The organism is Streptomyces sp. NPDC046821, assembly GCF_040645335.1.
Lineage (GTDB): Bacteria > Actinomycetota > Actinomycetes > Streptomycetales > Streptomycetaceae > Streptomyces.
Genome location: NZ_JBEYYB010000002.1, coordinates 171,002 through 225,675 on the forward strand (window position 1 = coordinate 171,002; position 54,674 = coordinate 225,675).

Consider the following 54,674-nt stretch of genomic DNA (forward strand, 5'->3'; position numbering starts at 1 on the left):
TCGTGGGTCACCAGGACCGTCGCGGTGCCGCGCTCCCGCGTGAGCCGGGCCAGCAGATCGACTATGGCCGCGCCGCGTTCGTGGTCGAGCGCGCTGGTCGGCTCGTCCACCAGCAGGACCGACGGCTCGTTCATCAGGGCCCGCGCGATGTTGACGCGCTGCCGCTGACCGCCCGACAGCTGGTGCGGGCGGCGGCGCGCCTGGTCCGTGAGACCGACCGCGGCCAGCAATTCCTCGGCCCGCTCCCGCACGTCACGCGGCTTGCGGCCGTCCAGATGGGCCATGACCTGGAGCTGTTCCAGGGCGGTCAGGGACGGCAGCAGGTTGGGCTGCTGGAAGACGATGCCGAGGCGGCGGCGCCGCAGCTCGGCGCGTTCGGCCCGGCCGATCGACCCCGTCGGCGTACCGCCCACGCTCACCGTGCCGCTGTCCGGGGTGACGAGGGTCGCCGCGACCGCGAGCAGGCTGGACTTGCCCGAGCCCGACGGGCCGACGACCGCGGTGATCTGTCCCGCCGGGACGTGCAGCGTGACGTCGTCGAGCGCCGTCACACGGCCGTCGCCGTCCGGGTAGGTGAGGGTGATGTCGTCGAGCTGCAGGCTCATCGGGCGCTCCCGAGTGCGGTGAGGGGGTCTACGGCGGTGATGCGCCGGATGGACAGGGCGGCGCCGGCCACACCCAGGACGGTCATGACGACGGCCGGGCCGAGCGTGGTGAGCGGCTCCATGACGAACGGCACGCTGTCGGGCACGAACGCCCCGATGAGCGCGGCGATCCCGGTGCCGAGCGCCGTACCGCCGACGAGCATGACCACGGCCTGCCCGAGCGCGTCCTTGAGCAGGTAGGGCGTGGAGGAGCCGAGGGCCTTGAGGACCGCGATGTCGCCGCTGCGCTGGATCGTCCACACGGTGAAGAACGCGCCGATGACCATCGCCGAGATGACGAAGAGGAAGCCCCGCATCAGCTGGAGCGAGCCGTTCTCGGCCTGGTAGGACCCTATGGCTTCGAGCGCCCCGTCCACGGTGCGCGTCTCGGTGCCCGCGGCGCGGTCGGCGGCGCCCAGGTCGGCGCCGCTCCCGGTGCGCAGGGCGATCACGGTGGCCCGCTGCCCGGACCCCTGGCCGCCGGGCGCCACGGTCTGCCAGTCGCCGAGGTCGATCCAGACGACGGGCGTGTGGCTGTACGAGGCGTCGCCCGCGACCGCGCCCACCGTGAACGACGTACCGGACAGGGAGACCTTGTCCCCGGGGCCCGCGCCCAGGTCGGCGGCGGCGCGCTGCGACAGGACGGCCGTGCCGGGCGCCGTCGTGTCAGGGGCGAGGCCCGACTTCGGCCGCACGCCGAACGCGGACACGGCCGCCGTCTGGTGGCCCGCCTCGGCGTTGACGGTGCTGATGCCGATCGGCTCGGCGCTCTTGATCCCCGGCCGGTCGCCGAGGGCGCGCCACTGCTTCTCGGTGACCGACGAGGCCGTGAACGACACGGACTGGCCGGCGGGCGGCTTGGCGAAGGCGAGGTGGTCGGCGGGCAGCCCTGTCAGGGCCGAGGTATTGGCGCGGGCCAGGCCGGCCGTGAGTGCGGACAACAGGCCGACGAGCAGCGTGATCAGCACGATCACGCTGCCCATGAGGGCGAACCGCCCCTTGGCGAACCGGAGATCTCTCCATGCGACGAACATGCTCACCAGCCTGCGGCCGGGCCCCCGCCCCGGGCATCGCGCCACAGCACGTATCACCCGGATCGAAGGAAGGAGCCGGCTTTCAAACTTTCGGTTGACCTGTGTCCGGAATGTTCTGTCTACGCTGGTGACGGTATGGATCCACGTTCTCTGACCCCAGTCCTGCGCGTCCTGCGCCTGTGCCTGCATCTGCTGATGGCCGGGCTGCTCGTGCTGGTCGCCGGGCGGGCACTCGCCGACGGCGTGCCGAACGCGGGCGCCGTCGTCGCGGCGGCCGTGGTGATGGCCGCCGTGTACGGCGCGGGCCCGGCCGTCCCCGCCGTACGCAGCACCCGGTCCGGGGCCGCGCTCTGGCTCGCGGCCCTGTGCGCGGTGTGGCTGGTGCTGCTCGCCCTGTCCCCCGACGCCCTGTGGCTGGCGTTCCCGCTCTACTTCGTCGAGCTGCATCTGCTGCCCGCCCGCTGGGGCGTGCCCGCCGCGGTCGTCACCGCGGGCGCCGCCATCGCCTCGTACGTGCGCCACGGGCAGCCCCTCAGCCCGGGAGCCTTCATAGGGCCGCTGCTCGGCGCGGCCGTCGCGGTGGCGACGGTCCTCGGCTACCAGGCGCTGTACCGCGAGAGCGAGCGACGGCGACGGCTCATCGAGGAGCTGATCGCCACCCGCGCGGAACTCGCCGAGGCGGAGCGCCAAGCCGGCACCCTCGCCGAGCGCGAACGGCTTGCCCGCGAGATCCACGACACGCTCGCCCAGGGCCTGTCCTCGATCCAGCTCCTGCTGCGCGCCGCCCAGCGCGCGCTGCCGCCCGGGGCGCCCGCCGCCCCGCACATCGAACAGGCCCGCGCCGCCGCCCAGGACAACCTGGCCGAGGCCCGCCGTTTCGTACGGGCCCTGTCGCCGCCGGACCTGGAGAGCGGGTCGCTGGCCGCCGCCCTGGAGCGGCTGTGCGCGACGGCCCCCGGGCTCACCGCCCGCTTCACCGAGAGCGGCACCCCGGCCGAACTGCCGACGCCCTACGAGGTCGCGCTGCTGCGGATCGCGCAGTCGGCGCTCGCGAACACCGTGCGGCACGCGGGCGCGCGCCGCGCCGAGATCACGCTGAGCTTCATGGACACGACGGTGGCGCTCGACATCGTGGACGACGGCCACGGCTTCAACCCCGCGTCGGCCACGGTCGGCGACGGCGGTTTCGGGCTGCCCGCGATGCGTTCACGCGCGGAGTCGCTCGGCGGCACGTTCACGGTGGAGTCGGCGCCGGGCCAGGGCACGGCGGTCGCGATCACGCTGCCGCTGCCACTTCCTCAGCCGTTGGGAGACGCGGCATGACGATCAGGCTTCCGCTCGCCGTGGGAGACCCCCTCATGACCATCCGGCGACCGCTCCCCGTAGGAGACCTGTCATGACCACCCCGCTTCTGCTCCCGCCGGGAGGCGTGGCATGACCATCCGGCTTCTTCTGGCGGACGACCATCCCGTCGTACGCGCCGGGCTGCGTGCCGTGCTCGACGCCGAGCCCGATTTCACGATCGCCGCGGAGGCCGCCACCGCGGAGCGGGCCGTGGAGCTCGCGGCGGCGGGCGGGATCGACGTCGTCCTCATGGACCTCCAGTTCGGCACCGGGATGCACGGTTCGGAGGCCACCGCGGCCATCGCCGCCAGGCCGGGGGCGCCGCGCGTGCTGGTCCTGACGACGTACGACACGGACGCCGACATCCTCGCCGCCGTCGAGGCGGGCGCGGCGGGCTATCTCCTCAAGGACGCGCCTCCGGAGGAGCTGGCGGCGGCGGTCCGTACGGCGGCCTCCGGCCAGTCCGCGCTCGCGCCCGCGATCGCGCACCGCCTGATGGACCGGATGCGGACCCCGGCCGAAGCCCTCAGCCGGCGTGAGCTGGAGGTCCTCCAGCTCGTCCGGGACGGCCTCTCGAACCAGCAGATCAGCAAGCAGCTGTTCCTCAGCCAGGCCACCGTGAAGTCCCATCTCGTGCACATCTACACGAAGCTGGGCGTCGACTCGCGCACGGCGGCGGTCGCGACGGCGACGGCACGCGGGCTGATGCGCCGCTGAGGCGCTGCCGCTGAGCCACTGGTCAGCCCGTCGCAGACGTACGGTCAGCTCGTCACGGCGTACGGGGTCAGCTCGTCACGACGAAGTCGCGCGCCGTCGCCCGGCGCAGCGCCCGCAGTTCGTGCCGGGTCGGGCCCGGGGGCGCGGGCACGGTCATGACCGGGCAGTCGGCGTGGGCGACGACGTAACGGTGGATGCGGCCGCGCCACAGCCTGCGCGGGTGGACGCCGATGACGAGCAGGTCGTCCGGGCCTGACGCCGTCGCGCACAGCGCGTGGCCTGGCCGGTCCCGGACCACGCGGCACACCAGGTCGACGTCCCTGGGCGGCCCGCCGAGCGCTTCGGCGAAGGCGCGGTCCAGGGCCGCGCGCGCCTCGCCGTGCCGGTGCCGGGCCCACTCCTGATCGGCGAACCGGGCGTACCGCCGCTCGCCCTCGGGCGGCTCCCAGGCGAGGACGGCGACGAGGACCCGGTCCGACCGGCGCGCTTCCTCCGTGGCCGCACGCAGCGCGGCGAGTCCGCCGAGCGAATCGCTCACCCCCACGACGACCTGACCGCCGTCCCGCCCCTGCGCCTCCGAACTCCCCGACCCCTCCATGCCATGCCTCCTCAGCCGCCCACCAGGCCAAACCAGACAAAAAGTTCCGCGCTCCGACGAGTCTGTAGGCTGATTGGCCTGGAGAGCAGGGCCAATAACGGAGAGTTGGCATGGCAGGCAAGCGAGTGGTCCACGCCTTGAACACCCGGGGCGCGGCCGGCATGGACAGATCCCTGGGCAGCCGGCGTCTCGCGGGCCTCCTGACCGTCACCGCCGGGGAACGCCCCGGCTACCGCGCCCTGGCCCAGGGCGTACGCACCCTGCTCCTCGACGGACGCATCCCCCTGCACACTCGCCTGCCCGCCGAACGCGAACTGGCCACGACACTCGGCGTCAGCCGCGCCACCGTCACTGCGGCCTACGACCTGCTCCGCGAGGGCGGTTACGCGCGCAGCCGACGCGGCGCCGGAACCTGGACCGAGCTCCCCGAGGGGAAGCGGCCCGCCAGCGTGGCCGTCTTCCCCGCCGGTGACGACGTGATCGACCTCGCCGTGGCGGCGCCCGGCGCACCCGAGGCGGAACTCGCCGAGGCGTTCGCCAATGCGGGCACACTGCTCACCCGGCACGCGTCGACGCCCGGCTACCACCCGTACGGGATTCCCGAGCTGCGGGCCGCGGTCGCGGAGCGGTACACCCGGCGGGGCCTGCCGACGCTCCCCGAGCAGATCCTCATCACCTCGGGCGCCCAGCAGGCGCTGTCGCTCACGCTGGGCCTGCTCGCGCGGGCCGGGGACCGCGTCCTGGTCGAGAACCCGTCGTACCCGAACGCCCTGGACGCGCTGCGCAGGGGCGGGATGCGGGCCACGCCGGTGCCGGTCACGGACGGCGGCTGGGACACGGACCTGTTCGAGTCGGCGCTGCGGCAGAACGCACCGCGCCTCGCCTATCTGATCCCCGACTTCCAGAACCCGACCGGACGGCTCATGCCGCGCGAGCAGCGGGTGCGTCTCCTCGAGGCGGCGCGGGCGACCGGGACGTGGCTGGTCGTGGACGAGACGGTCGCCGACATCGCGCTCGACGTGCCGGCGCCCGCGCCGTTCGCCTCGCTCGCGGGGCACGGCGCGGGCGAACAAGTCGTCACCGTGGGCTCGTTGAGCAAGACGCACTGGGGTGGTCTGCGCATCGGCTGGGTCAGGGCCGGGTCACGGCTGATCACGGAGCTGGCCACGGCGCGCGTGCCGGTGGACATGTCGGGTTCGGTGCTCGACCAGCTCGTGGCCCTTGGACTCCTCGACCGGATGGACGACGTCCTGCGGGAGCGGCTGCCCCGGCTGCGGGCCCAGCGGGACGCTCTCGCGGAGGAGCTGGCACGTGAACTGCCGGAGTGGCGCTGGCAGTTGCCGCAGGGCGGCCTGTCGCTCTGGATCGACCTGGGCCGCCCGATCGCGTCGGCGCTCGCCCGTGCGGCGCTGCGACGCGGGGTGCGGATCGAGGGCGGCTCCCGGTTCGGCGCGGACCCCGGTACGCACGAGCACCGGCTGCGCTTCCCGTACACGCAGCCGCCGGAGACCGCCCGGGAGGCCGTACGCCGCCTGTCCGAAACGCTGTCGGACGGGCTGGTCCCGACGGGCGAGGAGGCGGGGCGCCCTCCCTGGGTGGCGTGAATGTCCCGCTGGGTGGTGTGAATGTCCCGAACCAGCCTGTGGTCACCGTCAGCGCCACGGCTCGTCGACCCGGTGAGTGGCCCGCGTCAACGCAGCGGTGACCCGCGTCAGCGCGGCAGCGCCCCCGCATCACCCCAGCGAGTGACCCGCGTCAACGCGGCGGCGGACCGCCGAACAGTTCCACCGCGTTCCGCACCTCACCCAGACTCTTGGCCAGCGCGCTGACCGAGCCGATCGCGGCCGCGATGAGCAGCAGGGAGCGGCGCAGCCGGGGGATCTCGGGGTTACCGCCGACGGCCATCGCGTCCAGGGCTGCCAGTTCGTCCTCGGCGACGGCCCGGTCGGGGAACTCGGCCGGATGCGCGGCCAGTTCACGGCGCAGCCGGGAGACCGCGGTGCGCAACTCCGTCACCCGCGGATCCTCGTCGCTGCCGGTCAACAGCTCCTGCCCCATGCTCCGCAACACAGCTCTCCCCCCTCGCACGCCTTTGTGCGACCGGCTCCCGCGCGTGTGCCGCGCGGTGCACGCTCGTTCCGGCCCCGCCGGCCCGTTGGTCCGACGCGCCGCAGCGGAGTCGCGGGCCAGTAAACGCCACCTTCTGCCATGCCCGCCACTCCACTGACGGAATTCCGGCCGCACGAGTGTCTTCGGTTGTCTTCACTGCGGAGCGCCGGAGGCGCCGGGTGAGGTAAGCAGGCTGCATGACACACGTGACGGATGGCGCTCCGGTGGCGGGACTGCTACTCGCGGCGGGGGGCGGGCGGCGGCTCGGCGGGCGGCCGAAGGCGCTCCTCACGCACCGCGGCCGGCCCCTGGTGGAGCACGCGGTGGCGACATTGCGGGCGGGCGGCTGCGAGCGCGTCCACGTCGTCCTGGGCGCCGCCGCCGACGACGTACGGAAGCGGGCCGATCTGACCGGTTGCGTACTCGTGGACAACCCGGCGTGGGAAGAAGGTATGGGGTCGTCGCTGCGGGCGGGCCTCGGCTCCCTCGCGGGGACGGGGGCGTCGGCGGCGCTCGTACTCCTTGTGGACCAACCGGGGATCGGGGCCGAAGCGGTGGCGCGGGTGCGGGCGGCGTACCGGTCACCGGAGTCGCTCGCGGCGGCCTCGTACGACGGGGAACGGGGGCATCCGGTGCTGTTCGGGGCCGGTCACTGGGCGGGGATCGTGGCGAGCGCGGCCGGGGACCGCGGGGCGCGCGCGTACCTGAAGGAGCACGCTTCGGCGCTCACGCTGGTGGAGTGCGGTGACGTGGCCGAGGACTTCGACATCGACACGGAGGCCGATCTGGAGCACCTTGAATAGGGGGTAGCGCACCTCACATCAGGGTGGTGAACGGCGTGGATCAGGGCGGTGAACGGCATGAACGCGGCGTGAGGGAGCTGGCACTGAGGGCCACGTTCTGTCGACTCTGAGAATCTCGACGTCAACACACCTTGAACTTCCACGATGAGGAAACTACTATCCATTTTCAGAAGGGCCGGTCCCCCCGTGCGGGGTCCGAAGTCGTATCCCGGCGCCCACGGCACTCAGTGCCGTCCGCGCCCGTTCGCTGAAGGAAGTGACAGCTCATGTCCGCACCAGCGCCGTCCCCGCTGGCCATCGTCGACGCAGAGCCCCTGCCCAGGCAGGAAGAGGTGCTCACGGACGCGGCCCTCGCCTTTGTGGCCGAGCTGCACCGGCTTTTCACGCCCCGTCGTGACGAGCTCCTCACCCGCCGAGCGGAGCGCCGCGCCGAGATCGCCCGCACCTCCACGCTCGACTTCCTCCCGGAGACCGCTCACATCCGCGAGGACTCCACCTGGCGTGTCGCGCCGGCCCCGGCCGCGCTGAACGACCGCCGCGTCGAGATCACCGGTCCGACCGACCGCAAGATGACGATCAACGCCCTCAACTCCGGCGCCAAGGTGTGGCTCGCCGACTTCGAGGACGCCTCGGCCCCCACCTGGGAGAACGTCGTCCTCGGTCAGGTCAACCTGGTCGACGCCTACACCCGCAACATCGACTTCACCGACGAGCGCACCGGCAAGTCGTACGCCCTCAAGGGCAACGACGAGCTCGCGACCGTCGTGATGCGCCCCCGCGGCTGGCACCTCGAGGAGCGCCACCTGCAGGACGAGACGGGCCGCCCCGTCCCCGGCGCGCTGGTCGACTTCGGCCTGTACTTCTTCCACAACGCCAAGCGCCTGATCGAGCTCGGCAAGGGCCCGTTCTTCTACCTCCCGAAGACGGAGTCGCACCTGGAGGCGCGCCTCTGGAACGAGATCTTCGTCTTCGCGCAGGACTACGTCGGCATCCCGCAGGGCACCGTCCGCGCGACGGTCCTGATCGAGACGATCACGGCCGCGTACGAGATGGAAGAGATCCTCTACGAGCTCCGCGACCACGCCTCCGGCCTCAACGCCGGCCGCTGGGACTACCTCTTCTCCATCGTCAAGAACTTCCGTGACGGCGGCCAGAAGTTCGTCCTGCCGGACCGCAACCTGGTCACGATGACGGCGCCGTTCATGCGTGCCTACACCGAGCTGCTCGTCCGCACCTGCCACAAGCGCGGCGCGCACGCGATCGGCGGCATGGCCGCGTTCATCCCGTCGCGCCGTGACGCCGAGGTGAACAAGGTCGCGTTCGAGAAGGTCAAGAACGACAAGGACCGCGAGGCCGGCGACGGCTTCGACGGCTCGTGGGTCGCCCACCCCGACCTGGTCCCGATCGCCATGGCGTCCTTCGACGCGGTCCTCGGCGAGAAGCCGAACCAGAAGGACCGTCTGCGCGAGGACGTGGCCGTCGCGGCCGGCGACCTCATCGCGATCGACTCCCTCGACGCCAAGCCCACCTACGACGGTCTGGTCAACGCCGTCCAGGTCGGCGTCCGCTACATCGAGGCGTGGCTGCGCGGCCTCGGCGCCGTCGCCATCTTCAACCTCATGGAGGACGCGGCCACCGCCGAGATCTCGCGCTCGCAGATCTGGCAGTGGATCAACGCCGGCGTCGTCTTCGAGAGCGGCGAGCGTGCCGGTACGACCGTCACGGCCGACCTGGCCCGTGAGGTCGCCGCCCAGGAGCTCGCGAACATCCGCGCCGAGGTCGGCGAGGAGGCCTTCGCGGCCGGCAAGTGGCAGCAGGCCCACGACCTCCTCCTCCAGGTCTCCCTGGACGCGGACTACGCGGACTTCCTGACGCTGCCGGCGTACGAGCAGCTCCGCTGATCGACCTTCACCATGGCCCCCGGCACGCACAGCGCCGGGGGCCTTCGTGTTTTCGTCTGCGGCCCCGGTGGGGGCGGGTCGCGCAGTTCCCCGCGCCCCTGAAATGCAGGCGCTGCACGCCGCAGTTCCCCGATGGGGGAAGGCGCGGCGAAGCCGCAAGCCTTCTAGGGGCGCGGGGAACTGCGCGACCAGCCCCCACCGGGCGTCAGCCGAGGTGGACAGACCAATCCTGCTCCGCCCCCGGCTTACCGTGCAGATCCGGCACCCGCTTCAACCAAGCCGGGCGCCCCTTTTCCATATCCGCCGCGCGCCGCGCATCCGCCGCCGCCAGCTGGGCCCTCGACGGGAAGTCGGTGGGCAGCCAGGCAGCGGAGCTGCTTGCGCGGGCCGCGAGATAGGCGACGTACGCCTCACGGACCTCGTCCGCCGCGGCGAACCCCGGCTCGTCGGCCAGCCACGCGTCCGGCACGAGGGCGACGACCTCGCGCAGCATCACCTCGGTCACGAGCGGCGCGAGCAGCGCGTCGGCGGCGGCCGTGTCCGGCCCGTAGCCGCCGAGGGCGTGATGGCGGAAGTCGTACGCCTTGTCGGGCGCGGACGCGTCCCAGCGATGGTGGAAGACGAGCGCCGCTCCGTGGTCGATCAGCCACAGCTTCGGCTGCTGGATGCCGAACGTGGGCCAGACCATCAGGTTCGAGCTGTGGACCGTGCGGTCGACGTTGACCGTGAGGGCGTCGAGCCACACGATCTTGCCGGCCTCCAGCGGGTCCACCGCGAACGTCTCGGCGACCTCCGGGGTGAAGTCCGCCGCGCCCGGCAGGAAGTCCATGCCGAGGTTGAGCCCGTCGCTCGCGCGCAGCAGGTCCTGGACCTCCTGGTGCGGCTCGTGGGCGGCCACCTCGGGGTCGAAATGGACGCGGACCAGCTCGGGGAAGCGCAGGCCGAGGCGGCGCGCCAGCTCACCGACGACGATCTCCGCGACGAGGGCCTTGCGCCCCTGCGCGGACCCCGTGAACTTCACGACGTAGGTCCCCAGGTCGTCGGCCTCGACGACCCCCGGCACGGAGCCGCCGGACCGCAGGGGGGTCAGATACCGGACAGCCGTCACTTCTCGCAGCACACCCGCCAGCGTAACCGGCGTCCGGGCCCATGCGAGTGGCACCGCGTGCCCGCCTCCCCCGGGGCACGGAACTGACGGACGCAACCCGGGCGTTCGGCCGGAAAAGGCCGGAATCGACTGCCGTACAAGGGTCTCCGGGGCACCCGTTTTGAAACGCGCGTCCCCGGGTCCATAGGATCCGGCGATGATCATAAGTAGACGGTGGGCGACAAGAACGTGTGTTCTGGTCGCCGCCCTGACCCTGGGGCTGCAGCCTGTCACCGCGTCCGCGGCCGGCAATCCCGACGAGCAGCCCACGACGGCCCCGAAGGTCGAGCTCGTGCTCGACGTCAGCGGGTCCATGCGCACGCGCGACATCGACGGCGGGACCCGGATGGCCGCCGCCAAGCAGGCGTTCAACGAGGTGCTCGACGCGACGCCGAAGGAGGTCGAGCTCGGCATCCGCACGCTGGGCGCGAACTACCCCGGCGAGAACCGGCAGGTGGGCTGCAAGGACACCGCGCAGCTCTACCCGGTCGGACCGCTCGACCGCACAGAGGCGAAGACCGCCGTAGCGACGCTCTCGCCCACCGGCTGGACGCCGATCGGCCCCGCGCTCCTGAAGGCGGCCGACGACCTGAACATCGACGCCGGCGCCGACGGACAGCGCCGCATCGTCCTCATCAGCGACGGCGAGGACACCTGCCAGCCGCTGGACCCGTGCGAGGTCGCGCGCGACATCGCCGCCAAGGGCATCAACCTCACCATCGACACCCTCGGCCTGGTCCCGGACGCCAAGACCCGCGCCCAGCTCAGCTGCATCGCGGGCGCCACCGGCGGCACGTACACCTCCGTCCAGCACACGGCCGAACTCACCGACCGCGTGGGCCAGTTGGTCGACCGCGCCGCCGACCCGGTGGTCAACCCCGTGGCCGTCGAAGGCGCCGGTCAGTGTGCCGACGCACCGGAGATCAAGCCCGGCCTGTACACGGACCGCGAGCAGTTCGGCGAGCACCGCTACTACCGCGTGGCCGTCGACCCCGGGCAGGAGCTGCGTGCCTCGGTGAGCGTCGCCGCGGACCGCGCGGTCGACCGGGACTACGGCGTCCTGCTGCGGGCGGTCACCGGCCACGGCCGCGAGATCGTACGCGGCTCGGAGGCGGGTGACGGGCGTACGGACGTGATCTCGACCGGCCTGCGCTACCCGAAGCCCGCCGCCGACACCAACGAGGACGGCAGCCCGCGCACGGAGACTGTCTGCCTCCAGGTGTCGAACTCTTACTCGGCCCCCGCGTCGGTCAAGCGGACGCCCGGCCTCCCGGTCGAGCTGACGGTCGACGTCGTGGACGCGCCGAGCGCGGCCTCGGACGTGGCGGCGTTCGGTCTCGGGCGCGGCTGGTGGCTGCTGGGCGCCCTGGTGCTCACCGGCTTCCTGGCGGGTCTGCTGTGGGGCTGGATCTCGCGCTGGCGCGTCGCCGTCTGGAGGACGAACTGATGCGGATCACAAGGTTTTTGGCGAGTGCCGTCATCGGCGCGGCGGCCACGTTCGGAGTCGTCTCGGTCGCGGGCCCCGCGTTCGCGGAGGGCGATGCCCAGGCCAAGGCGCCCAGTGAGGCGGGCACGTCGTTCCGTACGGCGAAGGAGTTCGCTCCGGGCCAGCGGGCCACGGCCTCCGCGTCCACGGGTGACTACCTGTACTGGTCGTTCCCCGCTGACGCCGGTCAGCGCCCCACGGTCAAGGCGACCGTGAAGCTGCCGGACTCGGCGGAGCGGCCCTCGGGCGCGACGTGGCGGGTCGACGTGTACGACGGGCTGAGGCGCCGTCAGGCCTGCATGTACGGCGTGCAGTCGAGCGCGCCGACCGCGGACGCGACGTCCGTGAACCTGTCCTGCACGCTGCGTACGGTGCGGGCCTGGGCGGACCCGTGGGCGAACGACCCGCTGCCCGGGACGTACTACGTCCGACTGACGGCCGTCGAGCTGAAGCCCGCCGACCAGGGGCTTCCGGTGTCGACGGAGGTCGAGGTCGCGATGAAGGACGTCGGCGGCTCGGCTGCGGTGGACGGCTCGCTCGCGGCGCCGCTGGTGCCGGGGTCGACGACGGCCTCCGCCACTGCGGGGTCCTCCCCGGACGCCTCCGAGACGCCCGCCGACGACGGCAAGGCGTCGGCCGCGCCGGCGCTCGCGACCGGTGAGCCCGAGGGCGGCTGGTCCTCCGGCTGGTGGTCGGACCGCTGGATCTGGACGGCGGCGGGCGGCATCCTGGCCGCGCTCGCCGGTGTCGCCGGCTACGCCCTGACGCGCGGCAGGGGCCGCCCGTCCCGCGTACCGCAGGGGTACTGACCGATACGACGGTTCCCCGCGCCCCTTCGAGTGAGGGGTGCGGGGTCCTCTCATGCGTCGGCCGACGCCCCAGTCAGCTCATGCCTGGGCAGGCACCCCGGTCAGCTCACGCTTAAGCAGGCACCCCGGTCAGCAGCGCCTTGGCGATCGCACCCTCCCCCGAGACGCTGATCCGCCCCTCGCGCACGGCCTCCGCGAGGCCCAACTCCCCACGCGCTATGGCGACGCAGGCCCGCGCGTCGAGAACGAGCCGCGCGTCGGGCTCACCGGCGGCGGGCCCTTCCCCGTAGACATCACCGTCTCCCCCGCCGACGCGCACATGGAACTCCCCCTCGTCCAGGCGCACTTCGACCACACCTTCAGTACCGAGCCGCTCAAGTCGGCTCAGAAGCGGCAGGGCGAACCAGTGCGCGCGCAGCGCGTCCGTGGGCCGACGCTCCTCAAGCGCCGACGCGCCCCACTCTCCCAACGCCTGCAGCACCGGCAGCAACTGCCGTCCGCGCGGCGTCAGTTCATACACGTACGCGGAGACGGGCGCGGGCAGCCGGCGGCGTTCCGCGACTCCCTCGCGCTCCATGTCCTTCAGGCGCGACGCGAGTACGTCCGTGCTGACGCCGGGGAGGTCGGCGTGCAGGTCGGTGTAGCGGCGCGGCCCCGCGAGGAGTTCACGGACGATCAGGAGCGTCCAGCGGTCCCCGACGGCGTCGAGGGCGCGGGCGGCGGCGCAGTACTGGTCGTAGCTTCGGCGTGGCATGGCTCGCAGTCTATGCAACTTGTTGGACTTTCCAAGCAGTCACTTGGTAAAACCAAGTCACACACGTCACGGGCAGGTCCGGGAGGGCACGACATGGAGTTCCGGCAGTCGAGCAAGCTGAGCGAGGTCTGCTACGAGATCCGGGGCCCGGTGATCGAGCACGCCAACGCGCTCGAGGAGGCGGGCCACAGCGTCCTGCGTCTGAACACCGGGAATCCCGCGCTCTTCGGCTTCGAGGCGCCCGAGGAGATCGTCCAGGACATGATCCGGATGCTCCCGCAGGCCCATGGCTACACCGACTCGCGGGGGGTCCTCTCCGCCCGCCGCGCGGTGGCGCAGCGCTACCAGGCGCTCGGTCTCGACGTCGGCGTGGACGACGTGTTCCTCGGCAACGGCGTGTCCGAGCTGGTCTCCATGGCCGTACAGGCGCTTCTTGAGGACGGCGACGAAGTCCTCATCCCTGCACCGGACTTCCCGCTGTGGACGGCCGTCACGACGCTCTCCGGCGGCAAGGCCGTGCACTACGTGTGTGACGAGTCGGCCGACTGGTACCCCGACCTCGACGACATGGCGTCCAAGATCACGGACCGCACCAAGGCCCTCGTCATCATCAACCCCAACAACCCCACGGGCGCGGTCTACCCGAAGGAGATCATCGAGGGCATCCTCGACCTCGCCCGCCGGCACGGCCTGATGGTCCTCGCCGACGAGATCTACGACCAGATCCTGTACGACGACGCGGTCCACCACAGCGCGGCCGCTCTCGCGCCCGACCTGGTCGTCCTCACCTTCTGCGGCCTCTCCAAGACGTACCGCGTCGCGGGTTTCCGCTCCGGCTGGCTGGTCGTGACGGGACCGCGCCAGCACGCGCGCGACTATCTGGAGGGCCTGACGATGCTGGCCTCCATGCGGCTGTGCGCCAACGCCCCGGCCCAGTACGCCATCCAGGCCGCGCTCGGCGGGCGCCAGTCCATCCGTGAACTGACCGCGCCGGGCGGCCGCCTGCTCGAACAGCGCGACATGGCCTGGGAGAAGCTGAACGAGATCCCCGGCGTCTCCTGCGTGAAACCCAAGGGCGCGCTGTACGCGTTCCCGCGCATCGACCCCAAGGTCCACCCCATCGTCGACGACGAGAAGTTCGTGCTCGACCTGCTTCTCCAGGAGAAGATCCAGGTCGTCCAGGGCACCGGCTTCAACTGGCCCCGCCCCGACCACTTCCGCATCCTCACCCTCCCGTACGCGGACGACCTCGACGCGGCGATCAGCCGGATCGGGCGATTCCTCAGTGGGTACCGACAGTAGAACTGAGCACCGCCGGTGGAACGGGAGCGGGCCCGAGGGCGTAGCCGGCCCCCGGGCCCCATGGATGCCGCTCACATCACACGCCGACGCGCTTGAGGACCCGGGTCAGTCGTCAATGCCCTGCGTCCTGCCGTTGGACTACCGCCCATCGAGCTGGGCGGGCCGGATTCGAACCGGCAATTCGGGGCCCTGGGGCCCGGGTCCGGTCGCGTCGGCGATGAGCGGCGAATACTGAGTCTGGAGCAAGAGTCTGAGATTGACGGCGGTCCGCGTGCGCTCTGCGGGCCGCACCATCACGACAAGCTTCAGCTTCAGCTTTGCGCTCCTCGCGCACCCCGGCCGCCGACTGAGCGGCGCCCGGGGAGTCTGGGATGTTCTGTTGTACGCGCCCTTGCAGGCGCAGGTGGATGTGGGCTTGGCTCAGCCGAACAGGTAGCCGAACACCGGGTCGCCGGCGCGCCGGTCCGTGACCTCCGCCGCGTTCGCCTCCTCGCGGGCGAACTTGACGGCCTGCTGGAGCCGCTCGACCCGGTCGAGCAGTTCGTTCACCCGGCGCGCGGGCAGCGCTCCCGAGAACTTCACGGTCGTCCAGTACCCGACGGGCACGTCCTCGTAGTACACCTCGACCTGTGCCGGGTGCTTCTCGGTCGCCTCCGCCTTCACGTGGTTGCGCGGCACCTTCTTCGTGCGCAGCGTCCGTACCGGCTCGGTCCGCCAGTCGTCGGTGGACGGATCCTGCGTCCACGACTCGGAGGCGTCGAGCAGGGGCAGCTTGCGCACGAAGGCGTTCAGGTCGGTGAGCTGCTTCTCCAGGAACAGCAGGTACGCGACCGGCACCTGGCCGAGGATCACCTGTCCGTCGACGCTCACGTCAGCGCGCGCCTCGCAGTTCGCCCAGTCCTTCGTGGCGGTCACGTCGAACAGCCGGGTCAGCGTCTTCCCGGTGTCCCGCAGGACCTGCTCGGCCTTCACCTGCACCCGCGTCGACTCCGGCGGCAGCTGCTCACCCTCCTCGTCCTTGGGCTGGTACGTGCGCGAGATTCCGGCCAGGAGCGCCGGCTTCTGGAGCCCGTGCTGAGCGGCGGTCAGGTCCTGGTGCGCCTTCGACTTGACGCCTTTCTCGACCGCGATGATCTGGTTGAGTTTCGTTGCCACATCCAGAACGGTAGTCAGGAACAGCACCGTGAATCGAATGCTTTTTCCTCGACCTTGAAGGAGCAACTCCCATGGATGCGGCGCTGATAGCCGTGCTCGGCACCCTGCTCGGCTCCGTCGTCACCCACTATTTCTCGGGGCGTGCGGCGGACCGCACCGCCGGACTCGCCCGCGCCGAACAGCTCCGCCAGGAGCGGATCTCCAGCTACACGTCCTTCGCCGGGGTGCTCTACGACTACCGGCGCAGCCAGAACGACCGGTGGTTCCGGGCCGACGAGGCGCCGGGTTCCCCGCAGGCGGAGGAAGCCCGCTTCGCCTCGTACGAGTCACGCATCAGCGCCCGGCAGGCGCTTGTACGGCTGCAGTTGGTTTGCGACGAGCCGCTGCTCCGTCAACTGGCCGAGAAATCCTTCGACTTGGCGAACGCGCTGCACGAAGCGGCGGACGAGGCGGACCGCGACCGGCGTTCGCTGGAGTGCAAGGAGACGCTGACCCGGTTCGTCGAGACGGCCGCCCCGAGCGTGCGCTGAGCATGGCGTGTCCCGTCGGCGTCAGGGGCGATCAGCCCTCCGGGTGGGCAACACTCCTGCATGACAGCCAGGCCACTGCTTCTCCTCGACGTCGACGGGCCCCTCAATCCGTACGCCGCCCGCCTCCCCCGCCTGCGTGGTTACGCCGCGCACCGCTTCCACCCCGTGAACTGGCTCTCCCGCCAGACGCCCGGCTCCCGCCGCCACCGGCGCGGGCTGCGGGTCGTGCTCAACCCGTCGCACGGGCCACGTCTGACCGGCCTGCCCTTCGAACTGGCCTGGGCCACGACGTGGATGCACCAGGCCAACGACATGATCGGCCCGGCGATCGGGCTGCCGACGCTGCCCGTGATCGAGTGGCCCGAACTGTTCGCCCACGACCCGGACGGCCTCTACTGGAAGACACGCCCGCTCCTCGACTGGGCGAAGGGGCGGCCCTTCGCCTGGGTCGACGACATGATCACGGACCTGGACACCCGGCACGTGGCCACCCACCACGACGCCCCGGCACTCCTGCTCCGCATCCACCCGCGCCACGGCCTACGGGAGAGGGACTTCGCGACGCTGACGCGGTGGGCGGAGGCGTTGTGAACGGGATGCGGAGTTTGTAGCTGAACTCACCATCCCAGCAAGGCGGTCAGGGCCCCGACCGGGTCCGTGTCGGGGGTGCCTCTGGGCCACCAGTCCTCGCGGCCCCGGTCCGATTCGTAGCCGTACCAGAGTCCGTCGCGTCCCAGGCGGAGCTGGAGGTTGTCGGTCGAGAGTCTGTTGCGGTGGGGGCGGAAGTGGGGGAAGTCGGCGGCGATGAGGGCCGGGCGGGCGCGGTCGAAGGGTCCGGCCGGCGGGTCCCACGCCTCGTCGAGCACGTCCAGGCCCGCGAGCCCGCCCTGGCGCCAGGCGGCGACGGCACGGGCCAGGTCCGTGGCCGTGCGTCCGGTGCCCCGGGCGAGGGACTTGTACAGCGCGCGCGTGGACGCGGCCAGGCCCGATCCGGGGTGCGCGGCGGCGAGGCGGACGGCGTCCTGCCACGGGGTGAGTCCGGCGATCGGGTCGACGCCCCGCGTGAGGAACGTGTGCGCGCGGGCGGCGGCCTCGGTGGCGAGCAGGTCGAGGGCGAGCGGATCGGGGGCGCCGGAGGCGTGCGGGTAGACGGGCGGGCGGCCGGGGTGCGCGGGGGCGGGGAATGGTGGGGGCAGTGGCGGCAGGGTGCGCGGAGCGAGCGCTTCGCGGGCGGTGACCGTGGGCAGGGCGGGGGCGGTGGCGGGGCGTTCGGCGGCCTCGTTCGCCGCGTTCCGCCGGGTCAGCTCGGCAAGCAGCTCCTGCTCGCCCCGGCCACGCAGCAGGAACAGGACGAACGGGTCCTCGTCGAGCAGCCGGGCCGTCTGATAGCAGAGCGCCGCCGCGTGCTTGCAGGGGTGCCCGTCGTCCGGGCATGAGCAGTCGGGGATGAGGTCACCGACGGCCGGGAGAAGGTCGGCGACAGCGGCGAGCGCGTGCGGCACGTCCTTGTCGAGGAGAGCGGACATGTGATCGGGCCGGGCGGCGGCCGTCTCCAGGACACGCTCCCAGTCATCGTCATGGAGCGTGCGCAGCCGGATCTCCGCACGGTACGGCCGGGGGCGTGAACCATGGACGTACGCGATGACGCGTCCGGGCGTGACGGTGATGGCGTCCACATGTCCCCGGTCGGCGTAGGCCCGCCCCCGAGTGAGGCGCGCCGGATCGAGCGCGGTATCGACAAGGGCATCCACCCACGCATTCCCCCACCAGGTCAACGCGAACGCGTCACCGGTACGGGAGCGAGGCGGCAACGGCGGAAAGGTACGCCGGTGATCATCGTGCCGGGCGCGGGCTTGAGCGTGCGCGCCGGCACGGCCGGGGGTGTGGGGGGTCATGCCGCCCTCCTCGGGGGGACGAGGTGGGCGGGCTTACGGAAGGTGAGCGCGACGGCAGTGCGGGCGCGCCGCAACGTCGGGCCCACCCGGCGGTCGTCGTGGCCAGCCCGGAGGTGCGCGGGCGAGCCGACGCGGCCGTGCGTGCGGGGCGTCATGCCGCCCTCCTCAAGGCGTCGAGGTCGGCGGATTCACGGTCCGTCAGCCCGGTGACCGCATCCGTGCTGACGCCGGGCCGCAGCGGCCGGAACGTACGACGACGCTCTTCGCGGCAAGCGCCGGCCCGCACGTGCGAGCCGGCACAGTCGAGAGTGTCGGGTGTCATGCCGTCCTCCTCAGGGAGACGAGGTCGGCCAGCTCACGGCCTGTCAGCTCGGGCAGCGCCAAAGCCTCGCCCACGCGGGCGCGTGGCGGCGCGAACATCCCGCGATGGTCGTCGTGCCGTCGGGCGCGGGCCCGCACATGCGCGCCGGTGCGGGCCGGCCTGTGCGGCGTCATGCCGTCCTCCTCAGGGAGACCAGGTCCGCCAGTTCGCGGTCCGTCAGTTCCGTCAGGGCCGCCTCGCCGGAGCCGAGAACCGCGTCCGCCAATGCCTTCTTCGCGGTGAGCATCTCCGCGATGCGGTCTTCGACCGTGCCCTCGGTGATGAGGCGGTGGACCTGGACGGGCTGGGTCTGGCCGATGCGGTAGGCGCGGTCGGTGGCCTGGTCCTCGACCGCTGGGTTCCACCAGCGGTCGAAGTGGACTACGTGGCCCGCGCGGGTGAGGTTGAGTCCCGTGCCGGCGGCCTTCAGGGAGAGCAGGAAGACGGGGACCTCGCCGGACTGGAAGCGGTCGACCATGCGTTCGCGCTCGGCGACGGGTGTGCCGCCGTGCAGGAGCTGGGAGGGGACCGCCCGCGCGGCGAGGTGGTCTTCGAGGAGGCGGGCCATCGACACGTACTGCGTGAAGACGAGGACGGAGCCGTCCTCCGCGAGGATCGTGTCGAGGAGTTCGTCGAGCAGGGCGAGCTTGCCGGAGCGGCCGGTGAGGCGGGCGCGTGGGCCGCCGGGTTCCTTGAGGAATTGCGCCGGGTGGTTGCAGATCTGCTTGAGGGACGTGAGGAGCTTCATGATGAGGCCGCGGCGTGCCATGCCCTCGGCGGCCTCGATGGACGCCATCGCCTCGCGGACGACCGCCTCGTAGAGCGACGCCTGTTCGCGGGTGAGGGGAACCGGGTGGTCGGACTCGGTCTTGGGTGGCAGCTCGGGGACGATGCCGGGGTCGGACTTCTTGCGGCGGAGCAGGAACGGCCGGACGAGGCGGGCGAGCCGCTCGACGGCGTCCGCGTCCTCGCCGCTCTCCACGGCGCGCGCGTGCCGGGAGCGGAACGCCTTGAGGGGGCCGAGCAGCCCGGGGGTCGTCCAGTCGAGCAGGGCCCACAGCTCGGAGAGGTTGTTCTCGACGGGCGTGCCGGTGAGGGCGACGCGGGCCGGCGACGGAATGGTGCGCAGGGCCTTCGCCGTGGCGGAGAACGGGTTCTTGACGTGCTGCGCCTCGTCGGCGACGACCATGCCCCAGGTGCGCCCGGCGAGTTCGGCGGCGCGGGTGCGCAGCGTGCCGTACGTGGTGAGGACGAATCCTCCGTCGAGCCCGCCGAGTGTGCGGTCGGCGCCGTGGAAGCGGCGTACGGGGACGCCGGGCGCGAAGCGGGTGATCTCGCGCTGCCAGTTCCCCAGGAGGGACGCCGGGCAGACGACGAGGGTGGGCGCCGTCTTGTTCCTGCGCAGGTGGAGGGCGATGAGGGTGACCGTCTTGCCGAGGCCCATGTCGTCGGCGAGGCAGCCGCCGAGGCCGAGCGAGGTCATGAGGTCGAGCCAGGCGAGGCCGCGCAGCTGGTAGTCGCGGAGCGTGGCGTCGAGCCCGGCGGGCTGTTCGGCCACCCCTGGCCCCTGGACGAGACGGTCGCGCAGGTGGGCGAGGACGCCGGTGGGGACGGCCTCGACGCGCTCGCCGTCGATGTCGGCCTCGCCGGTGAGGGCCACGGCGAGGGCGTCCACGGGCTGGAGCAGCCCCAGTTCGCGCTTGCGGGCCTTGCGGACGAGGTCCGGGTCGACGACGACCCACTGGTCCCGGAGCCGGACGACGGGCCGGTGCGACTCGGCGAGCTCGTCCATCTCGCGCTCGGTGAGCGGGTCTCCGTCGAGCGCCAACTGCCAGTTGAACTTGAGGAGTTCCTCGCCGTCGAAGAACGGCGTCCCGTCGGTGGCGGAGCCCGGCGCGGCGCGCACGACGGCGGTGGCGGTGAGGGCGCGGGCCAGGTCCCTGGGCCAGTGGACCTCGACGCCCGCGTCGGCGAGGCGGGCCGCGCCCGGGCCGAGCAGATCGAGCAGTTCGCTCTCGGTGAGCGCGAGGACGTCCGGCACGTCGCGCTCCAGGACGCGCCCGAGGGGTGGCCAGACGCGGGCGGCGCGGCGCAGGCCGAGCACGGCGTCGATCCGGGCGCGCGGGCCGAAGTGCGTACCGCCGTCGCCGGCCCAGAGCTGCGCCGCGTCGACGACCTGGGTGGGGTCGGCGAGGCTGTGCACCTGGACGAGGGCGGCCCCGGCCCGGCGGCGCTCCTCCGCATCCGCGCCCTCCTCGTCCTCGCCGGTCTCGGAGGCGTCGTCGGTGTCGAAGAGCGTGAAGTTGGACAGGTCGAGCCGCAGGGAGACCCGGACACCGGCGTCCATCCCGGCGGCCGCCTCCGCCGCCCAGGCACGCGCGCGGGGCAGGTGCTGCGGCGCGAAGGAGGCGAAGGGCGCCCCGGCCGCGAACGGCGCGGCGGGGCTGCGCGGCAGGGAGTCGGCGACCGCGTCGAGGAACGCGCGCACCAGGGCCTCGGGCTCGGGCAGCCTGAGCGGCTTGACGCCCTCGACGGGCACGGCATGGGCCTCGTACGGCATGGCGGCGGCGATGGCGCGCAGCTGTGCGACGTCGTCCGCGTCGAGCGGGCCCGCACGCCACGCGTCGTGGTCGGACGTGGTGAGGCCGGGCAGGAGGCGGCCGCGGCCCACGAGGTGCAGGGCGTGCAGCGCGGCGGCGCCCCAGCAGGCCGCCGCCGGGTGGGCGCCCGGTGTCTGCCGGGCCCTGACCAGCAGGGGCAGCGCGTCGGCGACGGGCAGCCGGACGGCGGGGACCGTCCGCATACGCGCGCTCGCGCCGTGCGCCCGCACGATGGTGAGGGGTGCCGCACCAGGCGGCTCCGTGCCGTCCGGATACCAGAAGGCGACCGTGCTCTCGCGCGGCAGCGGCGCGGGAAGGAACACGGCCGCCGCGGCGACGGTGATGCCGGTGGGGTCGGTCCGATCCGCCATGGCCGGGCTCCTTTCCCTGGTCGGTGCGGTGTGGTCGCCCTCGTCCTGCGACGTCTACGACCTTACGGGCGGGGTCTGACAATCCCGTCCGGGCGGCCTCTCGCACCCCGCGTGTACGGTCGGACACGGGTCCGGCACGAGACGGGCCGGCCCGCCACACACCGAGAGAACAGGAAGGCCGTCGCATGGGTGACCTGCTGCTGGTCCGGCACGGCGAGACCGAGTGGGCCCTGTCCGGGCGGCACACGAGCTGGACCGACATCCCGCTCACGGACAACGGCCGTGAGCAGGCACGCAGGCTCGCCCCGCTCGTCGGCAGCTATCACATCGGTGCCGTCTTCTCGAGCCCGATGGTCCGCGCGCACGAGACCGCGAAGCTCGCCGGGCTCGACGGCATACGGGTCGACCCCGACCTGTGCGAATGGGACTACGGCGCCTACGAGGGCGTCACGACGCTGGAGATCCAGCGCAAGCGGCCCGGCTGGTTCCTCTTCGACGACGGGGTCGCGCCGGGGCCCGCCGAGCATCCCGGCGAGAGCCCGGACGAGGTCGGGGCCCGCGCCGACCGGATGCTCGCGAAGGTGGACGCCGCGCTCGCGGAGAACGAGGGCAGCGTCGTCCTCGTCGCGCACAGCCACTTCCTGCGGGTCCTCACGGCGCGCAGGCTCGGGCTTCCGGCGTCGGGCGGCGCGCACTTCCTGCTCGCGACGGGAACGGTCAGCAGGCTGAGTACGGAACATGGGCGTCCGGTCGTCGCGGGGTGGAACCTGCGGCCCTGACCCGCAGACCGGGCACCCGCGAATCCGCCCGTTGTCAGACCCGTGCTGCACCATCGGTTCGTACGGAGCATGTACCGACCGAGGGACGGATTCAGGGGGTGGCGCCATGACCCGGCCGCTGTCCGCCGCGCAGCGGCGCATCGTCGAGGAGGCCGACCCGGTCACCGGGCGGCTGAAGGGCGGCGAGGCGCAGCTCGCGCGGCTCGTCGTGATGGAGCTCGCGTTCCGTCATCCGCGCCCGCCCCACGACCACTTCCTGACCCCGGCCGGCCACCGGATACGTGAGGCGGGAGCCGAAGTCCCCGAGCCTCCGGCGCCGGCCACGCCCACCGATGGCCCGTTCGCGGCGCGGGTCGGCGGGGAAGCGCCGGTTCAGGACCCCAGAGCACGGGCGCGCGAGGTGCGCAGCGCGTGGCAGGGGCTCCTGGAGATGCGCCGGATGACCAATCAGGGCCGCACCGCCGAGCGCCCCTGCGCATGGGAGCGCGCGCATCTCGTTCAGGCGGCGGCCCTCGCCCTGGAGGCGGCGGGCTGCCGGCCGGCGGAGGGTGCCGACGGGGACGGTTATCGCGTGACCGGCACACCGCAGCCGGAGGCCGTCGCCGTACGCGGCCGGGGGCCGGACGGCATCGCGGGCTGCGCCACGGCGCTGGAACAGGCGGGGTGGCAGGTCAGCGAGCACGCCGAACCCCGCACCGGGGGCCGGTACTTGCTGGCGTCCCCTCGAAGAACGTGACCGAACCAAAAGACAGGTCGACCCCGCGTCACGAGACCTCCCGCACGGGCACCGCCACCTGGTTGAACCCGTAGTACACCGCCAGCAACCCATGCGCGGCGAGCGTCAGCGGGGCCGAGACGAAGGCGAGGCCCACCGTCGCCGGGTACGCCAGCGTGCCGAGGGCGAAGCGGGCCCGCGTGTGGCGGGCGGCCGCGGTGTCCACGGCGTCGTCGAAGAGGTGGCCCGTACGCGTGAGGTGCCACCACAAAGCCTGGAAGCTCAGCGCCATCGCGACCATGACGAGGCTGTAGACGGCCGCTGCCACATGGGACGGGCCCGCCTCGCGCAGGTACGCGGCGAGCACTGACGTCGGCCACGGCACGGCGGCGACCACGAGCAGCAGCGCGAGGTTGAGGAACATCAGGGTCCGGTCCACCCGGACGACGTAGCTGAAGACCTGATGGTGGTTGACCCACATGATCCCGATGACGAGGAAGCTGACGACGTAGGCCGCGTACGAGGGCCATTGCTGGCCGAGCGCGCGCCACAGGTCGCCGTGTTCCCCGACCTCGGGCACCTTGATCTCCAGGATCAGCAGGGTGATCGCGATGGCGAACACGCCGTCGCTGAACGCCTCCACCCGCCCCGACTCGCTCTGCTTCGACCCGCTCATCCCGCCGCTCCCCGTCCGCCCGGCTCCTGCGTGGCGCCGAGAACCCTAGGCCCACGACGAGCCCACGCTCAGCATTTCCCGGGCACGAAGCGACACCCGCCCGCCGGCCGGCCACACCGGCCCGCCATACCCGCCACACCCGCCTCCGCTTGACGGGTATACGTCACCCACAAACTCTGGTAGGAAACCTTCCTAACAGTTCGCGCACAACGAACTCCCCCATGGAGGTCCCGTGCACACCCCCCACATACGCACGCCCCGGACACGAACCCACCGCGCGCACACCCCCCACCCCTCCCGCCGCACCCTGCTCACCCTCATAGGCGCCACCGTCGTCGCGGCCCCGCTCCTCACGACCCAGTTCGCAACGGCAACGCCCGTCTCCCCCACCGGACTCGACGACCCGGCGAAGAAGGAGATCGCCATGCAGCTCGTGTCGAGCGCGGAGAACTCCTCGCTCGAATGGAAGAAGCAGTACCGCTACATCGAGGACATCGGCGACGGCCGCGGCTACACCGCCGGGATCATCGGTTTCTGCTCCGGTACGGGCGACATGCTCGACCTCGTCGAGCTGTACACGCGGCACGATCCCGGCAACGTCCTCGCGAAGTACCTGCCCGCGCTGCGCGAGGTCGACGGCTCCGACTCGCACGACGGCCTGGACCCCACGTACCGGCGCGACTGGGAGCGGGCGGCCGGGGACCCGGCGTTCCAGCGGGCCCAGAACGACGAGCGTGACCGCGTGTACTTCGATCCCGCGGTCGCCCAGGGCAAGGCGGACGGCATCGGCACGCTCGGGCAGTTCGCGTACTACGACGCGATCGTGATGCACGGTGACGGCGGTGACCCGACGAGCTTCCGCGGCATCCGTAAGCGGGCCCTGGCCGCAGCGAAGCCGCCGGCGCGGGGCGGGGACGAGGTGGCGTATCTGAACGCTTTCCTCGACGCCCGGGTGTGGGCGATGAAGCAGGAGGAGGCCCACAGCGACACGAGCCGCGTGGACACGGCGCAGCGGGTGTTCCTGAGGAAGGGCAATCTGAACCTGGACCCGCCGCTGGACTGGAAGGTCTACGGGGACAGCTACCACATCGGCTGACACGAGCGAAGAGCTGAGACAAGCCGAGAGCTGACACGAGCCGAGAGCTGACACGAGCGGAGAAACGCCGAGGCCGGTCCCGCCGCACTGCGCTGCGGCTCATGCGGGACCGGCCTTCGGGGTCGAACGGGTCATGCGGGTCGCCCGGCGTGAAGCGGCCTCCGTAGGACGGACGGCCGCCGCTTCACACGCGCGTGGTCAGTGGTGCACCGCCGCGGAGGTTCCGGTGCGGGTGGAGGCGATGTCGTCCCCCGGCTCCATCGGTGCCGTCACTTCGTCGTCGCACCGGCCGCGGCCGATGTGGTTGAACAGGTAGTTCAGGATCACGGCCGCGACACAGCCGGTCGAGATGCCCGAGTCCAGGATGATCTTCGCGGTCGCCGGGAACGAGTGGTAGAACTCCGGCGCGGCGATCGGGATGAGGCCGATGGCCAGGGACACGGCCACGATCAGGACGTTGTTGTCCTTCTCCAGGTTGGCCTTGACCAGGGTCTGGATGCCGCTCGCCGCGACCGAGCCGAAGAGCACGACACCGGCGCCGCCGAGGACGGGCCGCGGCACGACCGCGATCAGCGAGGCCGCCATCGGGCACAGGCCCATCAGGACGAGGAAGCCACCGCCGGTGGCGACGACGTACCGGCTGCGGATCTTCGTCATCGCGACGAGGCCGATGTTCTGGGCGAAGGCGCTGCACATGAAGCCGTTGAAGAAGGGGCTGAGCGCCGAGCCGAGCGTGTCGGCGCGCAGACCGGCGGCGATGGTCTTCTCGTCGGCGGGACGCCCGACGATCTCACCGAGCGCCAGCATGTCGGCCGTGGACTCGGTCATCGAGACGACCATGACGACGCACAGCGAGACGATCGCCGCGGCGGCGAACTGCGGGGCGCCGAAGTGGAACGGCGTGGGGAAGCCGATGACGGCCGCGTCACCGATCGGGCTGAAGTCCGTGACACCGAACGGGATCGCGATGAGGGTGCCGATGATCAGGCCGAGGAGTACGGCGATCTGCTTGACGAAGCCGGTGGTGAAGCGGCGCAGCAGGAGGACCACGACGAGGGTGATGCCCGCGAGGGCGAGGTAGGTCGTCGAACCGTAGTCCTTCGCCGCCGGGTTCGGCCCCTGGGCCCAGCCGAAGGCGACCGGCATCAGCGAGACGCCGATGAGAGTGATTACCGTGCCGGTCACGACGGGCGGGAAGAAGCGCACCAGCTTGCTGAAGAAGGGGGCTGCTATGAACCCGAGTACGCCGGCGACTATCACCGCCCCGAAGATGATGGGCAGCGCGTCCTTCTTGTCGTGGGTCGAGTTGACGACCGCGATCATGGGGGCGACGCCGGCGAAGGTGACGCCGTTGACGAACGGCAGCCGGGCGCCGATCTTCCAGATGCCGAGCGTCTGGAGGAAGGTGGCGAGGCCGGCGGTGAAGAGGCAGGCGCCGGTCAGGAACGTGAGTTCCTTGGGCGACAGGCCCACGGCCGCGCCCACGATGAGCGGCGGCGCGACGACGCCGGCGTACATGGCGGCGACGTGCTGGAGGCCGGTCGTCGCCATCTTCAGCGGCGGCAGCTTCTCGTCGACAGGGTGCTTGCCTGCCGTGTTCTCGGTCTGCCCCTTCGATTCCTCGTCGGGGGTGGTGCCTTGCTTGGTGAACCTGGGCTTGGTGGCCACTGCGGCTCCTCCGGTTGTTTTCCAGTGCCTGGGAGGCACTCGCTTCAGGGAGGTGGTGCGTCTTGCAAGGACTTGCCGGTATTCGGTTGTGGGTACTGCGCCCAGGTAGTGCTGACCGCCCCGAAAACGTGAAGCTTTGGGCCACGATCCGGGGCGGCACTTGAGCAGCCCGCTCGGCTGCTCAAGTCCGGTCGGGGGCCGTCCCCCCCGACCGGAGTTCGTTGGGCTGTCAGCCCTCGGCGGCGATCCGCGCGAGGCGCTGCGCCTCCTGACGCGCATCGCGTGCGATGGCGTCCTCGTCCACGTGCAGCAGGCGTCCGTCCTCGACGACCGGCTTTCCGTTGACGAGAGAGAGGGTGACCGGTGCGGCCGCGCCGAAGACGATGGCCGTGACCGGGTCGGCGATCGAGGAGTGCCCGATGCCGTCGATCTTCCAGAGGACAAGGTCGGCGAGCTTGCCGGGTTCCAGGGAGCCGATCTCGGCGGCGCGCCCCAGGACCCTGGCCCCGCCGGCGGTGCCGAGCCTGAGCGCCTGGCGGGCGTTCAGGGCGGCCTCGCGGTGGGCGCCGAGCCGGTTGATGAGCAGCGCGTTGCGCAGCTCGGTGTGCAGTTCGCCGGACTCGTTGGACGCGGTGCCGTCCACACCGAGGCCGACGGGTACGCCGGCCTTCAGCATGTCCGGGACGCGGGCGATGCCGGCGGCGAGACGTGCGTTGGACGAGGGGCAGTGCGCGACGCCCGTGCCCGTACGGGCGAACGCGGCGATGTCGGAGTCGTTCATGTGGACGCAGTGCGCCATCCACACGTCCTCACCGAGCCAGCCCGTCGATTCGAAGTAGTCGGTCGGGCCCATGCCGAAGAGTTCGTGGCAGAACTTCTCCTCCTCGACCGTCTCGCTGCCGTGGGTGTGCAGCCGTACCCCGAGGCGGCGCGCCAACTCGGCGCCCTGCCGCATGAGTTCGGTGGAGACGGAGAAGGGGGAGCAGGGCGCGACCGCGACCTGGGTCATGGCCCCGAAGGAGGCGTCGTGGTGCCTGCGGACGGTCTCCTCGGTGGCGGCGAGCGCGCCGTCGAGGGTCTCGACCGCGAAGTCCGGCGGCAGGCCGCCGTCCTTCTCGCTGCGGTCCATGGAGCCACGGGCCAGCGTGAAGCGGACGCCCATGTCGGACGCGGCCCCGATGATGGCGCCGGACAGGTCGCCGGAGCCCTTCGGGTACACGTAGTGGTGGTCCATGGCGGTGGTGACACCGCCGCGGGCCATCATCGCGAGGGAGCCCTGCGCGGCGACGCGAGCCATCTGCTCGTCGATGCGCGCCCAGGTCGGGTAGAGGGCGACCAGCCAGTTGAACAGGTTGTGATCGGTGGCGAGGCCGCGGGTGATCCACTGGTAGAAGTGGTGGTGCGTGTTGATCAGGCCGGGGGTGGCCAGGTGGCCGGTGCCGTCGACACGTCGTACGACGTTCTCCAGGCCTTGGGGGGCCTGGCCGGCGCCGACCGATTCGATCGTGTTGCCTGCGACGACGACGTACCCCGAGGCGTACTCGGTGTCCTGGGAGTCGACGGTCGCGACGGCGCAGTTCTCGATGACGATGCGGGTCACAGGGGTTGCCGAAGGTGCCATGGTGCTTCCTTCATGTGCTTGGCGAGGTTTTCCCCCGCTCCCGGCCGGCGCCGGGGCGGCCGTCGGCCGGGAGCGGGAGGAGGGCACGGCATGACCCTAGGAGGATTTGAGTGCCGCGGTGGCTGTGGCGCTGCCGCGGGTGCCGAGATGGTGGAAGAAAAGGTTCAGCGATACGGCCACTAGGGCGCCTGCGCTGATGCCGGAGCCGAGCACGGTCTGTGCCCAGGCCGGGAAGTCGGCGTAGAAGGTGGGTGCGGCGAGCGGGATGATGCCCGCGCCGAGCGAGACAGCGACCAGGATGATGTTCGAGCTGTCTTCGAGTCCCGCCTCCGAGAGGGTGCGGATTCCGCTGACGGCGATGGAGCCGAAGAGGACGATTCCCGCGCCGCCGAGGACCGGCATCGGCACGATGGAGACGACCGCTCCGAGCACCGGGAAGGCGCCGAGGATCAGCAGGGCTCCGCCGGCGACGGCGACGACGTACCGGCTGCGCACCTTGGTGAGCGAGACGACGCCGACGTTCTGGGCGAAGGCCGAGGTGGGGAAGCCGCCGAAGACGGGGCCGATCAGGGTGGCGAGTCCGTCGGTGCGCAGGCCGCGGGTGATGGTGCGGCCGGTGCACTCGCGCTCGCAGATCTCGCCGATGGCAAGCATTCCGGCGCTGGACTCCGTCATAAGGACGAGCATGACCAGGCACAGCGAGATGATCGCGGCGGGCTGGAACACGGGGGTGCCGAAGGCGAAGGGTGTCGGCAGGGCGGCGACGGGCGCCGACTTGAGGGCGCCGAAGTCGGCCATCCCGAAGGGGATCGCGACCAGGGTTCCGATCAACAGGCCGAAAAGCAGGGCGACTTGCTTCACGAAACCGCGGCCGAATCGCTGGATCAGCAGGATGACGACGAGCGTGAAGCCGGCGAGCGCGAGGTTCTTCATGTCGCCGAAGTCGGCGGCGGTTCGGTCACCGCCCTGGGCCCAGGCGACCGGGACCGGCATCAGGGTCACCCCGATGAGGGTGATGACGACGCCGGTGACGAGCGGCGGGAAGAAGCGCAGGAGTCTGCCGAAGAACGGGCCGATCGCGAGGCAGAAGACGCCCGCGACCATCACCGCCCCGTAGATTGCCGGGAGTTGGTCGCCCTTGGCGTTGGTCTCGGCGATGGCGAGCATCGGCGCGATGCCTGCCGAGGAGGCGGCGTTGACGAAGGGCAGTCGGTTTCCGACGAAGCCCTTGACGCCGAGGGTCTGCAGGAGGGTCGCCACACCTGCGATCAGCAGGCTGGCCGCGATGAGCCGGGTCTGGCCCGCGGTGTCGAGGTGGACGGCCTGGCCGATGATGAGCGGGGGCGTGACCACGCCCGCGTACATGGCGGCGATGTGCTGGAGTGCGGCGGGGACGAGCCGCGACGGGTGGAGCTTTTCGTCCACCGGGTGGACCTCTGGTCCGGCCGGTGGGGTGGAACACGGGCCTACTGCCTGCCCTTTTGCTGGCGTTGCCATTGCTGTTCCCTCCGGTGGCGCACCCCCCGCCCGTCTGCGGGCGGGAGGGGGGTGCGCGCACCCCGCGTCAGAGGTTGGTCATGTCGACCGGGATGTGCGCTTCGCAGCCGTCGCGCAGGATGGTGGCCTCGATCAGGCCGTAGGGGCGGTCGGCCGCCCAGTACACGGCGCCGTCCTTGGCCTCGTTGTCCAGGCCGAAGGTGGACAGATCCTGCCGGAAGTGGTGCTTGTTGGGCGCGGAGAAGCGGATCTCGTCGATCTCGCTGCGGTTGTTGATGACCCGCGAACCCATCTGGTACAGCGTCTGCTGGAGGGAGAGCGAGTAGGTCTCCACGAACGCCTGCAGGATGTGCTTCTTGGACTGCTCGTAGGACTTCTCCCACTGCGGCATCCGCTGCTCGTCGGAGGTCCAGTTGTGCCGCCACCACGTCGAAAGGGACGTGGCGAGGATGCGGTCGTAGTCCTCCTGGAGCGTCGTGTACTTGTCCTTGATGAAGCCCCAGAACTCGGAGTTCGTGGTGTTCATGACCGTCAGGTCCTTGAGGCCGGACAGGACCTCGAACTTCTCGCCGTCGTACGTGATCTGGGCGAGGCGCGTCTCCTGGCCCTTGCGGACGAAGGAGTGCTTGACCTCGTCGGCGCCGATGAACTTGGAGTTGCCGTCGGAGCCGGCGATGCGCTCCCAGGAGTACTCCTCGATGCGGATGCGGGCGCGGTGGATCGACGGCTGAGTGTCCACGAAGTGCCGGGCGAGGTGGATGCCGTACTGCTCGGCCGACTCGATGCCGTATTCCTTGGCGAACGCGAAGCAGGTGTTCTTCGTGGTGTCCGTCGGGAGGCAGTTGGCGTTCGAGCCGTTGTAGTGGACGTCCTCCAGGTCGCCGGAGAGGGCGACGGAGACGTTCAGGTCCTTGATGTGGTGGGTGTCGCCGTCCCGCGTGATCTTGACGACGCGGTTCTCTGCTTTGCCGTACTGGTTCTGGCCGAGAATCGTGGGCATGTCTGCTAGCTCCCTCGGTATACGGAGTAGCCGAACGGGTTGAGCAGCAGCGGTACGTGGTAGTGCTCGCCCGGGGTGACGGCGAACGTGATCGCCACCTCCGGGAAGAACGCACCGCTGTCCCTTACGCGGGGGGCGTCCTGCTGCGCCTCGGCTTGCTTCTTCTTGTCGAAATACGTCTCGGTCTCGAAGTCGAGACGTACGTGGGTGGTGCCTTCCGGCAGGGCCGGCAGGTCCTTGCAGCGTCCGTCCGCGTCGGTCGCGGAGCCGCCGAGCGTCACCCACTCGCCGCCCTGGCCGGAGCGGGCCGAGAGCGAGATGGCGACGCCTTCGGCGGGGCGTCCGATGCTGGTGTCGAGAATGTGCGTGGACACCGACGCGGTGGTCGCGGTGCTCATGAGTGCTGTTCCTCTTCTACGTCTGCTTCGGCGAGGCTCGTGAGGCGGATACGGTTGATCTTCCCCAGTTCGGTGCGCACGATCTCGCGCTCCGCCTGGGCGTCGTTGCCGATCCGGGCCTTCAGCGCGTCGCGCATCTGCTCCCCGGTCGCCCCGGTGGCGCAGATCAGGAAGACATGTCCGAACCGCTCCTGGTAGGCCAGGTTGAGTTCGAGCATCTCGGCCTTGAGCTCCTCGGAGGCGCCGGCCATGCCCCGCTGCTCGCGGGACGAGGTCGGGTCACCCGGCTTGGGGCGGCCGATCGGGGGGTGCCCCGCCATCGCCTCGGCGAGGTCCTCGGCGTCGAGCTCGGCCATGGCGGCGTCGCTCGCGGCGAAGAGTTCTTCCGTGGTGGTGAAGGGGCGCTGGGCGAGGAGCTTGCTCCCCCACGCCGAGCTGGCACACACCTCGTGGAGCGCGGCGCCGGCCGCGGTCTCCGGAAGGGTGTTGAACCGGGAAAGTCCCGGCATCGGACGTGAAGTCACGGGAAGCCTCCGTGGCCTTGTGCTGGACGGGCTGCGGATAGCTAACGCCTTGAAAAACATCACGTCAACACTTTGTTGAAAACTCGGAGTAACAAAAACCGCCGTCCGGATACCGGACGGCGGTCGGTTGTACACGTTGGTGTGCTACGGAGCCCCTTACTCACTCTTGGCGGCGTTTTCCCTGTTCAAGTAGTTGTAGACGGTGAACCGGGAGACGCCGAGCGCGCCGGCGACCGTCTCGACCCCGTGGCGTACAGAGAAGGCACCGCGGGCCTCCAGAGCCCGCACGACCTCCTGTTTGGCCTTACGGTCGAGAGCGGACAGGGGCATACCCTGCCCGCGCTCCATGGCCGCCAGGATGTGGTCCAGGGAGTCGGCCAGCTGGGGCAGCCGCACGGCGACGACCTCGCGGCCCTCCCAGTTCAGGACGACGTCGTCCCGGCCCGCCTCCTGCGGCGTCAGCATCTGGCCCCCCATGGCGTCGACCAGCGGCTTCACCGCTATGACGAAGGGGACGTCCTCCATGTCGCCCATGTCAGCCACTTATTCGCCCTCGCCCATCACATTGACCTGGAGCGAGACGCGGGTGGCGCCCGCTTCCAGGGCCTGGCGCAGCATCGCGTCCACCGCGCCGAGCACGACGGCGGCCTCCCCTTCCGCGGTGTTGCCGAACGGGCCGACGTCCACCGCGTCCAGTTCGGCCTTCTGGATGACGTCCCTGGCGACGACCGCATGGCGCGGCGCCTCGTCCAGGTCGAAGGGCTCGGTCGTGAACTCCACTCTCAATCGCACGTGGTCAACCTATGCCGCTATGTGTTTTTCCGGCAGCCCCTCTTGACAAGTATCAGCCTCCTTCGGCAGTCTTCCATCAAGCAGAAACGAACTTCCGCTATACGGAACAACGACGACACGGAAGGGAGCGCCGACCCCCATGGGATTCGCAGACCAGCGCTTCAACGTCAACCTGTCGATCCTCTTCACGGAACTCCCGCTCCTGGAGCGCCCCGCGGCCGCCGCCGCGGCGGGCTTCACCGCGGTCGAGCTGTGGTGGCCCTGGGTCGACGCCCCCACCCCTGAGCAGTCCGAGCTCGACGCCCTGAAGAAGGCGATCGAGGACGCGGGCGTCCAGCTCACCGGGCTCAACTTCTACGCCGGACAGCTGCCGGGCCCCGACCGCGGCGCCCTGTCCATCCCCGGCGAGGAGAGCGACAAGTTCCGCGCGAACATCGACATCGCGGCCGACTTCGCCCAGTCCCTCGGCTGCAAGGCGCTGAACGCGCTGTACGGCAACCGCGTCGAGGGCGTGGACCCGGCGGTCCAGGACGAGCTCGCCCTGGAGAACCTGACGCTGGCGGCCCGCGCGGCCGACCGCGTCGGCGCGATCCTCCTGATCGAGGCGCTGAACAAGCCCGAGTCGCCGCTGTGCCCGATCGTGAGCGCCCCCAAGGCGATCGAGATCGTGGACAAGGTGAACGCCGCCACCGGCCTCGGCAACGCCAAGTTCCTCATGGACCTGTACCACCTGTCCATGAACGGCGAGGACCTGGCCGCGGTGATCGAGCAGTACACCGCGAAGACCGGCCACGTGCAGATCGCGGACAACCCGGGCCGTGGCGCGCCGGGCACCGGCTCGCTGCCGCTGGAGGAGCTGCTCGACCAGCTCAAGAAGGCCGGCTACGAGGGCTACGTGGGCCTCGAGTACAAGGCCGGCGACAAGCCGAGCGCCGAGGCGTTCGAGTGGCTGCCCGCAGGCGCCCGCGCCGCGCGCTGACCCTCTCCCCAGTCAGCGCCAACACACTTACGTACGACCGCAGTTAAGAGAGGCACCCTCATGAGCAACCTCCCCAAGATCGCGTGGATCGGCCTCGGCATCATGGGCTCCCCCATGTCCGAGAACCTGATCAAGGCTGGTTACTCGGTGACCGGCTTCACCCTGGAGCAGGACAAGCTGGACCGCCTGGCCGCCGCCGGCGGTACCTCGGCCGGCTCGATCGCCGAGGCCGTCAAGGACGCCGACGTCATCGTCACGATGGTGCCCGCCTCCCCGCAGGTCGAGGCCATCAACTACGGCCCCGAGGGCATCCTCGAGAACGCCAAGTCCGGCGCCCTGATCGTCGACATGTCCTCGATCACCCCGCAGACCTCGGTCGACCTGGCGAAGAACGCCAAGGAGAAGGGCATCCGCGTCATCGACGCGCCCGTCTCCGGCGGCGAGGCCGGCGCCATCGAGGCCGTCCTGTCGATCATGGTGGGTGGCGAGCAGGCCGACTTCGACGAGGCCAAGCCGCTTCTCGAGGCCCTCGGCAAGACCATCGTCCTGTGTGGCCCGCACGGCTCCGGCCAGACGGTCAAGGCCGCCAACCAGCTCATCGTCGCCGTGAACATCCAGGCGTGCGCCGAGGCCGTGGTCTTCCTGGAGAAGTCCGGCGTGGACCTCAACGCCGCCCTGGACGTCCTCAACGGCGGTCTGGCCGGCTCGACCGTCCTGACCCGCAAGAAGGACAACTTCCTGAACCGGGACTTCAAGCCCGGCTTCCGTATCGACCTGCACCACAAGGACATGGGCATCGTGACCGACGCCGCCCGCAATGTCGGTGCCGCGCTGCCCGTCGGCGCCGTGGTGGCCCAGCTGGTCGCCTCGCTGCGTGCCCAGGGTGACGGTGGCCTCGACCACTCCGCCCTCCTGCGCGCCGTCGAGCGCCTCTCGGGTCAGCAGGTCTGACCCTCCCCCGGTCTTCCGGGTCGTGGCGGCGCTGACACCTGTCCTGTCGCGCCCAGGCGTCGCCACGGCCCGGAACCTTTTGCCCATGACTTCAACAAACTGTTGATTTAACTTCAACAAACTGTTGACGCAGCTGTTCAGAGCCTTTTACGCTCCGGTAACCGTCAACAGTTGCAAGCAGTTCCGTACGGGAAGGTCACCTCGCCACCATGTCGAAGCGTGTGCTCACGACCGAGTCCGGCGCCCCTGTCGCCGACAACCAGAATTCCGCCACCGCCGGCGTCGGTGGTCCGATCCTGCTCCAGGACCAGCACCTTCTGGAGAAGCTCGCCCGCTTCAACCGTGAGCGCATCCCGGAGCGTGTCGTGCACGCCCGCGGCTCCGGCGCGTACGGCTACTTCGAGGTGACCGACGACGTCACCGGCTTCACCCACGCGGACTTCCTCAGCGAGGTCGGCAAGCGCACCGAGACGTTCCTGCGCTTCTCCACCGTCGCGGACAACCTCGGTGGCGCGGACGCGGTCCGCGACCCGCGCGGCTTCGCGCTGAAGTTCTACACCGAAGAGGGCAACTACGACCTCGTCGGCAACAACACCCCGGTGTTCTTCATCAAGGACCCGATCAAGTTCCCCGACTTCATCCACTCGCAGAAGCGCGACCCCTTCACGGGCAAGCAGGAGCCGGACAACGTCTGGGACTTCTGGGCGCACGCCCCCGAGGCCACGCACCAGATCACCTGGCTGATGGGTGACCGCGGCATCCCCGCCTCGTACCGTCACATGAACGGCTACGGCTCGCACACCTACCAGTGGACGAACGCCAAGGGCGAGGCCTTCTTCGTCAAGTACCACTTCAAGACTAACCAGGGCATCCGCTCGCTCTCCTCCGAGCAGGCCGCCGAGATCGCGGGCAAGGACCCGAACTCGCACCAGACCGACCTGCTCCAGGCCATCGAGCGCGGCGTCAACCCGTCCTGGACGCTGTACGTCCAGGTCATGCCGGCCGCCGAGGCCGCGGACTACCAGTTCAACCCGTTCGACCTCACCAAGGTGTGGCCGCACAAGGACTACCCGCTGCAGCGCGTGGGCCGCCTGGTCCTCGACCGCAACCCGGACAACGTCTTCGCCGAGGTCGAGCAGGCCGCGTTCTCGCCGAACAACTTCGTGCCCGGCATCGGCCCGTCGCCCGACAAGATGCTCCAGGGCCGCCTGTTCGCCTACGCGGACGCGCACCGCTACCGCCTGGGCGTCAACCACACCCAGCTGGCCGTCAACGCCCCCAAGGCGTCGAAGGCCGACAACTACGGCCGCGACGGTCTGATGGCGTCCAACGCCTACGGCCGCGACCGCAAGAACTACGAGCCCAACTCGTACGACGGTCCCGCCGAGACCGGCCGCGCCCTGTCGGCCCCCCTCGCGGTCGCCGGCTACACCGGCACCCACGAGGCGCCGGCCCACACCAAGGACGACGACTTCTACCAGGCCGGTGAGCTGTACCGCCTGATGTCGGACGACGAGAAGTCCCGTCTGATCGCCAACATCGCCGGCGGCCTCTCTCAGGTCTCGCGCGACGACGTGATCGAGAAGAACCTGGCTCACTTCCACGCCGCGGACGCCGAGTACGGCAAGCGCGTCGAGGAAGCGGTCCGCGCCCTGTGCGAGGACTAAGTCCCAGACTGCGTACGGGAACTGACGGGAGGTCGGTTCCCGTACGCGATGCCCGCACCGCTGTGCAGACCCGGATGAGGGGTGGTCACACGGCGAGGCGGGCGGTCCGCCCCAGGGCGGACAGGCACGGTCCGCGGCGGCTCTGTGAGCCAGTGCGGTGGTCAAGATCCTGGCGGCTCCCTTTTCGACCTGAGGGAAGGGACGCCGCGGGGTTCATCGCAGGCCGCCGCGGTACCGGCCACATCACGGACTCCGCCCGGTAGCACGCATGCATGTTCCGCCAGTCGCGTGCCGTCGGGCGGCCACAACTCCCCTTCGGGGGACGGGGAGAAAAACCTTTCGGGGAACACTTCCTCGGGGGAAACAAGAACGCCGAGTACGGTTTACGGTCCCGTACTCGGCGTTCTTGCGTTGTCCGCGTCCGCGGACTTCTGGCATCGGCCTGGTGGGCGCTCTCGCGTTGTGCGGGGGCGCTCTCGCGTTGTCCGGGGGACCCGGTCAGGCGTCTGCCCGAGGGCGCTCAGCCGGGCGTGGACGGGCCGCGAGGCACGCCCCCTGCCCCCTCTCCCTCCCCACACACACAGAGAACAGCCCCAGACCCTTACGCCGGGTCTGGGGCTGTTCTCTTGCCCTTGCAAGTGACTACGCAGGGAACCATTTCCCGGCCCGTCTAAGAGCCGTTCCGGCGCTCACCGTAGCGATGTCCCCCTGGCCCACGTACAGCCCGTTTCCGGGCCGCACAGGGCCGCGTCACCCACCCCGCCCGAGAGGGCCTACGCACCCCCGGACACGCCGAAGGGGCGGTCCACCCCCCATCGGGTGGACCGCCCCTCCGTTAGGCCGGCAGTGGCCGGATCAGCCCTTCAGGGGGCGGATCGCGGTCGGCGCGTGGCCGGGCTCGGTGGCGAGCTCCTCGAACTCCCGGACGTCGCTGATGTCGGCCGTCGGGCTCATCGAGATGTTCGTGATGCGCTCGAGGATGGCCTCGACGACGACCGGGACGCGGTACTCGGCGGCCAGCTTCTTGGCCTCCTCGAAGGCCGGCAGGAGCTGGTCGGGCTCGGTGACGCGGATCGCCTTGCAGCCGAGGCCCTCGGCGACCTTGACGTGGTCGACGCCGTAGACGCCCAGCTCGGGGCTGTTCTGGTTCTCGAACTCCAGGTTGACCTGGAAGTTGATGTCCAGACCGATCTGCGCCTGACGGATCAGGCCCAGGTAGGCGTTGTTGACCAGGACGTGGACGTACGGGATGCGGTGCTGCGCACCGACCGCCAGCTCCTCGATCATGAACTGGAAGTCGTAGTCACCGGACAGCGCGACGACCTGGGTCTCCGGGTCGGCGGTGGCGACACCGAGCGCGGCCGGGATGGTCCAGCCGAGCGGGCCGGCCTGGCCGCAGTTGATCCAGTGACGCGGCTTGTAGACGTGCAGCATCTGCGCGCCGGCGATCTGGGAGAGGCCGATGGTCGTGACGTAGCGGGTGTCGGGCCCGAACGCCTTGTTCATCTCCTCGTAGACGCGCTGCGGCTTCATCGGCACGTTGTCGAAGTGCGTGCGGCGGTGCAGCGTGCCCTTGCGCTCCAGGTGCGAGGCGACCCAGGCGGAGCGGTCGGGGAGCTTGCCCGCGGCCTTGAGCTCCTTGGCGACCTCGACGAACAGCTCGAGGGCGGCCTTGGCGTCGGAGGCGATCCCGTAGTCCGGCGCGAAGATCTTGCCGATCTGGGTCGGCTCGATGTCGACGTGGACGAACTTGCGGCCCTCGCGGTACACGTCCAGCTTGTAGCCGGTGTGACGGTTGGCCCAGCGGTTGCCGATGCCGAGGACGAAGTCCGACTCGAGGAACGTGGCGTTGCCGTAGCGGTGACCGGTCTGCTGACCGACCATGCCGGCGTTCAGGTCGTGGTCGTCCGGGATGGTGCCCCAGCCCATGAGGGTCGGGACGACCGGCGTGTTGGTGATCTCGGCGAACTCGACCAGCAGGTCGGAGGCGTCCGCGTTGATGATGCCGCCACCGGCGACGATCAGCGGGCGCTCGGACTCGACGAGGAACTGGATCGCCTTCTCGATCTGGGCGCGCGTCGCGGCGGGCTTGTAGACCGGCAGCGGCTCGTACGTCTCCGGGTCGAACTCGATCTCGGTCTGCTGGACGTCGATCGGCAGGTCGATGAGGACCGGGCCGGGACGGCCGGAACGCATCAGGTGGAAGGCCTGCTGGAAGACGCCGGGCACCTGGGCGGCCTCGAGGACCGTGACGGCCATCTTGGCGACGGGCTTGGCGATCGAGGCGATGTCGACGGCCTGGAAGTCCTCCTTGTGCAGGAGGTGGCTGGGCGCCTGGCCCGTGATGCACAGGATCGGGATCGAGTCACCGATCGCCGAGTACAGGCCGGTGATCATGTCGGTGCCGGCCGGGCCGGACGTACCGATGGCGACACCGATGTTGCCCGGGTTGGTACGGGTGTAGCCCTCGGCCATGTGCGTCGCGCCCTCGACGTGACGGGCCAGCGTGTGGTTGATGCCACCCACGGTCTTGAGGGACTTGTAGAAGGGGTTGATGGCGGCACCCGGCACGCCGAACGCGTTGGTCACGCCTTCGCGCTTGAGGATCTCAACTGCCGCGTCGGCAGCGGTCATGCGAGCCATTGAGTTCTCCTGCTTCGGCTGTCGGATTCGCGCTCCCGTCGCGCCCCGCGGCGAGCTCTGAGTCCGTGTCGTCTTCTTCGTAGTTTGCGTCTTCTAATTTCCACATTGCGGAAAGTAGGTTCTGCTATATGGAAGCAATGTAGGCGGCGGCGCCCCGACCGTCAAGAGAGAGGGCGGCTATTGGAGCGGTCTCTCGCCGTCCCCCTGCCGTATCGGGGCCGTTTGGAGCACCATGGCCCCCAAGGGCGGTATGCCATCGCATGAGCCGGGGTGCGGACCCCGGGGAGGATGCCGGGGGAGTTCATGACTCAGAGCGTGCAAGTGCGATGCCCGGCCTGCCGGCGCGATCAGATGTACGCGCCACCCGTCTATCCGTGCGCGTGCGGGGCGCCCGTCGAACCTCCGCTGCGGACCGACGAGCCCGCCCAGATGGTCACCCACCGCACGTGGCTCGACGACTGGGTCACCGTGCGCTGCAAAACCTGCGGGCGCCGGGACCGCTGGCCACGCCCGGAGCTCGGCTGCGCGTGCGGCACGATCCTCCGGGTTCCGGTCCAGGGCGATCCCGCGCCCAGCCATGACGCGTCATCCGACGCGGACCACGCCTGGCCGACGCCCGCCACTCCCCCGGGGCCCGCCCACATCCCGCTGCCGCCGACGGCTCCGCCGCCCCGGCCCCCGTTCAAGCCGGTGCCCATCCGCAGCGCGCGCGACGCGGTGACCGCCGTCGCCCTGTACCTGCGCTGGCTCGGCTACCGCGACATCCGCCGCGCCGACCAGCGCCCCTCGTCCGGCATCGGCCTCGCGGCCCGCGGGGTCGTCGTCCAGGTCGAGCCGTCCGTACGGCCCGCGACGCTGCGGGACGTGGAGTGCCTGTGGCTGACCTGCATGACCGAGTCGGCGCCGGTCTGCATCTACTTCTCCCTCGCCGGCTACGACGAGGACGCCCGCACCCGAGCCGACGAACTCGACGTCCCCCTCTTCGTCCTCGACCTCGCCGGTATGCCCCAGCCGGTCAACGTCCCGGCCGACGAACTGATCGCGGCCGGGGCGTAGGCCCCGGCCGCGATGGGTTCGGAAGATCAGTGGGTCAGCGGGTCCTCATTCGGGCGCGTCCGCGTAGTTCTCCCGCAGCTCGATCTTGCGGACCTTGCCGCTCACCGTCATCGGGAACGTCTCCAGGATGGTCAGCCGGGACGGGGTCTTGTAGTGGGCCAGGCGGTCGTGGCAGTACGCGCGCAGCTCCTCCAGGGTGAGCGTGTCCTGCGGGTCGCGGAGGATCACACAGGCCAGGACCACCTCTCCGTACCGCTCGTCGGGTACGCCCACGACCTGGACGTCCGCGATCTTCGGGTGGGAGTAGAGGAACTCCTCGATCTCGCGCGGGTAGATGTTCTCGCCGCCCCTGATGATCATGTCCTTGATGCGGCCGACGATCTGGACGTAGCCGTCCTCGCGCAGGACCGCGAGGTCGCCGGTGTGCATCCAGCGGCCCTGGTCGATGACGTCGGCCGTCTTCTGCGGCTCGTCCCAGTAGCCGAGCATCACGCTGTAGCCGCGGGTGCACAGCTCGCCGGCCTCGCCGCGCGGCAGCGTCACGCCGGTGACCGGGTCGACGACCTTGACCTCGATGTGCGGCAGGACGCGCCCGACCGTGCCGGTGCGCCGCTCCAGGTCGTCGTCTCGGCGCGTCTGCGTGGACACCGGCGAGGTCTCGGTCATGCCGTAGCAGATGGAGACCTCCTCCATGTGCATCTCGGCGACGACCCGCTTCATGACCTCGACGGGGCACGGGGAGCCCGCCATGATGCCGGTGCGCAGGGACGACAGGTCGTACGCCCGGAAGTCGGGGAGGTTCAGCTCCGCGATGAACATCGTCGGGACGCCGTACAGGGACGTGCAGCGCTCGGCTTCGACGGCCTTCAGGGTGGCGACGGGGTCGAAGGACGGGGCCGGGATCACGATGCACGCGCCGTGCGAGGTGGCTCCGAGGTTGCCCATGACCATGCCGAAGCAGTGGTAGAAGGGCACCGGCAGACAGACCCGGTCCTGCTCGGTGTAGGCGATGGTCTCGCCCACCCAGTAGCCGTTGTTCAGGATGTTGTGGTGCGAGAGCGTGGCTCCCTTGGGGAAGCCGGTCGTGCCCGAGGTGTACTGGATGTTGATCGGGTCGTCACAGCTCAACTCGGCCTGTCTCGCGGCGAGTTGTTCGACGGTCACCGACGCGGAGGCCGCCGCCAGCAGGTCCCAGCCGGGGTCGCCGATGAACACCGTCTCGCGCAGCTCGGGGCAGTTCGTCCGCACCTGCCCGACGAGGGCCCGGTAGTCGCTGCCCTTGTGCTCGGTGGAGGCGACGAGGAGCGAGACGCCCGCCTGCTTGAGCACGAACTCCAGCTCGTGGGCGCGGTACGCGGGGTTGATGTTCACCATGATCGCGCCGATGCGCGCGGTCGCGTACTGCACGAGGACCCACTCGGGGCAGTTGACCGCCCAGATGCCGACCCGGTCTCCCTTGCCCACACCCCTGGCCATGAGGCCGCGTGCCAACTCGTCGACGTCCGCGCCGAATTGGGCGTAGGTCCAGCGGCGGCCGGACGGCATGTCGACGAGGGCGTCGCGGTCGGGGAAAGCGGTCACGGCCCGGGCGAGGTTGCGGCCGATGGTGTCTCCGAGGAGCGGTGCGGGGTCCGTCCCGTGGGTGTAGGAGTCGAGCTCGACGGTCACCGGAAATCCTCCTCGCGGAATTCGGCGGTCGAGCCCTGAGCGGTGCGCTCACGCAGCTCGATGCGCCGGATCTTGCCTGACACGGTCTTGGGCAGTTCGGCGAACTCCAGTCGCCGGACACGCTTGTACGGGGCGAGCACGGCGCGCGAGTGCTCGAACAGGAGCTTCGCGGTGCCGGGCCCGGGCTCGAAGCCCTCGGCGAGCACGATGTACGCCTTCGGGACGGCGAGGCGCAGCTCGTCGGGGGCGGGCACGACGGCGGCCTCGGCGACGGCCTCGTGTTCGAGGAGCGCGCTCTCCAGCTCGAACGGGCTGATCTTGTAGTCGGAAGCCTTGAAGACGTCGTCGGCGCGGCCGACGTAGGTCAGATAGCCGTCCGCGTCGCGGGAACCGATGTCGCCGGTGCGGTAGTAGCCGCCGGCCATGGCCTCGGCGGTGCGCTCGGGGTCACCGTGGTAGCCGGTCATGAGGCCTACGGGGCGGGCGGACAGGTCGAGGCTGATCTCGCCCTCGCTCGCGCCGGGCTCGCCGGTCACGGGGTCGAGGAGCTCGACTTTGTAGCCGGGACTGGGGCGCCCCATGGACCCGGTCTTGAGCTCCTGACCTGGGCTGTTGGAGACCTGTACGGCGGTCTCCGTCTGCCCGAAGCCGTCCCGGATGGTGACGCCCCAGGCGCGCCGCACCTGCTCGATGACCTCGGGGTTCAGCGGCTCGCCCGCGGCGACGACTGCGCGCGGCGGGGTCGCGAGCTGCGTCAGGTCGGCCTGGATGAGCATCCGCCACACGGTGGGCGGCGCGCAGAACGACGTGACGCCCGCGCGCTCCATGACCTCCATGAGGCGGCCCGCGTCGAAGCGTGTGTAGTTGTAGAGGAAGACGGTCGCCTCCGCGTTCCACGGCGCGAAGAAATTCGACCAGGCGTGCTTGGCCCAGCCGGGTGACGAGATGTTCAGATGGACGTCCCCGGGCCGCAGCCCGATCCAGAACATCGTCGCCAAGTGCCCCACGGGATACGACACATGGGTGTGCTCGACGAGCTTGGGCCGGGCGGTCGTGCCGGACGTGAAGTACAGGAGCAGCGGATCGGCCGCGAGGGTGACCCCGTCGGGCTCGAAGGTCTCGGCGGCGCCGTCGGCGTCCTCGTACGCGCTCCAGCCCGGGGCCCGCGCGCCGACCACGATGCGGGTGTAGTCGCCGGGGACCTCGGCGAACTTCCCGACGTCCTCGGGCCGCACCATGACGTGCCGTGCGCGGCCCCGGTCGACGCGGTCGCGCAGGTCGGCGGGGCCGAGCAGGGGCGTCGCGGGGATGACGACGGCACGCAGCTTCATCGCGGCGAGCATGATCTCCCACAGCTCCACCTGGTTGCCGAGCATCAGGAGGATCCGGTCGCCCGCGACGACGCCCTGGCCGCGCAGCCAGTTCGCGACCCGGTTCGAGCGGCGGCGCATGGTGTCGAAGGTGAAGCGGCCCTCACGGCCGTCCTCCTCGACGATGTGCAGGGCGGTCCTGCCGTTGCCGTCGGCGATGACGTCGAACCAGTCGAGGGCCCAGTTGAAGCGCTCGGGCCGGGGCCAGGCGAAGCCGTCGTACGCGGCCCGGTAGTCGTCCGCGTGCCGGAGCAGGAAGTCCCGCGCGGCGCGGAACTCCTCGGTGGGGCCCCGGCCGGTACCGGGCGTCTCCGTCGTCAATGTGTCCTCCTCGTTGCGGACCTTGCCTGCCATCGTGTAATCCGTGACGCAGATCTCACCACCCCCGGACGGGGGTGGGTCATTGGAAGGACGCGGCGAGTGAGCGCAGACGGGGCCGACGCGGTGGAGATGCGGGCCGCTCTGGTGCGGCTGCGGCGGGGCACGGGGCTGCCCGTCGCGTTCGGCGGCCTGATGACGGGCAAGGGCGGCTCGGTGCGCATCGGTGAGCTGAGCGGCGCGGCGACGGGCGTGCTGCACGGCCTCTCCATCGCGACGGGCAACGGCCTCGGCGGTAAGGCGCTCGCCCTGTCCCGGCCGTGCGCGGTCACGGACTACCCGGTCTCGCGCCACATCAGCCACGAGTACGACGCGGCGGTCGCCGCGGAGGGTCTCCTCTCGGTGCTGGCGGTCCCCGTCGTCGTACGCCGCCGGGTCCGCGGCGTCCTCTACGGGGCCCTGCGCACCGCCCAGCCGCTGGGCGACCGCACGCTGAGCGAGGCGGTGGCGGCGGCGCGGGACGTGGAGCAGGCGCTGGTGGTACGGGACGAGGTGCGGGCGCTGCTGGCGGCGGCGGGGGTTGGGGCGGGTGCGGGTGCCGTCGGCGCGGGGGCAGGTGGTGCCGGCGCGGGTGGTGCTCGGGCGGGTGGTGCTCGGGGTGCCGGTGGGGGGCCGGCGGGCGGTCTCGCGGCCGGTTCGGCCGCGTGGGAGGAGGTCCGGGAGGCGCACGGTGCGCTGCGGGCGCTCGCGCCTCGCGTCGTGGACCCCGCGCTGCGGGAGGAACTGCTCGCGGTGTGCGGCCGGCTCGCCTCGGCGACGGCGCCGCCGCGCGTACGGGACGTGGGGCTCACGCCCCGCGAGGTCGACGTGCTGGCGTGCGTGGCGTCGGGCGCGACGAACGCGGCCACGGCAGAACGGCTGGGGCTGCGCCCGGAGACGGTGAAGAGCTATCTGCGCTCGGCGATGCGCAAGCTGGGGGCACACACGCGCCTGGAGGCGGTGGTGGCGGCGCGCAGGGCGGGGTTGCTGCCGTAGGCGCCGCCTCGCGGCATGTCCGTTGCCTATTCCCCGCACTCATGGGTGGACGGATCCACCACGACGCGGTCGAGCAGACTCCGGAGCAGGGCCTGTTCGGCGTCGGTGAGGTCGCCGAAGAGCTCGCGCTCGGCCTCGCTCACGGCCTCGTCGACGCGCTCCAGGGCCTCCCGGCCTGCCGGGGTGATCTCCACGATGTGGCGCCGCCGGTCGGCCGGGTCACGACGCCGTTCACACAGCTCCGCCGACTCCAACTCGTTGAGTATGGCGACGAGTTGGCTCGGATCGACCTCCATGGCGGCGGCCAGTTCGCGCTGGCTGGTGGCGCCGGGGGCTAGTCGCATCAGGGTCATGGCGTTACGCGGGTGGAGCCCGGCGCCGGAGTCCTGGATGCCGTGGCTCGCGACGGCGAAGGCGGCGGGCGCGCTGGGCCTGCTGGCGGGCCTGGTCGTCGCACCGCTCGGCATGGCCGCGGCGACGGGCCTGGTGCTGTACTTCATCGGAGCGGTGATCTCCCACGTACGCGTGAAGGACTACGCGGTGGCCCCGGTCATCGTCCTCACGCTGCTGGCGGCGGGCGCGCTGGTGCTGCGGATAGCTTCCGCCTGACCTGCCCCGCCCCACCGATGTCAGTGACGGCTGCGACGCTGACGGCATGACGCCTTGGAACTTGTCGGCCATCGACCAAGCACTGCACGCGAGTTGGGCCGCCGACACGTGCTCACCGGACGACCTCGCTCGCGCCGGATGGCAGCCGACCAATCCGGCATGGGGTCACTGCGACATCACCTCTTTGATCGTGAACGACATCTTCGGCGGCGATCTCGTGGTCGGCGAGGTCCACCGCGACGGGGAACAGCAGGGGTTCCACTGGTGGAATCAGCTGCCCAGCGGTGTCGAACTCGACCTGACGCGCGAGCAGTTCCGGGACGGCCAGACCGTGACCGCGGCCCGCGCCGTCAAGCGCCCGCCGGGGCCTCTGCCTCGGCGCTGGGAGGAGTACCTGCTCCTGCGTGAGCGCGTCATGAAACACCTCGGCCACCTCCCAGGCCCGGCCGCCTGACACGGGTCAGGTCGTGCGGCGGGCCTGGGCGCGGGCCCGGCGGCCGAGTTCCATGGCGAGCAGGCCGAGCAGTACGGCCAGGGCTCCGCCGACCACTCCGTTCCCGGTACCGGGGCCGCCGTCGGCCACGGCGAGGTTCAGGGCACCGACGACCGTGGCGATCAGGCCCGTCGCCAGCGCCACGACCGACCCGTTCCCGGCGCGGCGGAGGGCGCGGACGCCGACGATCACGCCCGCCAGCCCCAGCAGCGCGGCCGATGTGGCCCAGAGCCGGGCGGCGGTCAGGGTGTAGGCGCCGACGGCGGCCGACTGCAACTGGGGGTGGGCGGAGGCTGGTTCGGCGAGCATGAAGGTGGCGATCAGGGCTGCGGTGGCCGTCAGCGTCAGGGCCTTTGGGATGTACACGGGGGCTCCTTCTCCTTCAGGGCGGGGCTTGGATCGAGCATGTCCGCCGCGACCGCCTCCCGTCGTCCGGCGGATGCGTACATTGCTCGCTGCCGCCGTTGCCGTAGGAGGCGGAAACGTACTGCGTCCGCGGTAGTCGGGGTGTCATCCCCGCGCCCGAGTCGCCCGCGCGTGGCGCCGATTAGGGTGCGGCGCATGAGTACAGGACGGCCCGGTGTCGTGGACTGGGTGATCGCCGTCGGGGTGGCGGCGACGCTGCTCGTCACCGGGGTGTCCGGCCGGCCCTCAGGCGCCGTCCTCGACCTGCTCGGGTACGTGCTCCTCGCCGCGGGCGGTCTCGCGCTCGTCGTACGGCGCCGGGCCTCCGTTCCCGTGCTGGCCGTCACCGGGCTGTGTGCGGTTGGGTATCAGGCGGCCGGGTTCGACGTGCCGGCCGTCGCGTACCTGTTCGCCGTGTTCGCGGCCGTACGGGCCGGGCAGCGCACCGTCACCGTGGCGGTGAGCCTGACCATGCTGGCCGCGCTGCCCGTCGCCGCCCTCGTGTCGGGCCCGCTCGACGTGGGCGAGGCGTTCGCGCGGGCCCGGGGCGCCCTCGAACTGGCCTGGCTCATCGCGGCCGGCGCCGCCGGCGAGGCCCTGCGGCAGGCCGAGGCACGGGCGGACGAGGCCGAACGGACCCGCGAGGAGACCGCGCGACGGCGGGCGGACGCGGAACGGCTGCGTATCGCACGGGAGTTGCACGATTCGCTCACGCATCAGATCTCGGTCATCAAGTTGCAGGCCGAGGTCGCCGTGCATGTGGCCCGCAGGCGGGGCGAGGAGGTACCGGAGGCGCTGCTCGCGATCCAGGAGGCGGGACGTGAGGCCGTCCGGGAGCTGCGGGCCACGCTGGAGGCGCTGCGTGATGACGACACGGCCCCGCCGCGTGGGCTCGACGACGTGCCCGAACTGGTGGAAAGCGCCCGTGCGTTGGGACTGGATCTGACTCTGGCGATCGAGAGGCGCCGCGACGACGTACCGGCCGCCGTGGACCGTACCGTCTACCGGATCGTCCAGGAATCGCTCACCAACATCGCCCGCCACGCGGGCGTGACCACGGCGTCGGTCCGGATCGACTACGGCGCGGACACCCTGGCCGTACGTGTCGAAGACGACGGCAGGTCGACCACCCGGACGGCGGGCACCGCCCCCACGCCCGGCGTCGGCCTGCTGGGGATGCGCGAACGCGTCACCGCCCTCGGCGGGCGGCTGAAAGCCGGACCGCGCGCCGGAGGCGGCTTCACGGTCCAGGCCGAACTCCCCGTGGACCGGACCTCGTGATCCGTGTCCTGCTGGCCGACGACCAGCCGCTCGTCCGCAGCGGGTTCCGCGCGCTCCTCGATCTCGAGGAGGACATCGAGGTGGTGGCCGAGGCCGCCGACGGGGCGGAGGCCGTGGCGCTGGCCAGGGAGCAGCTGCCCGACGTCGCACTCGTCGACGTACAGATGCCGGTGGTCGACGGCATCGAGGCGACCCGCCGCATCGCCGCCGACCCGGCACTCGCCGGGGTGCACGTCGTCATCCTGACCAACTACGGCCTGGACGAATACGTCTTCGACGCGCTGCGCGCGGGCGCCGCCGGATTCCTGGTGAAGGACATCGTCCCCGAGGACTTCCTGCACGCGGTACGTGTAGCCGCGCGGGGCGACGCCCTGCTCGCCCCGTCGATCACCCGCAAGCTCATCGACCGCTACGTCACCCAGCCGCTCCGCCCCCGCACCGGCCCGGGCCTCGCGGCACTGACCAACCGCGAACGCGAGGCGGTCGCCCTGGTGGCCCAGGGCCTGTCCAACGACCAGATCGCCGCCCGCATGGTGATCAGCCCGATGACGGCGAAGACCCACCTCAACCGCGCGATGACCAAACTCCACGCGCGGGACCGGGCCCAACTGGTCGTCCTCGCCTACGAGTCCGGCCTGGTGAGCCCCTGAACCTGGCCAGGTTCTCGCACCGTAGACCCGTCGGCCCGACCCGATTCCACGCACCCCGGTAAACCTTCCCGCTCGCTCCCGCAACAAAGCAGCACCACGCCGGACAGGCGTAGGTGCTGACGAGCTGGAGGGCAGTCGTGACGACACCGCACCACTCCGATTCCCACACCCCACCTCCCCGCGCGGGCGGCCGGCCCGGCCGGTTCCGGCGGACGCTGGTCGCCGTGGGCGCGACGGCCGCCCTGGTCGGCGGCGTCGGCGCGGCCTCGGCCGTGACCGACCAGGGCGACCGGCACCGGGCCATCGTCACGCCCGACGCACCCGCCGCCATCGGGCCCTACTCGCAGGGGATCAACGCCGGGAACCTCACCTTCGTCTCCGGGCAGCTGCCCATCGACCCGAAGACGGGTGCCATCCCGGCCGGCGCCTCCATCGAGGACCAGACACGGCAGGCGCTGCGCAATGTCGAGGCCGTGCTGAAGGCCGAAGGCATGTCGGCCAAGCACGTGGTCAGCACCACGGTCTACGTCGCCGACCTGGACGACTTCGCCCGCCTCAACGCTGTCTACGCCGAGTTCTTCAACTCCTCCGCACCGCCCGCCCGGGCCACCGTCGAGGTCGCGCGCCTGCCGCGTGACGCGAAGGTCGAGATTTCCGCGATCGCCGTCCGCTGAACACCACCGAAGGGACGAAGTCATGGCTGGGCCAAGACTGAACAACCGTAAGGAAGCCGGGTTCTCCCGGCGCGGATTCGTCGGACTGCTGGGCGCCGGTACCGCGTCCGTCGGCCTCGGGACGGTCGGTGTCACCCCGGCCGCGGCCGCCGCTGCCGCCGGTGCGACCTCCACCGAGCTGCCGCCGCCGTCCTCACCGGCGTACTGGGACGCCGTACGGCGCCTGTTCCTGCTGGACAAGAAGGTGCTGTTCATGAACGTCGGCACCGTCGGGTCGCCGCCCCGCGAGGTGCTCGACACCGTCGACCGGGTGCACCGCGAGGTGGCCGTCGGCGCGGTCTCCGCCTACAGCGACTTCTCCGACGTGCGGGCCGTGGCGGCCCGCGGCTACGGGTGCGACCCGGACGAGGTCACCATCTCGCACAACACGAGCGACGGCATGGCGAAGATCATGGCCGGTCTCGCGCTCAAGGAGGGCGACGAGATCCTCACCACCAACCATGAACACTCCGGCGGCAACTCGCCCATGGCCGAGGCGCGGGACCGGCACGGGGTGGTGATCAAGCGCGTGGAAATGCCGGTCGGGAACGGCCAACGCGCCGAGGACTACGTCGAGTTGTTCCGCAAGGCCATCACCTCGCGCACCAAGGTCATGGTGTTCTCCGCGCCCACCTACAAGACCGGCACCATGCTGCCCATCCAGCTCCTCGCGAAGCTCGCGCAGGACCACGGGCTGATCAGCGTCGTCGACGGTGCGCACATCCCCGGCATGATGGCGTACAACTTCAACGAGCTGGGCGTCGACTTCCTCGCCGGATCTGCCGCGAAGTGGCAGTGCGGGCCGGGTGGCACGGGTGTCCTCTACGTCCGCAACAAGGTGCGGCCGCGCTACAACCCCAACCCGCTGCCCGAGTTCTGGCCCGTGGTGTCCAGCGGCTACCCCGAGGCCGGTCTGCCGGCGCGCTCGAGCGGGGCGACGGCGAGCTACGACATGGCCTCGAAACTGCAGACCATCGGCAACAGCAGCCTCGCGATCATGGCGGGCGTGGCCAACGTCTGCGAGGTCTGGGACCGGATCGGCCGGGACAGGATCCAGAACCATGTCCTCGGGCTCTCCGGCTATCTGAAGGAGCTGATCGTCGAGCGCTGGGGCGTGAAGTCCCTGTACTCGCCGAAGGACGACCCCCGTCTGGTGTGCGCGCTCACCTCCTTCGCGCCGTTCCGCGACCCGGCTGACGTCTACGACGCGGCGAAGACGACGGCGTTCGTCGCGCGGCTCAAGGACGAGTACGGGATCGTGATCCGCACCAGCGACTTCCCGGTGATCGGCTCGGCCAGGTCCCACCAGGCGGTCCGGGTGTCCACCCACCTCTTCCACCAGAAGGAGGACGTGGAGCGGATCGTCGACGCGATGTGGCGGCTGTCGGGCGACATGGGCTGAGGCTCACTCCGGGAGGTTCACTCCAGGAGGCTCACGCCGGTCGCCACGGGGCCGCGGGATCTGTTCCCGCGGCCCCGTGGCGTGTGCGCCTCAGGGCTGAACAAGCCCTGGGCCAGGGCCGGATCAGGGCTGGACGATCACGTCGATCCGCTCGTGGCGCGGCGCGCGGGCCGGTTCGGCGAGGGAGTGCAGCGCCCACAGGCCCGCCAGGTCGGCGACGGCCACGATCACCACCGCGAGGACGAGCATGACCAGGCGCCGGCGCCGGTCCCGGCGCTGCCACTCCGAACGGGCCTTGGCATAGGCGTCCGGGGAGGGCACCACGGTCGAGGCCAGCGAGTCGAGGGTGTCGCGCAGCCGGGCCTCGGGGTCGTCCACACTCATCGATGGCTCTCCATGGCTTGCGACAGCGCGTGCATACCGCGGAAGATGTGCGACTTCACCGCGCCCACACTGATCCCCATCGACTCGGCTATCTCCCGCTCCTTCAGGTCCATCCAGTACCGCAGCACCAGCGCCTCCCGCTGCCGGGTGGGCAGGTTCTTCAGCGCGTCGACCATCTGCCGCTGGTCCTCGTGCAGCAGCGCGGTCGACTCGGCGGAGGCGATGTGGGACAGCTCCACGTTCGCATGGCGGCGCGACACCTGGAGGCGCCGGATGCGGATCCGCACGAGATTGCACACCACGGAACGAAGGTACGCGGGTGCCGCCTCCGGCGCACGCAGTCGGTACCAGCGGCTGTGCAGCACACAGAACCCCTCGGCCACGATGTCCTCCGCGTCCTGCTCGGCTCCCAACAGCACGGCCAGGCGCACCAGTTGGGCGTGATGGCCGTCGAAGAGGCGGATCATCGCCGTCTCGCGTTCCACGTCCCGCAGGTCGACGCCCGCTTCGTGCTCCGCAGCGGCGCCACCCGGCCCACGGGAGGGTTCGTGGCCGCTGTCGAGGTCTCCGGCAGCGTTCCCGACCGCCGTCGCGGGGCCGCCCGTCCGGTGCCAGGGCTTGTCGGTTCCTCTCATGACGTCGCCCCGTTCCGGCTCGCGACGCCGGTGGGTCTGAGTACGCCGGACAGACCGCGCGGCACGCCCAGGCGGTCGAGGAGCGGGCTCGTGAGGCCGACGACCGCGAGGTTGACGGCGAGGCCGACCACACCCGCGTACACCTGGACGTCCACCGGGCCGAACGAGAGGCGGACCAGGGAGGAGAAGCCTGCGCGGTTGACCAGGACGGTGCCGACCACCATGCCGAGGAGCCAGCCGGTGAGCAGGGAGATGCGGTGGGGTGTGCGCTGCCGCAGGCCCAGCACGATCGCCGGCAGGATCTGCAGCACCCAGACGGCCCCGAGCAGGTGCAGATTGATGGCGGCCTGGTCGCGCACGCCCAGCGCGAACGCGAGCGCCCCGACCTTGACGATCAGCGACATCAGCCGGGCCATACGGGTCACTTGGGCCGCCGTCGCCGTCGGGTTGACGAACTCCAAGTAGACGTTCCGCGCGAACAGTGTCGCCGCACCGATCGACATCACCGCCGCCGGTACGAGCGCCGCCACGACGATCGCGCCGAGGAGCAGCCCGGCCGCCCAGCCCGGCGCGAGGTCGAGGACGAGCAGCGGGATCGCCAGCTCGCTGCGTCCCGGCGGGGGCCGGACCCCCGACACGAGCGCCGCGATGCCGAACAGTGCGAAGAGGGCGAGCATCGCCGTCCAGCCGTGCAGCGTGACGGACGACCGGCGCAGTACGCGGCCGTTGCGCGCAGAGAACGCCACCATCAGGACGTGCGGAAAGGCGAACAGAGCGAGCGCCGAGCCGACGGCGAGGGAGATGTATGCCGGCGCCAGCGAGGGGTCAGGCACGAGCGCCGAGGTGCCACCGGCCGCCCCGAACGCGGCGCCGGCTCGGGTGAACAGGTCTGCCGGTGAGCCGAGTTCGGCGAGGACGAGGGCGCCGATGGCGAGCGTCGAGCCGACGACAAGCACCGCCTTGACGACCGATACGAGGGTCGGTGCGCGCAGCCCGTACCGGTACGTGGAGACGGCGAGCACCGCGAACACGACGGTGAGCGCCACGTCGCCCGCGAGACCGTCGGCCCCGATGCCCAGCACGCTGAGTACGGCGCGCAGGCCGAGCAGTTGCAGGGCGATGTACGGCATCGTCGCGAAGATCCCGGTGAGCGCGACGGCGAGCGCGAGCAGCGGCGATCCGTAGCGCACCCGGACGAAGTCGGCGACGGTGACGTGCCCGTGGGCCCGCGCCGTCTTCGCGAGGCGGGGCAGCAGAACGAAGGCGATCGCGCAGATGATCACCGTGTAGGGCAGGGCGTAGAAGCCGATGCCGCCGGATGTGAAGACCGCACCGGGCACGGCCGTGAACGTGTACGCGGTGTAGACGGTGCCTCCGAGCAGGCACCAGACGAGACCGCTGCCCTGCCGGCGGTCGGCCAGGGCCCAGTCCTCCAGGTCCGCCCTGACCCCGGTGCCGCCCGAGGTGATGCGGGCGCTCCTCAGCGCGATCACCGAGGCGACGCACACGACGGCCGCACAGGTGATCGCAGGGGCGAGGTTGCTCATGAATCCTCCACGCTCGACATGACCTGATGTCCGGCCGAGTCGCGGTAAACCCTCACGGGCCCACACGCAACTACCGGACGCAGACCCCTCGCCGGGAGGCCGTCGTCAGGCCGGACAGTCAGCAGCGTGGAGAGGAACGCCCCTGAACGTTGAGGAGTGAAGCACGCATTCCAGCCCAGGAACAGACCACGGACAAAGGGATATTCGCGCCCCGCGCGGGGCTGTCACCTGCCCGGACGACGTTCCTGACGAGAAGAGAGGAGGTGTCGGGCCATGACCGAAGAACGCCCTTTGAAAACAAGGCACATGATGGACCGTCAGGCACCTGTCCGCGCCAACGCGGCACGCACCGCAGCCCGGTTGTGTCTCGCGGCGGCGTTCATCGGTCCGCTGCTCGCGCCCCTGTCCATGCGGACGGAGCCGCGACTGCTCGGCTGGCCCTTCTTCTACTGGTACCAGCTGGCCTGGGTGCCACTGGGCGCCGCACTGCTGGTCGGCGCCATGGCCTTCCGGCGGCTCGGCAGGAGGCAGGAATCTCCTGTCAACCAGTCGGCCCACCAGGGCAACTCCCCCTAGAACCCCCGCCCCTCGCTTCCCAAGACGCACTTCCAGAGACGCACTTCCAGAGACGCGCAAGAGTCGTCCCCGAACACCTGGAGCAACTGTGTCCGTCAACGGCGCCCACAGGGCGAGACCCACTCCGAGAACGATCCTGATCTGGACGGGCGTCGCCGTGGTCGGCGCCGTCGCCTGGGGCATGGTCGCGCTGTCCAGGGGCGAGGAGATCTCCGCCGTCTGGCTGGTCGTGGCAGCGCTCGGCTCGTACGCGATCGCGTACCGCTTCTACTCGCGCTTCATCGCCCGCCGGGTCCTGGAACTCGACGACCGTCGCGCGACGCCCGCCGAGCGCCTCGACGACGGGATCGACTTCCAGCCCACCGACCGGCGCGTCCTGTTCGGCCATCACTTCGCCGCCATCGCGGGCGCCGGGCCGCTCGTCGGACCCGTCATGGCGGCGCAGATGGGTTACCTGCCGGGCACGATCTGGATCGTCGTCGGCGTGATCTTCGCCGGAGCCGTCCAGGACATGGTGGTGCTGTTCATCTCCATGCGGCGGGACGGGAAGAGCCTCGGGCAGATGGCCCGCGAGGAGATCGGCCGGGTGGGCGGTGCCGCGGCGCTGATCGCCGTACTGGCCATCATGATCATCCTGCTGGCCGTGCTCGCCCTCGTGGTCGTCAACGCGCTCGCGGCCTCGCCGTGGGGCACCTTCTCGGTGGCCATGACGATCCCCATCGCCCTGCTCATGGGCTTCTACCTGCGCTATCTGCGGCCCGGCCGGGTCATCGAGACCAGCGTCATCGGTGTCGTCCTGCTGTTGTTCGCGATCGCGGGCGGCGGCTGGGTCGAGAGCTCGTCCTGGGCCGGGACGTTCACGTGGGCGCCGACCACGCTGGTCTTCTGTCTCGTCGGCTACGGGTTCGTCGCCTCGGTGCTGCCGGTGTGGATGCTTCTTGCCCCGCGTGACTATCTGTCGACCTTCATGAAGATCGGCACGATCGTGCTGCTCGCCGTCGGCGTCGTGGCCACCGCGCCGCTCCTGAAGAACGACGCTGTGACCCCGTTCGCCTCCTCGGGCACCGGCCCCGTCTTCGCCGGCGCACTCTTCCCGTTCCTGTTCATCACGATCGCCTGCGGCGCCCTGTCCGGCTTCCATGCCCTGGTCTCCTCCGGCACCACCCCCAAGCTCATCCAGAAGGAGTCGCAGGTCCGGCTCATCGGCTACGGCGCGATGCTCATGGAGTCCTTCGTCGCCGTGATGGCGCTGGTCGCGGCGTCCGTGCTCGACCCCGGCCTGTATTACGCGATGAACGCCCCGGCCGGCCTGCTCGGCACGACGGTGGACAGCGCCTCCCAGGCGGTGGCGGGCCTCGGTTTCACCATCAGCCCGCAGGACCTGGCGGCGGCCGCCCACTCGGTCGAGGAACACACCCTGATCGCCCGTACCGGCGGGGCGCCGACCCTCGCCCTAGGCATGTCCGACATCTTCTCCCGGGTGTTCGGCGGTCACGCCATGAAGGCGTTCTGGTACCACTTCGCGATCATGTTCGAGGCGCTGTTCATCCTCACCACGGTCGACGCCGGCACCCGGGTCGGCCGCTTCATGCTCCAGGACATGCTCGGCAACGTCTGGAAGCCGATCGGCCGGGTCACGTGGAAGCCCGGAATCTGGCTCACCAGCGCCGTCATCACCGGCCTGTGGGGCTACTTCCTCTACGTCGGCGCCACCGACCCGCTCGGCGGGATCAACCAGCTCTTCCCGCTGTTCGGCATCGCCAACCAGCTCCTCGCGGCGATCGCGCTGACCGTGGGCACGACCCTGCTCGTCAAGGCCGGGAAACTGCGGTGGGCGTGGGTCACGGGCGTACCGCTGGCGTGGGACGTGGCCGTCACGTTCACCGCCGGCTGGCAGAAGATCTTCGACAGCAACCCGAAGATCGGCTTCTTCGCCCAGCGCGAGCTGTACGCGGACGCGCTCGAC

54 protein-coding genes and 1 pseudogene (2 of these 55 running past the window's edge) are annotated in these 54,674 nt (G+C 70.9%); 26 read left to right on the forward strand and 29 right to left on the reverse strand.

The genetic code is table 11. The annotated features are described in order from the left end of the window. A protein-coding gene (locus ABZ893_RS04355) for an ABC transporter ATP-binding protein (RefSeq protein ID WP_361396545.1) crosses the window boundary here: on the reverse strand, positions 1–605 show its 5' portion. It extends 142 nt beyond the left edge of the window; the window shows 605 of its 747 coding nt (coding positions 1–605); its start codon is at positions 603–605; its stop codon lies off the left edge, out of view. Next, positions 602–1,678, reverse strand: a complete 1,077-nt coding sequence (locus ABZ893_RS04360) for an ABC transporter permease (RefSeq protein ID WP_361396548.1) — start codon at positions 1,676–1,678, stop codon at positions 602–604. Before ABZ893_RS04360 ends, ABZ893_RS04355 begins: the two co-directional genes overlap by 4 nt. Before the next feature lie 135 nt (positions 1,679–1,813). On the opposite strand from ABZ893_RS04360, the gene ABZ893_RS04365 reads away from it, so the two are divergent. Together ABZ893_RS04365 and ABZ893_RS04370 are read left to right on the forward strand one after the other, a co-directional pair. Then, positions 1,814–3,001 carry a sensor histidine kinase gene (locus ABZ893_RS04365; protein WP_361396550.1) on the forward strand — a complete coding sequence of 396 codons (1,188 nt, stop codon included), beginning with the start codon at positions 1,814–1,816 and terminating at the stop codon, positions 2,999–3,001. 111 nt (positions 3,002–3,112) lie between these two features. Then, the gene (locus ABZ893_RS04370; RefSeq protein ID WP_361396553.1) at positions 3,113–3,739 is read left to right on the forward strand and encodes a response regulator transcription factor; all 627 of its coding nucleotides are present in this window, start codon (positions 3,113–3,115) and stop codon (positions 3,737–3,739) included. A 67-nt stretch (positions 3,740–3,806) separates the two neighbouring features. Here ABZ893_RS04370 and ABZ893_RS04375 read toward each other — a convergent pair whose 3' ends face one another. Next, positions 3,807–4,337, reverse strand: a complete 531-nt coding sequence (locus ABZ893_RS04375) for a universal stress protein (protein ID WP_361396556.1) — start codon at positions 4,335–4,337, stop codon at positions 3,807–3,809. A gap of 110 nt (positions 4,338–4,447) precedes the next feature. On the opposite strand from ABZ893_RS04375, the gene ABZ893_RS04380 reads away from it, so the two are divergent. After that, positions 4,448–5,941, forward strand: a complete 1,494-nt coding sequence (locus tag ABZ893_RS04380) for a PLP-dependent aminotransferase family protein (protein ID WP_361396559.1) — start codon at positions 4,448–4,450, stop codon at positions 5,939–5,941. Positions 5,942–6,092: 151 nt separating this feature from the next. Here the strand turns inward: ABZ893_RS04380 and ABZ893_RS04385 are convergent, their stop codons facing one another. Next, positions 6,093–6,407: a DUF5955 family protein gene (locus ABZ893_RS04385; RefSeq protein WP_361396562.1), complete on the reverse strand. Its 315-nt coding sequence runs from the start codon at positions 6,405–6,407 to the stop codon at positions 6,093–6,095. Positions 6,408–6,643: 236 nt separating this feature from the next. On the opposite strand from ABZ893_RS04385, the gene ABZ893_RS04390 reads away from it, so the two are divergent. Both ABZ893_RS04390 and aceB read left to right on the forward strand, forming a co-directional pair. Continuing rightward, positions 6,644–7,249, forward strand: coding sequence for a nucleotidyltransferase family protein (locus ABZ893_RS04390; RefSeq protein WP_361396565.1), 606 nt, complete (start codon positions 6,644–6,646; stop codon positions 7,247–7,249). Positions 7,250–7,515: 266 nt separating this feature from the next. After that, complete coding sequence (gene aceB, locus ABZ893_RS04395) at positions 7,516–9,150, forward strand: malate synthase A (protein WP_361396568.1); 1,635 nt, start codon at positions 7,516–7,518, stop codon at positions 9,148–9,150. A gap of 205 nt (positions 9,151–9,355) precedes the next feature. Here the strand turns inward: aceB and ABZ893_RS04400 are convergent, their stop codons facing one another. Next, positions 9,356–10,270, reverse strand: a complete 915-nt coding sequence (locus ABZ893_RS04400; protein WP_361396571.1) for a HipA family kinase — start codon at positions 10,268–10,270, stop codon at positions 9,356–9,358. Positions 10,271–10,454: 184 nt separating this feature from the next. On the opposite strand from ABZ893_RS04400, the gene ABZ893_RS04405 reads away from it, so the two are divergent. After that, positions 10,455–11,744: a VWA domain-containing protein gene (locus ABZ893_RS04405; protein ID WP_361396574.1), complete on the forward strand. Its 1,290-nt coding sequence runs from the start codon at positions 10,455–10,457 to the stop codon at positions 11,742–11,744. Next, positions 11,744–12,592 carry a hypothetical protein gene (locus tag ABZ893_RS04410; protein WP_361396576.1) on the forward strand — a complete coding sequence of 283 codons (849 nt, stop codon included), beginning with the start codon at positions 11,744–11,746 and terminating at the stop codon, positions 12,590–12,592. The genes ABZ893_RS04405 and ABZ893_RS04410 overlap by 1 nt, the downstream gene beginning before the upstream one ends. Positions 12,593–12,704: 112 nt before the next feature. Here ABZ893_RS04410 and ABZ893_RS04415 read toward each other — a convergent pair whose 3' ends face one another. Then, a complete protein-coding gene (locus ABZ893_RS04415; protein WP_361396579.1) occupies positions 12,705–13,346 on the reverse strand; it encodes a helix-turn-helix domain-containing protein in 642 nt (213 codons plus the stop codon). Positions 13,347–13,439: 93 nt separating this feature from the next. On the opposite strand from ABZ893_RS04415, the gene ABZ893_RS04420 reads away from it, so the two are divergent. Further along, the gene (locus ABZ893_RS04420) at positions 13,440–14,648 is read left to right on the forward strand and encodes a pyridoxal phosphate-dependent aminotransferase (protein ID WP_361396582.1); all 1,209 of its coding nucleotides are present in this window, start codon (positions 13,440–13,442) and stop codon (positions 14,646–14,648) included. A 420-nt stretch (positions 14,649–15,068) separates the two neighbouring features. Here the strand turns inward: ABZ893_RS04420 and ABZ893_RS04425 are convergent, their stop codons facing one another. Next, a complete protein-coding gene (locus tag ABZ893_RS04425) occupies positions 15,069–15,803 on the reverse strand; it encodes a hypothetical protein (RefSeq protein ID WP_361396585.1) in 735 nt (244 codons plus the stop codon). A 71-nt stretch (positions 15,804–15,874) separates the two neighbouring features. On the opposite strand from ABZ893_RS04425, the gene ABZ893_RS04430 reads away from it, so the two are divergent. After that, positions 15,875–16,333 carry a hypothetical protein gene (locus tag ABZ893_RS04430; RefSeq protein ID WP_361396588.1) on the forward strand — a complete coding sequence of 153 codons (459 nt, stop codon included), beginning with the start codon at positions 15,875–15,877 and terminating at the stop codon, positions 16,331–16,333. Positions 16,334–16,393: 60 nt separating this feature from the next. After that, complete coding sequence (locus ABZ893_RS04435; RefSeq protein WP_361396591.1) at positions 16,394–16,924, forward strand: hypothetical protein; 531 nt, start codon at positions 16,394–16,396, stop codon at positions 16,922–16,924. Positions 16,925–16,950: 26 nt separating this feature from the next. Here the strand turns inward: ABZ893_RS04435 and ABZ893_RS04440 are convergent, their stop codons facing one another. The 5 genes from ABZ893_RS04440 to ABZ893_RS04460 are packed head-to-tail and all read right to left on the reverse strand — an operon-like array spanning position 16,951 to position 21,560. Next, positions 16,951–18,228 carry an SWIM zinc finger family protein gene (locus ABZ893_RS04440; protein WP_361396594.1) on the reverse strand — a complete coding sequence of 426 codons (1,278 nt, stop codon included), beginning with the start codon at positions 18,226–18,228 and terminating at the stop codon, positions 16,951–16,953. Then, positions 18,225–18,383 (reverse strand): hypothetical protein, encoded by a 159-nt coding sequence (locus tag ABZ893_RS04445; protein ID WP_361396597.1) that lies wholly within the window; start codon positions 18,381–18,383, stop codon positions 18,225–18,227. Before ABZ893_RS04445 ends, ABZ893_RS04440 begins: the two co-directional genes overlap by 4 nt. Next, positions 18,380–18,550: a hypothetical protein gene (locus tag ABZ893_RS04450; RefSeq protein WP_361396600.1), complete on the reverse strand. Its 171-nt coding sequence runs from the start codon at positions 18,548–18,550 to the stop codon at positions 18,380–18,382. The genes ABZ893_RS04445 and ABZ893_RS04450 overlap by 4 nt, the downstream gene beginning before the upstream one ends. After that, entirely contained in the window at positions 18,547–18,723 is a 177-nt protein-coding gene (locus ABZ893_RS04455) for a hypothetical protein (protein WP_361396603.1), read from the reverse strand. The genes ABZ893_RS04450 and ABZ893_RS04455 overlap by 4 nt, the downstream gene beginning before the upstream one ends. Continuing rightward, complete coding sequence (locus tag ABZ893_RS04460; RefSeq protein WP_361396605.1) at positions 18,720–21,560, reverse strand: DEAD/DEAH box helicase; 2,841 nt, start codon at positions 21,558–21,560, stop codon at positions 18,720–18,722. Before ABZ893_RS04460 ends, ABZ893_RS04455 begins: the two co-directional genes overlap by 4 nt. A 185-nt stretch (positions 21,561–21,745) precedes the next feature. On the opposite strand from ABZ893_RS04460, the gene ABZ893_RS04465 reads away from it, so the two are divergent. Together ABZ893_RS04465 and ABZ893_RS04470 are read left to right on the forward strand one after the other, a co-directional pair. Next, positions 21,746–22,339 carry a histidine phosphatase family protein gene (locus ABZ893_RS04465; protein ID WP_361396608.1) on the forward strand — a complete coding sequence of 198 codons (594 nt, stop codon included), beginning with the start codon at positions 21,746–21,748 and terminating at the stop codon, positions 22,337–22,339. A gap of 106 nt (positions 22,340–22,445) precedes the next feature. Then, positions 22,446–23,075 (forward strand): hypothetical protein, encoded by a 630-nt coding sequence (locus tag ABZ893_RS04470; RefSeq protein WP_361396610.1) that lies wholly within the window; start codon positions 22,446–22,448, stop codon positions 23,073–23,075. 28 nt (positions 23,076–23,103) lie between these two features. On the opposite strand, the gene ABZ893_RS04475 is transcribed toward ABZ893_RS04470, so the two are convergent. Continuing rightward, positions 23,104–23,730 (reverse strand): TMEM175 family protein, encoded by a 627-nt coding sequence (locus ABZ893_RS04475; protein ID WP_361396613.1) that lies wholly within the window; start codon positions 23,728–23,730, stop codon positions 23,104–23,106. A gap of 232 nt (positions 23,731–23,962) precedes the next feature. Here ABZ893_RS04475 and ABZ893_RS04480 point away from each other — a divergent pair, with 232 nt between their 5' ends. Beyond that, positions 23,963–24,826: a chitosanase gene (locus ABZ893_RS04480; protein ID WP_361396616.1), complete on the forward strand. Its 864-nt coding sequence runs from the start codon at positions 23,963–23,965 to the stop codon at positions 24,824–24,826. 198 nt (positions 24,827–25,024) lie between these two features. Here ABZ893_RS04480 and ABZ893_RS04485 read toward each other — a convergent pair whose 3' ends face one another. From ABZ893_RS04485 to ABZ893_RS04520, 8 genes are all read right to left on the reverse strand, one after another. Continuing rightward, the gene (locus tag ABZ893_RS04485) at positions 25,025–26,377 is read right to left on the reverse strand and encodes a nucleobase:cation symporter-2 family protein (protein ID WP_361397685.1); all 1,353 of its coding nucleotides are present in this window, start codon (positions 26,375–26,377) and stop codon (positions 25,025–25,027) included. Positions 26,378–26,723: 346 nt separating this feature from the next. After that, entirely contained in the window at positions 26,724–28,115 is a 1,392-nt protein-coding gene (locus ABZ893_RS04490; RefSeq protein ID WP_361396618.1) for an 8-oxoguanine deaminase, read from the reverse strand. A gap of 96 nt (positions 28,116–28,211) precedes the next feature. Beyond that, complete coding sequence (locus ABZ893_RS04495) at positions 28,212–29,612, reverse strand: nucleobase:cation symporter-2 family protein (RefSeq protein ID WP_361396620.1); 1,401 nt, start codon at positions 29,610–29,612, stop codon at positions 28,212–28,214. Positions 29,613–29,679: 67 nt separating this feature from the next. Continuing rightward, positions 29,680–30,612, reverse strand: coding sequence for a factor-independent urate hydroxylase (pucL, locus tag ABZ893_RS04500; RefSeq protein WP_361396623.1), 933 nt, complete (start codon positions 30,610–30,612; stop codon positions 29,680–29,682). A 5-nt stretch (positions 30,613–30,617) separates the two neighbouring features. Continuing rightward, the gene (gene uraH / locus ABZ893_RS04505) at positions 30,618–31,010 is read right to left on the reverse strand and encodes a hydroxyisourate hydrolase (protein WP_361396625.1); all 393 of its coding nucleotides are present in this window, start codon (positions 31,008–31,010) and stop codon (positions 30,618–30,620) included. Further along, positions 31,007–31,534, reverse strand: coding sequence for a 2-oxo-4-hydroxy-4-carboxy-5-ureidoimidazoline decarboxylase (gene uraD / locus ABZ893_RS04510; RefSeq protein WP_361396627.1), 528 nt, complete (start codon positions 31,532–31,534; stop codon positions 31,007–31,009). Before uraD ends, uraH begins: the two co-directional genes overlap by 4 nt. A 156-nt stretch (positions 31,535–31,690) precedes the next feature. Beyond that, positions 31,691–32,068, reverse strand: a complete 378-nt coding sequence (locus tag ABZ893_RS04515) for a helix-turn-helix domain-containing protein (protein ID WP_361397687.1) — start codon at positions 32,066–32,068, stop codon at positions 31,691–31,693. A 9-nt stretch (positions 32,069–32,077) separates the two neighbouring features. After that, a complete protein-coding gene (locus ABZ893_RS04520; RefSeq protein ID WP_361396630.1) occupies positions 32,078–32,326 on the reverse strand; it encodes a hypothetical protein in 249 nt (82 codons plus the stop codon). Between the two features lie 139 nt (positions 32,327–32,465). On the opposite strand from ABZ893_RS04520, the gene ABZ893_RS04525 reads away from it, so the two are divergent. The 3 genes from ABZ893_RS04525 to ABZ893_RS04535 all read left to right on the forward strand — a co-directional run bounded on the left by ABZ893_RS04525 (position 32,466) and on the right by ABZ893_RS04535 (position 35,923). After that, positions 32,466–33,305 (forward strand): TIM barrel protein, encoded by an 840-nt coding sequence (locus tag ABZ893_RS04525; protein ID WP_361396632.1) that lies wholly within the window; start codon positions 32,466–32,468, stop codon positions 33,303–33,305. Positions 33,306–33,365: 60 nt separating this feature from the next. Beyond that, the gene (locus ABZ893_RS04530) at positions 33,366–34,256 is read left to right on the forward strand and encodes a 2-hydroxy-3-oxopropionate reductase (RefSeq protein ID WP_361396636.1); all 891 of its coding nucleotides are present in this window, start codon (positions 33,366–33,368) and stop codon (positions 34,254–34,256) included. Positions 34,257–34,465: 209 nt separating this feature from the next. Continuing rightward, positions 34,466–35,923: a catalase gene (locus ABZ893_RS04535; protein WP_361396639.1), complete on the forward strand. Its 1,458-nt coding sequence runs from the start codon at positions 34,466–34,468 to the stop codon at positions 35,921–35,923. A gap of 855 nt (positions 35,924–36,778) precedes the next feature. Here ABZ893_RS04535 and gcl read toward each other — a convergent pair. After that, the gene (gene gcl, locus ABZ893_RS04540; protein WP_361396642.1) at positions 36,779–38,566 is read right to left on the reverse strand and encodes a glyoxylate carboligase; all 1,788 of its coding nucleotides are present in this window, start codon (positions 38,564–38,566) and stop codon (positions 36,779–36,781) included. Between the two features lie 303 nt (positions 38,567–38,869). Between gcl and ABZ893_RS04545 the strand changes: the two genes are divergently transcribed. Further along, entirely contained in the window at positions 38,870–39,622 is a 753-nt protein-coding gene (locus tag ABZ893_RS04545; protein ID WP_361396645.1) for a hypothetical protein, read from the forward strand. Positions 39,623–39,667: 45 nt separating this feature from the next. Here ABZ893_RS04545 and ABZ893_RS04550 read toward each other — a convergent pair whose 3' ends face one another. Further along, on the reverse strand, positions 39,668–41,290 hold the full coding sequence (locus ABZ893_RS04550) for an AMP-binding protein (RefSeq protein ID WP_361396648.1): 1,623 nt from the start codon (positions 41,288–41,290) through the stop codon (positions 39,668–39,670). Next, positions 41,287–43,014 (reverse strand): AMP-binding protein, encoded by a 1,728-nt coding sequence (locus ABZ893_RS04555; protein WP_361396651.1) that lies wholly within the window; start codon positions 43,012–43,014, stop codon positions 41,287–41,289. The genes ABZ893_RS04550 and ABZ893_RS04555 overlap by 4 nt, the downstream gene beginning before the upstream one ends. A gap of 66 nt (positions 43,015–43,080) precedes the next feature. On the opposite strand from ABZ893_RS04555, the gene ABZ893_RS04560 reads away from it, so the two are divergent. Next, positions 43,081–44,013, forward strand: coding sequence for a helix-turn-helix transcriptional regulator (locus ABZ893_RS04560; RefSeq protein ID WP_361396654.1), 933 nt, complete (start codon positions 43,081–43,083; stop codon positions 44,011–44,013). Between the two features lie 26 nt (positions 44,014–44,039). On the opposite strand, the gene ABZ893_RS04565 is transcribed toward ABZ893_RS04560, so the two are convergent. After that, positions 44,040–44,366, reverse strand: coding sequence for a MarR family transcriptional regulator (locus ABZ893_RS04565; RefSeq protein ID WP_361396657.1), 327 nt, complete (start codon positions 44,364–44,366; stop codon positions 44,040–44,042). 25 nt (positions 44,367–44,391) lie between these two features. On the opposite strand from ABZ893_RS04565, the pseudogene ABZ893_RS04570 reads away from it, so the two are divergent. Together ABZ893_RS04570 and ABZ893_RS04575 are read left to right on the forward strand one after the other, a co-directional pair. Beyond that, positions 44,392–44,622: pseudogene (locus tag ABZ893_RS04570) on the forward strand (DoxX family protein); the annotation flags it as partial. A gap of 46 nt (positions 44,623–44,668) precedes the next feature. Continuing rightward, positions 44,669–45,076, forward strand: coding sequence for a hypothetical protein (locus ABZ893_RS04575; RefSeq protein ID WP_361396660.1), 408 nt, complete (start codon positions 44,669–44,671; stop codon positions 45,074–45,076). Between the two features lie 6 nt (positions 45,077–45,082). Here the strand turns inward: ABZ893_RS04575 and ABZ893_RS04580 are convergent, their stop codons facing one another. Then, on the reverse strand, positions 45,083–45,481 hold the full coding sequence (locus ABZ893_RS04580) for a DUF6223 family protein (protein WP_361396662.1): 399 nt from the start codon (positions 45,479–45,481) through the stop codon (positions 45,083–45,085). A 195-nt stretch (positions 45,482–45,676) separates the two neighbouring features. Here ABZ893_RS04580 and ABZ893_RS04585 point away from each other — a divergent pair, with 195 nt between their 5' ends. From ABZ893_RS04585 to ABZ893_RS04600, 4 genes are all read left to right on the forward strand, one after another. Further along, the gene (locus tag ABZ893_RS04585) at positions 45,677–46,801 is read left to right on the forward strand and encodes a histidine kinase (protein WP_361396664.1); all 1,125 of its coding nucleotides are present in this window, start codon (positions 45,677–45,679) and stop codon (positions 46,799–46,801) included. Beyond that, the gene (locus ABZ893_RS04590) at positions 46,798–47,451 is read left to right on the forward strand and encodes a response regulator transcription factor (RefSeq protein ID WP_361396667.1); all 654 of its coding nucleotides are present in this window, start codon (positions 46,798–46,800) and stop codon (positions 47,449–47,451) included. Before ABZ893_RS04585 ends, ABZ893_RS04590 begins: the two co-directional genes overlap by 4 nt. Before the next feature lie 137 nt (positions 47,452–47,588). Next, positions 47,589–48,125: a RidA family protein gene (locus ABZ893_RS04595; protein WP_361396669.1), complete on the forward strand. Its 537-nt coding sequence runs from the start codon at positions 47,589–47,591 to the stop codon at positions 48,123–48,125. Between the two features lie 22 nt (positions 48,126–48,147). Then, a complete protein-coding gene (locus ABZ893_RS04600) occupies positions 48,148–49,566 on the forward strand; it encodes an aminotransferase class V-fold PLP-dependent enzyme (protein ID WP_361396672.1) in 1,419 nt (472 codons plus the stop codon). Between the two features lie 123 nt (positions 49,567–49,689). Here ABZ893_RS04600 and ABZ893_RS04605 read toward each other — a convergent pair whose 3' ends face one another. The 3 genes from ABZ893_RS04605 to ABZ893_RS04615 are packed head-to-tail and all read right to left on the reverse strand — an operon-like array spanning position 49,690 to position 52,132. Continuing rightward, positions 49,690–49,950, reverse strand: a complete 261-nt coding sequence (locus ABZ893_RS04605) for a hypothetical protein (RefSeq protein ID WP_361396674.1) — start codon at positions 49,948–49,950, stop codon at positions 49,690–49,692. Then, a complete protein-coding gene (locus ABZ893_RS04610) occupies positions 49,947–50,585 on the reverse strand; it encodes a sigma-70 family RNA polymerase sigma factor (protein WP_361396676.1) in 639 nt (212 codons plus the stop codon). Before ABZ893_RS04610 ends, ABZ893_RS04605 begins: the two co-directional genes overlap by 4 nt. Then, positions 50,582–52,132: a sodium:solute symporter gene (locus ABZ893_RS04615; RefSeq protein WP_361396679.1), complete on the reverse strand. Its 1,551-nt coding sequence runs from the start codon at positions 52,130–52,132 to the stop codon at positions 50,582–50,584. The genes ABZ893_RS04610 and ABZ893_RS04615 overlap by 4 nt, the downstream gene beginning before the upstream one ends. A 273-nt stretch (positions 52,133–52,405) precedes the next feature. Between ABZ893_RS04615 and ABZ893_RS04620 the strand changes: the two genes are divergently transcribed. Both ABZ893_RS04620 and ABZ893_RS04625 read left to right on the forward strand, forming a co-directional pair. Next, complete coding sequence (locus tag ABZ893_RS04620) at positions 52,406–52,708, forward strand: DUF3311 domain-containing protein (protein WP_361396683.1); 303 nt, start codon at positions 52,406–52,408, stop codon at positions 52,706–52,708. A 181-nt stretch (positions 52,709–52,889) separates the two neighbouring features. After that, positions 52,890–54,674 carry the 5' portion of a carbon starvation CstA family protein gene (locus tag ABZ893_RS04625; protein ID WP_361397689.1) on the forward strand. It continues 270 nt past the right edge of the window, so the window shows 1,785 of its 2,055 coding nt (coding positions 1–1,785); its start codon is at positions 52,890–52,892; its stop codon lies beyond the right edge, outside the window.

Excerpts from the sequence above, each read along its gene's own strand:
- ABZ893_RS04360 (WP_361396548.1), bottom strand. The coding sequence starts at position 1,678 with ATGTTCGTCGCATGGAGAGATCTCCGGTTCGCCAAGGGGCGGTTCGCC.
- ABZ893_RS04365 (WP_361396550.1), top strand. The coding sequence starts at position 1,814 with ATGGATCCACGTTCTCTGACCCCAGTCCTGCGCGTCCTGCGCCTGTGC.
- ABZ893_RS04370 (WP_361396553.1), top strand. The coding sequence starts at position 3,113 with ATGACCATCCGGCTTCTTCTGGCGGACGACCATCCCGTCGTACGCGCC.
- ABZ893_RS04375 (WP_361396556.1), bottom strand. The coding sequence starts at position 4,337 with ATGGAGGGGTCGGGGAGTTCGGAGGCGCAGGGGCGGGACGGCGGTCAG.
- ABZ893_RS04380 (WP_361396559.1), top strand. The coding sequence starts at position 4,448 with ATGGCAGGCAAGCGAGTGGTCCACGCCTTGAACACCCGGGGCGCGGCC.
- ABZ893_RS04390 (WP_361396565.1), top strand. The coding sequence starts at position 6,644 with ATGACACACGTGACGGATGGCGCTCCGGTGGCGGGACTGCTACTCGCG.
- aceB (WP_361396568.1), top strand. The coding sequence starts at position 7,516 with ATGTCCGCACCAGCGCCGTCCCCGCTGGCCATCGTCGACGCAGAGCCC.
- ABZ893_RS04405 (WP_361396574.1), top strand. The coding sequence starts at position 10,455 with ATGATCATAAGTAGACGGTGGGCGACAAGAACGTGTGTTCTGGTCGCC.
- ABZ893_RS04410 (WP_361396576.1), top strand. The coding sequence starts at position 11,744 with ATGCGGATCACAAGGTTTTTGGCGAGTGCCGTCATCGGCGCGGCGGCC.
- ABZ893_RS04415 (WP_361396579.1), bottom strand. The coding sequence starts at position 13,346 with ATGCCACGCCGAAGCTACGACCAGTACTGCGCCGCCGCCCGCGCCCTC.
- ABZ893_RS04420 (WP_361396582.1), top strand. The coding sequence starts at position 13,440 with ATGGAGTTCCGGCAGTCGAGCAAGCTGAGCGAGGTCTGCTACGAGATC.
- ABZ893_RS04430 (WP_361396588.1), top strand. The coding sequence starts at position 15,875 with ATGGATGCGGCGCTGATAGCCGTGCTCGGCACCCTGCTCGGCTCCGTC.
- ABZ893_RS04435 (WP_361396591.1), top strand. The coding sequence starts at position 16,394 with ATGACAGCCAGGCCACTGCTTCTCCTCGACGTCGACGGGCCCCTCAAT.
- ABZ893_RS04440 (WP_361396594.1), bottom strand. The coding sequence starts at position 18,228 with ATGACCCCCCACACCCCCGGCCGTGCCGGCGCGCACGCTCAAGCCCGC.
- ABZ893_RS04445 (WP_361396597.1), bottom strand. The coding sequence starts at position 18,383 with ATGACGCCCCGCACGCACGGCCGCGTCGGCTCGCCCGCGCACCTCCGG.
- ABZ893_RS04450 (WP_361396600.1), bottom strand. The coding sequence starts at position 18,550 with ATGACACCCGACACTCTCGACTGTGCCGGCTCGCACGTGCGGGCCGGC.
- ABZ893_RS04455 (WP_361396603.1), bottom strand. The coding sequence starts at position 18,723 with ATGACGCCGCACAGGCCGGCCCGCACCGGCGCGCATGTGCGGGCCCGC.
- ABZ893_RS04460 (WP_361396605.1), bottom strand. The coding sequence starts at position 21,560 with ATGGCGGATCGGACCGACCCCACCGGCATCACCGTCGCCGCGGCGGCC.
- ABZ893_RS04465 (WP_361396608.1), top strand. The coding sequence starts at position 21,746 with ATGGGTGACCTGCTGCTGGTCCGGCACGGCGAGACCGAGTGGGCCCTG.
- ABZ893_RS04470 (WP_361396610.1), top strand. The coding sequence starts at position 22,446 with ATGACCCGGCCGCTGTCCGCCGCGCAGCGGCGCATCGTCGAGGAGGCC.
- ABZ893_RS04475 (WP_361396613.1), bottom strand. The coding sequence starts at position 23,730 with ATGAGCGGGTCGAAGCAGAGCGAGTCGGGGCGGGTGGAGGCGTTCAGC.
- ABZ893_RS04485 (WP_361397685.1), bottom strand. The coding sequence starts at position 26,377 with ATGGCGACGACCGGCCTCCAGCACGTCGCCGCCATGTACGCCGGCGTC.
- ABZ893_RS04490 (WP_361396618.1), bottom strand. The coding sequence starts at position 28,115 with ATGGCACCTTCGGCAACCCCTGTGACCCGCATCGTCATCGAGAACTGC.
- ABZ893_RS04495 (WP_361396620.1), bottom strand. The coding sequence starts at position 29,612 with ATGGCAACGCCAGCAAAAGGGCAGGCAGTAGGCCCGTGTTCCACCCCA.
- pucL (WP_361396623.1), bottom strand. The coding sequence starts at position 30,612 with ATGCCCACGATTCTCGGCCAGAACCAGTACGGCAAAGCAGAGAACCGC.
- uraH (WP_361396625.1), bottom strand. The coding sequence starts at position 31,010 with ATGAGCACCGCGACCACCGCGTCGGTGTCCACGCACATTCTCGACACC.
- ABZ893_RS04515 (WP_361397687.1), bottom strand. The coding sequence starts at position 32,068 with ATGGGCGACATGGAGGACGTCCCCTTCGTCATAGCGGTGAAGCCGCTG.
- ABZ893_RS04525 (WP_361396632.1), top strand. The coding sequence starts at position 32,466 with ATGGGATTCGCAGACCAGCGCTTCAACGTCAACCTGTCGATCCTCTTC.
- ABZ893_RS04530 (WP_361396636.1), top strand. The coding sequence starts at position 33,366 with ATGAGCAACCTCCCCAAGATCGCGTGGATCGGCCTCGGCATCATGGGC.
- ABZ893_RS04535 (WP_361396639.1), top strand. The coding sequence starts at position 34,466 with ATGTCGAAGCGTGTGCTCACGACCGAGTCCGGCGCCCCTGTCGCCGAC.
- gcl (WP_361396642.1), bottom strand. The coding sequence starts at position 38,566 with ATGGCTCGCATGACCGCTGCCGACGCGGCAGTTGAGATCCTCAAGCGC.
- ABZ893_RS04545 (WP_361396645.1), top strand. The coding sequence starts at position 38,870 with ATGACTCAGAGCGTGCAAGTGCGATGCCCGGCCTGCCGGCGCGATCAG.
- ABZ893_RS04555 (WP_361396651.1), bottom strand. The coding sequence starts at position 43,014 with ATGGCAGGCAAGGTCCGCAACGAGGAGGACACATTGACGACGGAGACG.
- ABZ893_RS04565 (WP_361396657.1), bottom strand. The coding sequence starts at position 44,366 with ATGACCCTGATGCGACTAGCCCCCGGCGCCACCAGCCAGCGCGAACTG.
- ABZ893_RS04575 (WP_361396660.1), top strand. The coding sequence starts at position 44,669 with ATGACGCCTTGGAACTTGTCGGCCATCGACCAAGCACTGCACGCGAGT.
- ABZ893_RS04585 (WP_361396664.1), top strand. The coding sequence starts at position 45,677 with ATGAGTACAGGACGGCCCGGTGTCGTGGACTGGGTGATCGCCGTCGGG.
- ABZ893_RS04600 (WP_361396672.1), top strand. The coding sequence starts at position 48,148 with ATGGCTGGGCCAAGACTGAACAACCGTAAGGAAGCCGGGTTCTCCCGG.
- ABZ893_RS04605 (WP_361396674.1), bottom strand. The coding sequence starts at position 49,950 with ATGAGTGTGGACGACCCCGAGGCCCGGCTGCGCGACACCCTCGACTCG.
- ABZ893_RS04610 (WP_361396676.1), bottom strand. The coding sequence starts at position 50,585 with ATGAGAGGAACCGACAAGCCCTGGCACCGGACGGGCGGCCCCGCGACG.
- ABZ893_RS04615 (WP_361396679.1), bottom strand. The coding sequence starts at position 52,132 with ATGAGCAACCTCGCCCCTGCGATCACCTGTGCGGCCGTCGTGTGCGTC.
- ABZ893_RS04620 (WP_361396683.1), top strand. The coding sequence starts at position 52,406 with ATGACCGAAGAACGCCCTTTGAAAACAAGGCACATGATGGACCGTCAG.